Origin of the sequence: Halobacillus halophilus (genome assembly GCF_020171985.1) — a bacterium.
GTDB classification, from domain to species: domain Bacteria; phylum Bacillota; class Bacilli; order Bacillales; family Halobacillaceae; genus Halobacillus; species Halobacillus halophilus_A.
Window position 1 is genome coordinate 171,167 of the sequence record NZ_JAIVAL010000003.1, and the last position, 57,424, is coordinate 228,590.

64 protein-coding genes, 1 pseudogene and 1 riboswitch (2 of these 66 cut by a window edge) are annotated in these 57,424 nt (G+C 41.8%); of the genes and pseudogenes, 19 read left to right on the forward strand and 46 right to left on the reverse strand.

Annotated elements, in window-relative coordinates; all coding sequences use genetic code 11:
• A protein-coding gene (locus tag LCM11_RS07750; RefSeq protein WP_224893675.1) for an MFS transporter crosses the window boundary here: on the forward strand, window positions 1-668 show its 3' portion. It extends 574 nt beyond the left edge of the window; the window shows 668 of its 1,242 coding nt (coding positions 575-1,242); its start codon lies off the left edge, out of view; its stop codon occupies window positions 666-668.
• Here LCM11_RS07750 and LCM11_RS07755 read toward each other — a convergent pair.
• The 6 genes from LCM11_RS07755 to LCM11_RS07780 all read right to left on the reverse strand — a co-directional run bounded on the left by LCM11_RS07755 (window position 603) and on the right by LCM11_RS07780 (window position 4,074).
• On the reverse strand, window positions 603-1,415 hold the full coding sequence (locus LCM11_RS07755; RefSeq protein WP_224893676.1) for a helix-turn-helix transcriptional regulator: 813 nt from the start codon (window positions 1,413-1,415) through the stop codon (window positions 603-605). The two genes, LCM11_RS07750 and LCM11_RS07755, sit on opposite strands and share 66 nt — an antisense overlap.
• A gap of 90 nt (window positions 1,416-1,505) precedes the next feature.
• Complete coding sequence (locus LCM11_RS07760) at window positions 1,506-2,033, reverse strand: GNAT family N-acetyltransferase (protein WP_224893677.1); 528 nt, start codon at window positions 2,031-2,033, stop codon at window positions 1,506-1,508.
• A 61-nt stretch (window positions 2,034-2,094) separates the two neighbouring features.
• Window positions 2,095-2,382, reverse strand: a complete 288-nt coding sequence (locus tag LCM11_RS07765; RefSeq protein ID WP_224893678.1) for a hypothetical protein — start codon at window positions 2,380-2,382, stop codon at window positions 2,095-2,097.
• Window positions 2,383-2,539: 157 nt separating this feature from the next.
• The gene (locus LCM11_RS07770) at window positions 2,540-2,698 is read right to left on the reverse strand and encodes a hypothetical protein (protein WP_224893679.1); all 159 of its coding nucleotides are present in this window, start codon (window positions 2,696-2,698) and stop codon (window positions 2,540-2,542) included.
• Between the two features lie 27 nt (window positions 2,699-2,725).
• Window positions 2,726-3,265 (reverse strand): GNAT family N-acetyltransferase, encoded by a 540-nt coding sequence (locus LCM11_RS07775; RefSeq protein ID WP_224893680.1) that lies wholly within the window; start codon window positions 3,263-3,265, stop codon window positions 2,726-2,728.
• Between the two features lie 23 nt (window positions 3,266-3,288).
• Complete coding sequence (locus tag LCM11_RS07780; RefSeq protein ID WP_224893681.1) at window positions 3,289-4,074, reverse strand: nucleotidyltransferase domain-containing protein; 786 nt, start codon at window positions 4,072-4,074, stop codon at window positions 3,289-3,291.
• A gap of 209 nt (window positions 4,075-4,283) precedes the next feature.
• Between LCM11_RS07780 and LCM11_RS07785 the strand changes: the two genes are divergently transcribed.
• From LCM11_RS07785 to LCM11_RS07795, 3 genes are all read left to right on the forward strand, one after another.
• On the forward strand, window positions 4,284-4,775 hold the full coding sequence (locus LCM11_RS07785) for a ferritin (protein ID WP_224893682.1): 492 nt from the start codon (window positions 4,284-4,286) through the stop codon (window positions 4,773-4,775).
• Between the two features lie 57 nt (window positions 4,776-4,832).
• Entirely contained in the window at window positions 4,833-5,345 is a 513-nt protein-coding gene (locus tag LCM11_RS07790; protein WP_224893683.1) for a ferritin family protein, read from the forward strand.
• A 170-nt stretch (window positions 5,346-5,515) separates the two neighbouring features.
• Window positions 5,516-5,827: a hypothetical protein gene (locus tag LCM11_RS07795; protein WP_224893684.1), complete on the forward strand. Its 312-nt coding sequence runs from the start codon at window positions 5,516-5,518 to the stop codon at window positions 5,825-5,827.
• Between the two features lie 125 nt (window positions 5,828-5,952).
• On the opposite strand, the gene LCM11_RS07800 is transcribed toward LCM11_RS07795, so the two are convergent.
• On the reverse strand, window positions 5,953-6,741 hold the full coding sequence (locus LCM11_RS07800) for a class I SAM-dependent methyltransferase (protein WP_224893685.1): 789 nt from the start codon (window positions 6,739-6,741) through the stop codon (window positions 5,953-5,955).
• Window positions 6,742-6,810: 69 nt separating this feature from the next.
• Window positions 6,811-7,518 (reverse strand): polysaccharide deacetylase family protein, encoded by a 708-nt coding sequence (locus LCM11_RS07805; protein WP_224893686.1) that lies wholly within the window; start codon window positions 7,516-7,518, stop codon window positions 6,811-6,813.
• A 241-nt stretch (window positions 7,519-7,759) separates the two neighbouring features.
• Here LCM11_RS07805 and LCM11_RS07810 point away from each other — a divergent pair, with 241 nt between their 5' ends.
• Window positions 7,760-8,995 (forward strand): M20 family metallo-hydrolase, encoded by a 1,236-nt coding sequence (locus tag LCM11_RS07810; protein ID WP_224893687.1) that lies wholly within the window; start codon window positions 7,760-7,762, stop codon window positions 8,993-8,995.
• A 631-nt stretch (window positions 8,996-9,626) separates the two neighbouring features.
• Here LCM11_RS07810 and LCM11_RS07815 read toward each other — a convergent pair.
• A complete protein-coding gene (locus LCM11_RS07815) occupies window positions 9,627-10,076 on the reverse strand; it encodes a hypothetical protein (protein ID WP_224893688.1) in 450 nt (149 codons plus the stop codon).
• 89 nt (window positions 10,077-10,165) lie between these two features.
• Complete coding sequence (locus tag LCM11_RS07820; RefSeq protein ID WP_224893689.1) at window positions 10,166-11,068, reverse strand: M23 family metallopeptidase; 903 nt, start codon at window positions 11,066-11,068, stop codon at window positions 10,166-10,168.
• Window positions 11,069-11,395: 327 nt separating this feature from the next.
• Between LCM11_RS07820 and LCM11_RS07825 the strand changes: the two genes are divergently transcribed.
• The 3 genes from LCM11_RS07825 to LCM11_RS07835 are packed head-to-tail and all read left to right on the forward strand — an operon-like array spanning window position 11,396 to window position 15,194.
• A complete protein-coding gene (locus LCM11_RS07825; protein WP_224893690.1) occupies window positions 11,396-13,507 on the forward strand; it encodes a BglG family transcription antiterminator in 2,112 nt (703 codons plus the stop codon).
• A gap of 22 nt (window positions 13,508-13,529) precedes the next feature.
• A complete protein-coding gene (locus LCM11_RS07830; protein ID WP_014644573.1) occupies window positions 13,530-13,796 on the forward strand; it encodes a PTS sugar transporter subunit IIB in 267 nt (88 codons plus the stop codon).
• A gap of 30 nt (window positions 13,797-13,826) precedes the next feature.
• Window positions 13,827-15,194 carry a PTS ascorbate transporter subunit IIC gene (locus tag LCM11_RS07835; protein WP_224893691.1) on the forward strand — a complete coding sequence of 456 codons (1,368 nt, stop codon included), beginning with the start codon at window positions 13,827-13,829 and terminating at the stop codon, window positions 15,192-15,194.
• Between the two features lie 72 nt (window positions 15,195-15,266).
• Here LCM11_RS07835 and LCM11_RS07840 read toward each other — a convergent pair whose 3' ends face one another.
• Window positions 15,267-15,764: a hypothetical protein gene (locus LCM11_RS07840; protein WP_224893692.1), complete on the reverse strand. Its 498-nt coding sequence runs from the start codon at window positions 15,762-15,764 to the stop codon at window positions 15,267-15,269.
• 781 nt (window positions 15,765-16,545) lie between these two features.
• Here LCM11_RS07840 and LCM11_RS07845 point away from each other — a divergent pair.
• A pseudogene (locus tag LCM11_RS07845) lies at window positions 16,546-17,467 on the forward strand (SDR family oxidoreductase).
• Between the two features lie 254 nt (window positions 17,468-17,721).
• Here LCM11_RS07845 and LCM11_RS07850 read toward each other — a convergent pair.
• Window positions 17,722-17,871, reverse strand: coding sequence for an aspartyl-phosphate phosphatase Spo0E family protein (locus LCM11_RS07850; RefSeq protein WP_224893693.1), 150 nt, complete (start codon window positions 17,869-17,871; stop codon window positions 17,722-17,724).
• A 320-nt stretch (window positions 17,872-18,191) separates the two neighbouring features.
• Here LCM11_RS07850 and LCM11_RS07855 point away from each other — a divergent pair, with 320 nt between their 5' ends.
• From LCM11_RS07855 to LCM11_RS07870, 4 genes are all read left to right on the forward strand, one after another.
• Window positions 18,192-19,046 (forward strand): VOC family protein, encoded by an 855-nt coding sequence (locus LCM11_RS07855; protein ID WP_224893694.1) that lies wholly within the window; start codon window positions 18,192-18,194, stop codon window positions 19,044-19,046.
• Window positions 19,047-19,132: 86 nt separating this feature from the next.
• Entirely contained in the window at window positions 19,133-19,354 is a 222-nt protein-coding gene (locus LCM11_RS07860; RefSeq protein WP_412098136.1) for a helix-turn-helix transcriptional regulator, read from the forward strand.
• Between the two features lie 21 nt (window positions 19,355-19,375).
• Window positions 19,376-19,693: a hypothetical protein gene (locus LCM11_RS07865; RefSeq protein ID WP_224893696.1), complete on the forward strand. Its 318-nt coding sequence runs from the start codon at window positions 19,376-19,378 to the stop codon at window positions 19,691-19,693.
• Window positions 19,694-19,762: 69 nt separating this feature from the next.
• Window positions 19,763-19,951 (forward strand): hypothetical protein, encoded by a 189-nt coding sequence (locus LCM11_RS07870; RefSeq protein WP_224893697.1) that lies wholly within the window; start codon window positions 19,763-19,765, stop codon window positions 19,949-19,951.
• 248 nt (window positions 19,952-20,199) lie between these two features.
• Here the strand turns inward: LCM11_RS07870 and LCM11_RS07875 are convergent, their stop codons facing one another.
• Both LCM11_RS07875 and LCM11_RS07880 read right to left on the reverse strand, forming a co-directional pair.
• The gene (locus LCM11_RS07875) at window positions 20,200-22,113 is read right to left on the reverse strand and encodes a choice-of-anchor I family protein (protein ID WP_224893698.1); all 1,914 of its coding nucleotides are present in this window, start codon (window positions 22,111-22,113) and stop codon (window positions 20,200-20,202) included.
• Between the two features lie 197 nt (window positions 22,114-22,310).
• Window positions 22,311-23,438 (reverse strand): hypothetical protein, encoded by a 1,128-nt coding sequence (locus LCM11_RS07880; RefSeq protein ID WP_224893699.1) that lies wholly within the window; start codon window positions 23,436-23,438, stop codon window positions 22,311-22,313.
• 283 nt (window positions 23,439-23,721) lie between these two features.
• Between LCM11_RS07880 and LCM11_RS07885 the strand changes: the two genes are divergently transcribed.
• Window positions 23,722-24,465, forward strand: a complete 744-nt coding sequence (locus LCM11_RS07885; RefSeq protein ID WP_224893700.1) for an SDR family NAD(P)-dependent oxidoreductase — start codon at window positions 23,722-23,724, stop codon at window positions 24,463-24,465.
• 87 nt (window positions 24,466-24,552) lie between these two features.
• On the opposite strand, the gene LCM11_RS07890 is transcribed toward LCM11_RS07885, so the two are convergent.
• From LCM11_RS07890 to fmdA, 9 genes are all read right to left on the reverse strand, one after another.
• Window positions 24,553-26,112 (reverse strand): sodium:solute symporter family protein, encoded by a 1,560-nt coding sequence (locus tag LCM11_RS07890; RefSeq protein WP_224893701.1) that lies wholly within the window; start codon window positions 26,110-26,112, stop codon window positions 24,553-24,555.
• 26 nt (window positions 26,113-26,138) lie between these two features.
• Window positions 26,139-26,273 carry a hypothetical protein gene (locus tag LCM11_RS20385; protein ID WP_263622418.1) on the reverse strand — a complete coding sequence of 45 codons (135 nt, stop codon included), beginning with the start codon at window positions 26,271-26,273 and terminating at the stop codon, window positions 26,139-26,141.
• Between the two features lie 128 nt (window positions 26,274-26,401).
• A riboswitch (SAM riboswitch) is annotated at window positions 26,402-26,510 on the reverse strand.
• A gap of 141 nt (window positions 26,511-26,651) precedes the next feature.
• Complete coding sequence (locus tag LCM11_RS07895) at window positions 26,652-27,206, reverse strand: histidine phosphatase family protein (protein ID WP_224893702.1); 555 nt, start codon at window positions 27,204-27,206, stop codon at window positions 26,652-26,654.
• A 146-nt stretch (window positions 27,207-27,352) separates the two neighbouring features.
• A complete protein-coding gene (locus tag LCM11_RS07900; RefSeq protein WP_224893703.1) occupies window positions 27,353-27,730 on the reverse strand; it encodes a hypothetical protein in 378 nt (125 codons plus the stop codon).
• Window positions 27,731-27,974: 244 nt separating this feature from the next.
• Window positions 27,975-28,253 carry a hypothetical protein gene (locus LCM11_RS07905; RefSeq protein WP_224893704.1) on the reverse strand — a complete coding sequence of 93 codons (279 nt, stop codon included), beginning with the start codon at window positions 28,251-28,253 and terminating at the stop codon, window positions 27,975-27,977.
• 35 nt (window positions 28,254-28,288) lie between these two features.
• Window positions 28,289-28,501: a hypothetical protein gene (locus LCM11_RS07910; protein WP_224893705.1), complete on the reverse strand. Its 213-nt coding sequence runs from the start codon at window positions 28,499-28,501 to the stop codon at window positions 28,289-28,291.
• A gap of 298 nt (window positions 28,502-28,799) precedes the next feature.
• Window positions 28,800-29,069, reverse strand: coding sequence for a hypothetical protein (locus LCM11_RS07915; RefSeq protein WP_224893706.1), 270 nt, complete (start codon window positions 29,067-29,069; stop codon window positions 28,800-28,802).
• A gap of 184 nt (window positions 29,070-29,253) precedes the next feature.
• Entirely contained in the window at window positions 29,254-29,520 is a 267-nt protein-coding gene (locus LCM11_RS07920; RefSeq protein ID WP_224893707.1) for an FmdB family zinc ribbon protein, read from the reverse strand.
• Window positions 29,521-29,534: 14 nt separating this feature from the next.
• Window positions 29,535-30,713, reverse strand: coding sequence for a formamidase (fmdA, locus tag LCM11_RS07925; protein ID WP_089749664.1), 1,179 nt, complete (start codon window positions 30,711-30,713; stop codon window positions 29,535-29,537).
• 444 nt (window positions 30,714-31,157) lie between these two features.
• On the opposite strand from fmdA, the gene LCM11_RS07930 reads away from it, so the two are divergent.
• Window positions 31,158-32,330 (forward strand): iron-containing alcohol dehydrogenase, encoded by a 1,173-nt coding sequence (locus tag LCM11_RS07930; RefSeq protein WP_224893708.1) that lies wholly within the window; start codon window positions 31,158-31,160, stop codon window positions 32,328-32,330.
• 126 nt (window positions 32,331-32,456) lie between these two features.
• On the opposite strand, the gene LCM11_RS07935 is transcribed toward LCM11_RS07930, so the two are convergent.
• The 3 genes from LCM11_RS07935 to LCM11_RS07945 all read right to left on the reverse strand — a co-directional run bounded on the left by LCM11_RS07935 (window position 32,457) and on the right by LCM11_RS07945 (window position 36,223).
• Complete coding sequence (locus LCM11_RS07935) at window positions 32,457-34,379, reverse strand: TRAP transporter permease (RefSeq protein ID WP_224893831.1); 1,923 nt, start codon at window positions 34,377-34,379, stop codon at window positions 32,457-32,459.
• A 123-nt stretch (window positions 34,380-34,502) separates the two neighbouring features.
• Complete coding sequence (locus tag LCM11_RS07940; protein WP_224893709.1) at window positions 34,503-35,528, reverse strand: TAXI family TRAP transporter solute-binding subunit; 1,026 nt, start codon at window positions 35,526-35,528, stop codon at window positions 34,503-34,505.
• Between the two features lie 347 nt (window positions 35,529-35,875).
• A complete protein-coding gene (locus LCM11_RS07945) occupies window positions 35,876-36,223 on the reverse strand; it encodes a DUF4260 domain-containing protein (protein ID WP_224893710.1) in 348 nt (115 codons plus the stop codon).
• Between the two features lie 195 nt (window positions 36,224-36,418).
• Between LCM11_RS07945 and LCM11_RS07950 the strand changes: the two genes are divergently transcribed.
• The 3 genes from LCM11_RS07950 to LCM11_RS07960 all read left to right on the forward strand — a co-directional run bounded on the left by LCM11_RS07950 (window position 36,419) and on the right by LCM11_RS07960 (window position 38,808).
• Window positions 36,419-37,420, forward strand: coding sequence for an aldo/keto reductase (locus tag LCM11_RS07950; RefSeq protein WP_224893711.1), 1,002 nt, complete (start codon window positions 36,419-36,421; stop codon window positions 37,418-37,420).
• 301 nt (window positions 37,421-37,721) lie between these two features.
• Window positions 37,722-38,612, forward strand: a complete 891-nt coding sequence (locus LCM11_RS07955) for a hypothetical protein (protein WP_224893712.1) — start codon at window positions 37,722-37,724, stop codon at window positions 38,610-38,612.
• Between the two features lie 37 nt (window positions 38,613-38,649).
• Window positions 38,650-38,808, forward strand: a complete 159-nt coding sequence (locus LCM11_RS07960) for a hypothetical protein (protein WP_224893713.1) — start codon at window positions 38,650-38,652, stop codon at window positions 38,806-38,808.
• Window positions 38,809-38,890: 82 nt separating this feature from the next.
• Here LCM11_RS07960 and LCM11_RS07965 read toward each other — a convergent pair whose 3' ends face one another.
• The 14 genes from LCM11_RS07965 to LCM11_RS08030 all read right to left on the reverse strand — a co-directional run bounded on the left by LCM11_RS07965 (window position 38,891) and on the right by LCM11_RS08030 (window position 50,765).
• Window positions 38,891-39,040, reverse strand: coding sequence for a hypothetical protein (locus LCM11_RS07965; protein ID WP_224893714.1), 150 nt, complete (start codon window positions 39,038-39,040; stop codon window positions 38,891-38,893).
• A gap of 91 nt (window positions 39,041-39,131) precedes the next feature.
• Window positions 39,132-39,473: a bacillithiol system redox-active protein YtxJ gene (ytxJ, locus tag LCM11_RS07970; protein ID WP_224893715.1), complete on the reverse strand. Its 342-nt coding sequence runs from the start codon at window positions 39,471-39,473 to the stop codon at window positions 39,132-39,134.
• 28 nt (window positions 39,474-39,501) lie between these two features.
• Window positions 39,502-39,666 carry a hypothetical protein gene (locus LCM11_RS07975; protein ID WP_224893716.1) on the reverse strand — a complete coding sequence of 55 codons (165 nt, stop codon included), beginning with the start codon at window positions 39,664-39,666 and terminating at the stop codon, window positions 39,502-39,504.
• A 131-nt stretch (window positions 39,667-39,797) separates the two neighbouring features.
• On the reverse strand, window positions 39,798-40,100 hold the full coding sequence (locus LCM11_RS07980; protein ID WP_224893717.1) for a VanZ family protein: 303 nt from the start codon (window positions 40,098-40,100) through the stop codon (window positions 39,798-39,800).
• 344 nt (window positions 40,101-40,444) lie between these two features.
• Entirely contained in the window at window positions 40,445-41,791 is a 1,347-nt protein-coding gene (locus LCM11_RS07985; RefSeq protein ID WP_224893718.1) for a glycoside hydrolase family 30 protein, read from the reverse strand.
• A 32-nt stretch (window positions 41,792-41,823) separates the two neighbouring features.
• A complete protein-coding gene (locus LCM11_RS07990; RefSeq protein WP_224893719.1) occupies window positions 41,824-42,663 on the reverse strand; it encodes a carbohydrate ABC transporter permease in 840 nt (279 codons plus the stop codon).
• Entirely contained in the window at window positions 42,663-43,655 is a 993-nt protein-coding gene (locus LCM11_RS07995) for a carbohydrate ABC transporter permease (protein WP_412098137.1), read from the reverse strand. The genes LCM11_RS07990 and LCM11_RS07995 overlap by 1 nt, the downstream gene beginning before the upstream one ends.
• Before the next feature lie 65 nt (window positions 43,656-43,720).
• The gene (locus LCM11_RS08000; protein WP_224893720.1) at window positions 43,721-45,019 is read right to left on the reverse strand and encodes an ABC transporter substrate-binding protein; all 1,299 of its coding nucleotides are present in this window, start codon (window positions 45,017-45,019) and stop codon (window positions 43,721-43,723) included.
• Window positions 45,020-45,165: 146 nt separating this feature from the next.
• On the reverse strand, window positions 45,166-45,831 hold the full coding sequence (locus tag LCM11_RS08005) for a YesL family protein (protein ID WP_224893721.1): 666 nt from the start codon (window positions 45,829-45,831) through the stop codon (window positions 45,166-45,168).
• 15 nt (window positions 45,832-45,846) lie between these two features.
• A complete protein-coding gene (locus tag LCM11_RS08010) occupies window positions 45,847-46,875 on the reverse strand; it encodes a LacI family DNA-binding transcriptional regulator (RefSeq protein WP_224893722.1) in 1,029 nt (342 codons plus the stop codon).
• 451 nt (window positions 46,876-47,326) lie between these two features.
• A complete protein-coding gene (locus LCM11_RS08015) occupies window positions 47,327-48,091 on the reverse strand; it encodes a DnaD domain-containing protein (protein WP_224893723.1) in 765 nt (254 codons plus the stop codon).
• 159 nt (window positions 48,092-48,250) lie between these two features.
• Window positions 48,251-48,562: a hypothetical protein gene (locus LCM11_RS08020; protein ID WP_224893724.1), complete on the reverse strand. Its 312-nt coding sequence runs from the start codon at window positions 48,560-48,562 to the stop codon at window positions 48,251-48,253.
• A gap of 204 nt (window positions 48,563-48,766) precedes the next feature.
• Entirely contained in the window at window positions 48,767-49,444 is a 678-nt protein-coding gene (locus LCM11_RS08025) for a hypothetical protein (RefSeq protein WP_224893725.1), read from the reverse strand.
• 223 nt (window positions 49,445-49,667) lie between these two features.
• Window positions 49,668-50,765 carry an EVE domain-containing protein gene (locus LCM11_RS08030; RefSeq protein WP_224893726.1) on the reverse strand — a complete coding sequence of 366 codons (1,098 nt, stop codon included), beginning with the start codon at window positions 50,763-50,765 and terminating at the stop codon, window positions 49,668-49,670.
• Between the two features lie 289 nt (window positions 50,766-51,054).
• Here LCM11_RS08030 and LCM11_RS08035 point away from each other — a divergent pair, with 289 nt between their 5' ends.
• A complete protein-coding gene (locus LCM11_RS08035; RefSeq protein ID WP_224893727.1) occupies window positions 51,055-51,669 on the forward strand; it encodes a hypothetical protein in 615 nt (204 codons plus the stop codon).
• A gap of 370 nt (window positions 51,670-52,039) precedes the next feature.
• Here the strand turns inward: LCM11_RS08035 and LCM11_RS08040 are convergent, their stop codons facing one another.
• The 6 genes from LCM11_RS08040 to LCM11_RS08065 all read right to left on the reverse strand — a co-directional run.
• On the reverse strand, window positions 52,040-53,116 hold the full coding sequence (locus LCM11_RS08040; protein ID WP_224893728.1) for a Gfo/Idh/MocA family protein: 1,077 nt from the start codon (window positions 53,114-53,116) through the stop codon (window positions 52,040-52,042).
• Window positions 53,117-53,128: 12 nt separating this feature from the next.
• On the reverse strand, window positions 53,129-53,809 hold the full coding sequence (locus tag LCM11_RS08045; protein WP_224893729.1) for a sugar phosphate isomerase/epimerase family protein: 681 nt from the start codon (window positions 53,807-53,809) through the stop codon (window positions 53,129-53,131).
• A 119-nt stretch (window positions 53,810-53,928) separates the two neighbouring features.
• Window positions 53,929-54,759: a carbohydrate ABC transporter permease gene (locus LCM11_RS08050; protein ID WP_224893730.1), complete on the reverse strand. Its 831-nt coding sequence runs from the start codon at window positions 54,757-54,759 to the stop codon at window positions 53,929-53,931.
• Window positions 54,746-55,624, reverse strand: a complete 879-nt coding sequence (locus tag LCM11_RS08055; RefSeq protein WP_224893731.1) for a carbohydrate ABC transporter permease — start codon at window positions 55,622-55,624, stop codon at window positions 54,746-54,748. The genes LCM11_RS08050 and LCM11_RS08055 overlap by 14 nt, the downstream gene beginning before the upstream one ends.
• The gene (locus LCM11_RS08060) at window positions 55,625-56,935 is read right to left on the reverse strand and encodes an ABC transporter substrate-binding protein (protein ID WP_224893732.1); all 1,311 of its coding nucleotides are present in this window, start codon (window positions 56,933-56,935) and stop codon (window positions 55,625-55,627) included.
• Between the two features lie 32 nt (window positions 56,936-56,967).
• On the reverse strand, window positions 56,968-57,424 hold the end of the coding sequence (locus tag LCM11_RS08065) for a DUF1861 family protein (RefSeq protein WP_224893733.1). 461 nt of this gene lie beyond the right edge of the window; only the last 457 of its 918 coding nucleotides appear in the window; the start codon falls outside the window, past its right edge — the gene reads right to left on this strand; the stop codon is at window positions 56,968-56,970.

Consider the following 57,424-nt stretch of genomic DNA (forward strand, 5'->3'; position numbering starts at 1 on the left):
AAACCAATATTCCTATCGTAAAGAAATCAATAAAATCGATATTCCGCGCCATTCTGGAGTTTATGGACTGGGCAAAGAACCACTCGACCATTAAAAAGCTGTTTATTTTCACGTTTATAACGGTTTTCTTCAACACCTGGGTATGGGAAGTCGGATTATTGCTCGCTTTAACCGACATGACTTCGAAGAGCGAGGAGCTCTACAGCATTCTGCAAGGAGTATTTGGCGGCATCGTCATCTTAACAAATCTGGTCCTGCCCTATTTTATAAAAGCAATGAATCTGCGTATTTACCTTGTGGGTGCCATTCTATGGGGGCTGGGGATAGCCTATTATGGTGCCTTCTACGGAATTCAGCACTTCTTCATAGGGGTAGCCATCGTCGGGATCGGACTCCCTATCGCTAGTTTAGCGAGGGTTTACCTGCTTCAGACCCTGGTTCCTGAAGAAAAAATGGGCCGTGCCTTTAGCACCAATGCGGTCCTTCTATACTTTTCGAACACGATTTCTTTAGGGATCTATGGTTTGTTAGTCAGTTTTATTTCTATACAAACGTTAATGCTTGGGAGTGGTCTGATTATTCTCCTTGTAAGCATCGGAGCCCTAATTTTTCATACCGTGAATACGTCGAAACTCAGAGGGAGTCTTCCGATAAACCTTTTTAAATAAATGATTATAGGAAGCTACACTCTTAAACCCGTGGTGTAGAGAAATGGAAATAATTGGACGCTGGGTATATAAAAGCGGGTACTGACTGCGAAACAGCCGGTACATCTGGAGCCAGGAATACGGCGACAGTCCCGTCTCTTCTTTATAAAGGTGAGCAAGCTGATACTTGTTCATCCTGGCTGTAGCAGCCATCTGATCGAGCGTCCAGTCTTCCTCATAGCTTTGCTTCAGCGCATCCATCACGACTTCAATGCTGTCCTTACTTTTAAAAGTTGGAAATTCCGTCTGGTGAGAGCCAGGTCCGTATTGCAGCATCATCATAGCAAGTTGAGTTAAACTGTTATCCAGAAACAGCTGATTGATCGATGGACTGGAGGTCTCGTGAAGAGATAGAAAATCCCGCACGAAAGACATCCACTGCTGAATTTGCGGATGGCGAAATGAAAGAAACGAGAATTCAGGTTCCACTTTTTCCAGACCCATTTGTTCCGCCGCCGTATGTAATGCAGCCGGTTGAACTTCAATCAGAAATTTTTCCGTAGCAGCCTGCAGTTGTCTATGGTCATTGGCAGGATTAAAGATAAAAAATTCATTCTGATGAATTTGAATATCCCCCTGAGGCGTCTGATACTGGCTGGTGCCATAAGGAGAAAAGATAATCTTATAGCATGGATCATTTCGCCAATCACGCTCTCCTAATTGTTCACGCCGCTTAAGCAGCAACCCATTCTCATTTTCTAAAATCATACGTAGCTCTCCTTGTGTAGGATCATTATTTACTAAACGATCGTTGTGGTGTGGTCAAATTTCTTACGAATTCCTTCAGCATGGTTCTGATTATTCAACATACTTGTTTTGAAATATGGCCATCATGATGATCCCATGCCACGACCCATTCCTGAATAATTGTTCTTTCTGTTCGCCTTCCCTCTCAAATCCTAGACGTTCATACAGCTTGATGGCTCGCTCGTTAAAAGAAAATACCCTTAGGCTCACTTTATGAAGGTTCAATTCCAGGAAGCTGTATTTCAGCAATTCGTTCATGGCTTCTTTAGCATAACCTTTCCCCCAATATTCTTCATTGCCAAGGTCAATAATGCACTCAGCATTCCTATTCTTATAGTCTAGATTGATTAAAGATACAATCCCGATCGGTTCATCATTTTCTCTATGCTGAATCACATAACTTTTAGAACTTGCCGATTTCATAATCGATAGAATGAAGTTTTCTGTATCCTCCCGTGTATAAACGTCCAGATGAGGACTGGTGTTTTCCATTACAGCAGGATTGCTTCTCCACTTATGGTAAGTATCCGCGTCTTCCTTCGTGACTTTCCTTAGATAAATCCGCTCTGTTGAAAACAACTAATTCCTCCTTATAATTGGCAGGGATGTTTCAGCTCTTAGCGTAATCTTTTATGTAAAATCAGGCAGCCCAATGGAAGCCTAATCTAATTCCGACCGGAATCGACCCCCATGTAATTAGAATCGAAATAAATAAGTAAATTCCAGGTGATTTACTTTTATACACCATCAAACCCAGCAAAGCCCCAAGAAACCATATAGGTAGAATCACAAAAAATTCTGGTGCTACCCAGGTCTTGTCCGTATAGTTCTCAGCAATGGTGCCCCCGGCAAAAAAGGTAGAGATTAGAATAGCCAAGAGCCCGCTGATAATGGTGTTGATCATATATACCGGCTTTATTTTCTTCATTTCATAACCCCTCTTTACTTACGGAAGTTGTTCCCTTGTTCTTCTTCTCCCACTTTCCAGGCTAGTAATAAAACCGAAGCTGTCATAAATAACGGCACTAAAATACTCACTTTCTCCCCTCCTGGTAAAAATCCTTGTGACATTCTAAATTAATCATCTATCGTTTTGAAATCCAGAGTCTACTAAATAGATTCAGGATGATCCATCCTGAAATGCCTCCTAACAATATAGGAAGCACGTGATCAGGACGCCCCAACACAAAATACGTAACGACACAGATCAGCAGGATCACACCGGCCTGACGTATGACATTCATTTCATCCCTCCTATAGCTTCCATCCCATTAACCATGTGGGGCGTTGATTAACCCAAACACATTATGATCCACGTATTCACCATAAAGCAGCTCAGACTTTTCAAGACAGCCCTCTTTTTTAAAGCCCAGCCTCTCTGGAATCGCTAGACTTTTTTCATTTCCAGTTGCAGCTCGTATTTCAATTCTTTTTAAGCCCAGTTCTTGAAAGCAGTAGTCTACGATGGCCTGACAAGCCTGGGTCATCAGTCCTTTTCCTTGAAAGGATTCGCCAAGCCAGTACCCAATTGAAGTCGATCGGTTAGACCAGTCGATGGTATGTAATCCGGCCACTCCGGCGAGCTCTCCTTTATACCAGATCCCGGCCTGGAAACCATCATTGTTACCAAACTGCTTTAATGTGCCCTTTATAAACTCCCTGGAATGTTCAACGGTTTTGGTAGCATCAATCCACGGGAGCCATTGCCTTAGACTCTCTCGAGATGAGTCCGTTAATTGAAACAACTCCTCTGCGTGTCTTTCCTCCAACAAACGGAGTTCCGTATATTCGTCAATCACGTGTTTAAACATCTACAAGCATCCTCTCTAGTCGTTTATGAGGTTAACTCCTCTTCGGCGAAAAATGTTTTGATCATCAATTTCAGCAACATCAGCGTCTGATCTCTTTCCTCAAAAAAAGCTTGAATCCAGTTCACTTCCACATTCAATAGGGACGTCATACGCTTCACCGCTTCTTCGTGGGCAGAGGGGGTAATACATTCGTAAATCTCAAGCATTTTCCCTCTCTTGTCCTGCGGTAAGTAAGCATCGACTGCTTTAAGCCCAAGCCGTGAGCGATCTCGTGCATAACCATACAACATCACATTAGAAAGACTGCTCATCACATATCGCAGCATTTCTTGCGCCCAAACGGCATTCCCTCGTTCTTTCGCTTTCTTATATTGGAATAAAAACCAGGCTGTATCGATGACATAATCCTTAAATTCAGCTTCAGATAGTGTCAATTTATGCTCCGTCTGATACTTATCCATAAGACGATCCGGATCGTACAGAACCGTAAAATAATCTTTATTTTGAAAGGTCTTTTCTGTAACGGTAAATAGATCCACATGAAGCCAGTCGTTGTAAATGGCGATAATCTGAGGAGCTATAATAAAAATGTCATCGTAAAACATGAGCTCCTTATACGCTCTGAGGTGATCCAGTCTGCGTGATAGAAAGTTTTTTTCATCATCTTCTTTTACCAGGCAATACAAATCAATATCGGAGTGCTGATCGTGTTCATTTCGGCCCATCGATCCTTTTAAAAATATGCTTAGAACAGCAGGATCTTCTTTTAAAAGGTTCACGAGTATTTGAACGGCTTTTTCCTGACGCATCCTGATCCCCCCTTTAGGTTTAGTAAAAATAAATATTACGTCATCATATCCTTTTCCACTAAAATTTTCAACACTATTCTAAAAATTCCATATCCATTTCAGTTCAGCCAAGAAACAGGCCCGCGATCGACGACTGGAAGAAATCTATTAATATTGGTTTTAGGAAAAGCATAGGATCATATGTGTTTTATATAAGGGGGGCAGACTTGATGAATGAGGAACTTCAAAGACTATTTAACCGGTTAATTGAAATTGAACACGTATCTACCACTTTGTATCTGGCGATGTCAGCTTATATGGGAAGACAGAACTACACGGGGATGGCAAATTGGCTGCGTCTGCAGTCGAATGAAGAACGGTCTCATTTATTAACATTAATCGATTTCGTGGTAGATAAGAACGGCACGGTTGAACTTACGTCTGTGCCGGCACAGCCAAGTAATTTTGGAACACCTTTAGAAACATTCCAAAAAGTATTGGAACACGAGCAGTTTGTAACGAATTCTTACCGTCAGGCTTATAACTATGCGCTGCAAGTAGATCCTCAGTCAGCCGTTATCATTCAGGATTTTCTCAGAGAACAGATTGATGAAGAAGCGCAAACTCAAACCATAGTGGATCGCCTGACCTTAGCTCAAAATGATCCATCAGCTCTTTTACTTTTAGATCAAGAGCTGGGGCAGAGGCAAGCTGCAGGATAAGTACACGGCACTTTTATAGTTTTCTATTACACGTTCAGGTATGTTAGGGGGGATAAGATGAGCTACACCATTCCAGGAGGTCAGCCGCAGGGAAAACCGATTTTTGTTACCAGTAAGCTCAGGGAAGCTATGGTCGCCGAGTTAACCGCCATTAATGATTATTCCTTCCATATAGCAAATTCGAAAATGAAGGACGTTAATAAAGTCTGGCGAATGATCATGTTAGATGAAAAGAAACATTACGGAATGTTTCTAACCTTGTTACGGAAATACGATCCCGCACAATATCAAGCTTATGTTTATTTCCAAAATACCAAGGAGGGCGTAACGGAGCCCTTGCAACGTTATACCCCTGATTATGATCATCAATTAATCATGAATCTTATACGGAAAGATCTTAAAGGGGAACTGGAAACAGCCGTTCTTTATGATGAATATGCCGAAAAAATTACGTACCCTGATGTTAAACAGGTTTTCGCTTCCATCAGCAGCGATGAAAAGTATCATGTGGAGCATTTAACAAAGCTCCTGCTTCGTTATGATTCCGATCCCTACAATGGTCTTCAATGAAACCTATCCTTCTCTTGAAGGTAGTTTCTTTGTTTCCACGGACAGCTCGAATAATGAAGAATCATAGAAGACAGCAAAGCTCGTACATGCTAAAATAGATAATAATCGTTTATTATAATAGGAACTTTTACGTACTCACAATCGAATTTATTCTGAGGAGGGCCTGAGCAATGGACCGGAAGGAAATCGATGAGCAAGTCATTCACCAGTACAAGCAGGACGAACAGAAGATGATCTTAATTTTTGCTCAATGGTGTGTAAACAACGAATTGGATCCTTTCGAAGTTTATCGGAAAGCTTATCCAAATCAGACAGCCAATACAGCTTTGGAAGATGCCGCCGAATTAACACTCCCTCCATCCGAAGCTCACCAGATCTCTGTAGAAACTTTATTAGAAATATTATCTTTATTTGGTAATGACGACCTGGCCTTTGTAGTTAATGAGGAATGGAGTCAACTTGAAAAGAAAAATACTAAATAACCGCTGCTTAAAGAACGACTTGCCTAACCCAGACAATTAGTATGGATAGGAAAATTATGCAGCTCATTCTTACAAAAGGCTCCGTCGATTTCCGACGGAGCCTTTTCTATTTTGAAATAAAAGATCTACAAAGCTTCCCCATTCAATTTCATGGCTCTGGTAGCCATGAACGTTTTAATATGCTTGTCTATGATTCTGGTACCGCCAAAATCATCTTCATAAAAACCGGTTAACACAAACCCGGCATCCATCTGCCCCTGAATCTGGTCTTCCAGCGTATGGGCATATTCGATGGTTTGACCTGAATCGATATACTCCTGAACTTCCGCTTCAGCCAGATAGTCCAACGTGGACGAAGGAATGGAGTGCTTCACGTCAAGAATCCCTTTTCTCTCCTGGTTATCATCAAAAATCCATAATAAAGGATTGGTAAAGCCGGCAATTAATATTCCCTTATGCTTCAATACTCTTGATACCTCACGCCATACTACATGAATATCTTTTACAAACAAGTTAGACACAGGGTTCACGATCATATCAAACTGTTCATCCTCAAATTCACTAAGGTCCGACATGTCCCCCTGCACCGTTTTAAGAATTAATCCATCTCGTTCAGCTACCTTTTCATCCTGTTCCAGCTGCTTTGGGGATAGATCCATAACCGTTACCTCTGCTCCTGCCGCAGCCAATACCGGTGCCTGCTGACCTCCTCCTGAAGCTAAACAGAGAATTTTCAACCCTGTCATTGAATCTGGAAACCAATTTCTTGGCACCGATTTTTCCGTCGTGACTGTAATTTCCCAATCCCCTGCTTTACTTTTTTCTATCACATCACGGCTTACAGATTGGGTGTATCTGGAACCTTCCTCCACCTTCTTATCCCAGGCGCTGCTGTTTTGCTGTGTAGTATCCATCGTATTTCCTCCCTGAACTGTTAATAGTACTTGATTACTAATGGAAGTATTAGTTATCGCTTAGTTGAACTAATTTTCTTGTACCTTCTGAAGCTCGTTGACGGTTACAAATTTATAACCTTTATTCAATAACGAGTCTATGATCCCTTCAAGGGCTATAATGTCTTCACCAGTTTTGTCATACATGGGATGCAATAAAATGATTGAACCAGGCGTAACCTTTTCCTTAACGTATTCCATCTTATCATCAGGATCGGTAAATAAAGTATCTGGTTCAATGTTCCAGGTTATCGTGTCTTTATTATGCTTGGACAAATAATAAGGCAGGGCTGCAATCTTCTTTCCATTTGGGGGACGAAAGTCTATTTCCCCTTTATAACCAATGTTGCGAATGAGCTCGTCTGTTTTTTCTATTTCTTTTTGGATAAAAGATGGTGACTTAAAAATCATACGCTGGTGAGAATAAGAATGATTTCCGATTTGATGACCCTCTTTTACGATTTTCTTCGCTTCTTCATGATTGCTCTCTATTTCATTCCCTATTAGAAAAAAAGTAGCTTTGATATCTTTTTCATTCAACAATGCGAGAATGTGATCTGCATTTTCCGTTGGGCCATCATCAAAAGTTAAGGCCACTACTTTCTGGTTCGTTTCCACTTTATAGGTTAATCCCCCGAACAATTGAAACGTTCTTGAATTCATCAATTTATAAGTACCAAATAACAATAGGAAAACGATCAAAGTGGCTGTAGCAATAAATGTTATTTTCTTTTTCATACAGTAATTACTCCTTGGAAGTTTTAATCCTCTCTTATTTTACTACAGTATCGGGAAATCCTTTTCGTTTTTTTATATTCTGTCTTACGTTGTCGTTAAAAAGGTTACATATCCTCCATTCGTCCATCTGCCACAACTATGTTCAACATTCCATCACGATCAAGAAGCTTTTAACATTTTGTTAATTGTCAGACAATTACAGGCTTGATATAGTAAATAGCAATATGAGGAGGGGAAAATTGTGGAGATTAATGGAAGCAGGTTTGCAGAGCACATCCATTCATTAGCTAAGATCGGAAAAATTGGAGAAACAGGGGTTTGCCGATTAGCCCATTCAAAAGAAGATCGTCAGGCCGTCGATGTTGTGAAAGGCTGGATGGAAGAAGCCGGATTAGAAACTCGCATCGATTGTTTTGGTAACCTGGTTGGTCGATTAGAAGGAAAAGATCAAGACAAACCGATCCTTATGCTTGGTTCTCATATTGACTCCCAGCCCTATGGCGGTCGTTTTGATGGTACCGCCGGAGCGCTTGGGGGCATTGAGGTGGTACATACGTTGAAAGATAAAGGAATTGTTCCGAACCGCACGATCGAAGTGGTCTGTTTTTCCGATGAAGAGGGCTCAAGGTTTAACAAGGGCGTCTTCGGTGTCCGCGGCTTGATCGGACAATTGGAAGAAGGCGAGCTCAAGCGTACGGATAAAAATGGAGTGACGAGATTAGAAGCATTGCGCGAGTTCGGCGTGGAACCGGACGTGACGCAAAGTCCTGTCTATCAGCCGGGTGATATTGAAGCGTTCCTTGAATTGCATATTGAACAAGGGCCTGTGCTGGAAGCCGACAACAAGCCGGTAGGCATCGTCTCCGCTATTTCCGGTCCGATCTGGCTGACGGTCACCCTCGAAGGTTTTGCAGGTCATGCCGGCTCTGTACCCATGCACCTGAGGCAGGACGCCTTCCTTGGAGCCGCCACCATCACGAAGGAATTTAATGAACTTGTACGGAACGAAGGGACACCTAACACGGTTGGAACCGTCGGCAGTATCCAGAACTTCCCTAACTCCCGGAACATTATTTCGGAAAAAGTCGAGTTCACGATTGATCTAAGAGACATCGATATCGAAGCTCGAAACAATCTGGAACAGAAACTTTATCAAATTATTGAACAAACAGCGGCCGATCTCAACTTGGAATACTCCGTGACAGAAGATACGAAGAGCGAACCGCGTTACTGTGCGGACTGGATCAAGGATATTATGAAGCAGGAAGATGAAAAACTCGGCTTCCAATCTCCCGTGCTGATGAGCGGCCCTTTTCACGATGCCCTCTTCATGTCCTACATCAGTGATTATGGCATGATTTTCGTTCGTTGTGAAAAAGGAATCAGCCACAACCCGCTCGAGTATGCGGAAATGGAAGATCTTCAAAAAGGCGTAGAACTGCTCTACCATACGGCAGTAAAAATCGCTCAGTCCTAAAGGTAATCCATTTTTTATGTACGCAGCACTCTATATGGAACATCTGATAAAGGGGGGATTGGACAAAATGTCTAATTTGCCCTTTATTAAAGCGGTGTGGAGGAATTAACACCACAGGTAAAGATAGCAAAAGAATTACAGCTCATCTTATATAGAAAGCTCAAAATTAATTTAAACTAAAGCTCCCTTTTGTTGAAGACTTGATTTCGAGATATCGGGTTATGAGGACGGCCCTCCGGGGGACGAATGAGAGGGTCGAAATTACTCAAAAACGTATCAGCTTTACGAGGTGGCATTTAAAAGCAGATAATTTGGCTTAATCGCCTGGTATATAAGCATTCGATCCAGTTGATGGAAGCCAAGAACTTCTCTTTTCGAAGAGGCCGTTTCCCTTATTACGTGGGACTGGTGGGGAAATGGCGAGACTCCCATGGGAGAAGGAACTAGGTGAGATCCCGCAGCGAGTGAAACGAGCGAGGAAGCTCACCGTTCCCCCATAGGAAAGCGAGTTATTTCCCCACCACCCCCTGACCTTATAACGTAACGGCCCTTAAATATCTCGAAACTCAGTCTTCAACTAATCGGCCCTATTGCGTAAGATCTTTTGAGAACACTCAATAATAGACATATCCTATGACCGCGTTTCCCACTCGTAACCCGAATCTTGAATAACACCTACTAAAGAATGATCTTCCTCTATTTCATACATACCTCCAAGCACGGAATCATCTCCCTTCTGATTATCCCAGAGGTCGATTCCCTCTTCCCCAACGGCAACGGTAATCTCATAATTTTCTTCCGTTTTTATCCTTACAGAGTATTGAACATCTGGTGTATCATCCACTTTCTTTAAATCCACCTCAGAAAAGCTGCTCATCAACCTCTCTATTTCCTTTTGATTCGTGAGAGTCGTATATTCATCGCCAATGCTTGAAATATAGATTTCGCTAATTGCATTATACGATGTTATTTCAGTATGTATTAAATCTCCCAGCTTTGTTTTTTCCTTGCTACTTATCATTAAAAATAGGACCGCTACTACGATTACGATTCCACTAAGGAAACCTATAAGCTTCTTCATGAACGCCCTCCTTGTTTTAGGTTATCTCCATTCAACTATATCCGGGTGTTTGAACTCCTCCGAAAACTTGCCACTATTAAGGAAGGATTTCAATTAAACACCAGGCTATTCCGCTTCAAAAACCGATCATTAAACGTAATAGGCACGCCTTCCCCATCCTTTTCTGCATGAATATGAAGGTGTGGCTCTGTGGTGTTCCCTGTATTGCCGACTTTCCCTAGACGGTCGCCTGTGTTCACTTCCTCTCCCTCTTCTACCTCCACCGTGCCAGGTTTCATGTGGGACAAGTGAACATCTGCGCCTTTACAGGACAGAATAACGTGGTTGCCAGCAGGAGATCCCTGTTCATTCGGAGATTCCTGTGGCGCAATGTCCTTATATTCATCGACCGCATGGACTACTTCGCCGCTGCACGGGCTGTAGAGCGGAGTGCCATAGATTTTATAGTCTTCTAAATTAGTTGGTGATAGTCCAGAAGCTCTCATTCCCCACGAATTCAACTGCAGTATATCGTACGCGTATTGCTGCGGCAGATACTCGTTATGATAATTAATGGAAGGATCTGCCCCTCCATGACCGAATGCATACACGCCATTCTCCATCGGAAACGTAAGCTCAATCGCCTGGTCACGCTCTGCAAGAATGTAGCCGGACAAGCCATTCACTGCTATAAAACCAAAATAAAGAACCAGCCCTATACCAATACCTATGGAGAATTTATACCCTTTATCTTTCTCCGGTCCCTTCATGGGTAATTTGGGAATCCTTTTTAAAGCAAAGAAGGAAACGATTATAAACAGCGCAGGCCATAACCAGCGCAGGTAATGATTGTAAATATGCCAGGGGCCAATGATAAAAATGAACGCTAGAAACATGAGGACGGCAAGCCAGTCCAATATCAGCTGCTTCCGGCTTGCAAAATCCGTTTTCAACAAATGGTAAAACAAAAACAGGGGTAAGATAGTGTAAATTGCTGCCTGAAACCAAATCATATAGGATGAATTCCTTTCCTAAAAGTTTTATTTGCATAGGAGCTGTGATCGTGAAATTGTCTCGAATCAAACGCCATAAGCTTCTCATTCTTCTACGAATAGCGTGACGATTTGTTTCAACAGATCCCACTAAAGCCCCTTTTCTTCTATCAACTGTTCACCACCGTTCAATTTTGCAAAGATTGCATATACAAACTCTACACAGTGAAACCCCTTACATTTAGAACAGAAGCCCGTTATACTAGGTTTATAAGATGATCATCAAGAAAACAAAAGTATAATTATGCAAAAATTACCACCTTATGAATCAATGCAAGGAGGATCCTCATGGTACTGGATAAAAGACGTGCACACTTATTATCCATCCTTAAACAATCCTCTGATCCGATTCCAACAAAAGATCTGGTTGCCAAAATGAAAGTTTCGCAGCGTACGATTTATTACGATATTGATCAGATTAACAATTGGCTGGAGACTCAGAAATTGGAACCTATTGAAAGTAAGCATGGCGAGGGGCTGTTTTTGCCTCCTTCATCTAAAGCAGAACTCATGGACGAACTGGATCAGAGCTTTGACGATTGGCAGTATCAGTTATCTAAAGAGGAACGAGAAGTTCTGATTAAAGCGAAAATATTACTGGAAGAGCAAGATGCCTCGATGCAGACGTTTATGGATCTCACGAATATGAGCCGCGGAACGGTTGCCAAAGTGATCAAAACGATCAAACAGGAATTCAAGGAAGACGGTTTGCAGTTGTATTACGACAAACAGTCAGGGTACCGTTTAAGCGGTCCTGAAGATGCGAAAAGAACCATACTTTCCAATATCCTTGCTACCGTTCTATCACAGCAGGATTGGCAGAATGTCCGAAATGAAATTCAAAAGATGATCCTTCCCGGCACTAATATGTGGGAAAAAGAAACGGATCAGCGGCGCTCAGTAAGAAAATTGCTTATGGAAGCTGAACAGGAATTAGGTTTAACCCTGACCGATGAAATGATGGAGATCCTTTCCTTACAGATCTTAATGATCATGAAACGAATTGATTCAGAGAAGTATATTCATGTTCAGTCAGCAGAGAAAGAGGTTCTAAAGCAGACAAAAGCTTATCAGGCTTCTCTGCTGATTGCGAATAAACTCGAAGCCTTACGAGGTGTTTCTTTTCCAGAAGATGAGGTTTATTTCATTACGATGAACCTCCTGGGATCGAAAGTCCAGCACGATGACTTCAGCCGCTATACCGAGCAGGAATTAGCTGGACTGAAAGAGGTTGTGCAGCAGATGATTGACGATTTCCAACTGTACTCCTGCGTTGTGTTTGATGATAAGGAAGGGCTTGAAGAGAATATGATCTCTCATATTAAGCCTACTTATTACCGGCTCAAGTACGGGGTGCATATCGCGAATGACTTGGCGGAGACCATTCAGGAAAACTACCCGGATATTTTCCATTTAACGAAACGGGTGATGAGACACTTGGAGATTTATATCGGGAAACCGATTCCTAATGAAGAAGTGGCTTATATTACCCTGCACTTCGGAGGGTGGCTCACCAAAGAGAAAAAGCAGGTCGAAACCAGGCTAAGCGCGATCATCGTTTGTGAAAATGGAATTGGAACATCCAACATGCTGCGCACCCAGCTCGAGAACTTAATCGCTGGACTCAATGTTATAACCACCCTGTCAACGAGGGAGTTTCAAAACAACGAATATCAGGCAGATGTGATCTTCTCAACCAATTATATTAAGCCGAAAGACACTCCCGTTATTCATGTGCCAGCAATCTTAACGAATATCGAAAAAGAGCAGGTCATGCAAAGGGTCAATGAACTATTCGACTCTAAACCATCTGAAAAAAGACCAGTGGATCACATGCTTGAAGTCATCGAACGCTATGCAACCATTCATCAGAAGAATGAATTGAAACATGAATTGATTCACATATTAGAACAAAACACTCCCGGAACAAAGGAGATTCAAAAGCCTATGCTCAATGATTTATTAACCAAAAATACCATTCAATTAAAAGACCAGGTTTCAGGCTGGGAGGAAGCCATTAAGACGGCCGCTCAGCCCCTGATCGATCAAGAATCCATTCACGAGGAATATGTGCAGGCGATGATTGATACCGTCCATGAATTAGGACCGTATGTTGTCATCGCACCAGGAATCGCGATCCCCCATGCACGCCCCGAAGCAGGAGTTGAACAACTCGGGATGAGCTTCCTGCGGCTGAAAGAACCGGTGTACTTTTCAGAAAAAGAAAAACACCGTGCGCAGCTAGTGATTGTACTGGCAGCCATTGATAATCAAACCCACCTGAAAGCTCTGGCACAACTCACGGAACTGTTATCAAATGAAGACAATGTGGATAAGCTAATCGCAGCGGATGATAAAGAAGCTGTACTTGAAATTATTAACCAATCCGTAGAAGGATAAAAAATTTGAGGAGGAATTTAAAATGAAAAAAGTATTAGTAGTATGTGGAAATGGACTAGGAAGCAGCATGATTGTAGAAATGAACGTGAAAGCAGCACTGAAAGAACTTGGGAAAGAAGCAGAAGTTTCCCACACTGATTTAACGACTGCTAAATCAGAACAGGCGGATCTCTTCCTAGGTTCTGAAGATATTGTCGGTAGCTTGGATGATGGCAGCAAGAACGTCGTGAAACTGAAAAACCTTATGGATAAAAACGAGCTCCGTGAAGCCTTAGAACAAAACATTTAAGTTTACTACACCAAAAGAAGGAGCGATAACATGATTGATTTAATAATGAAGGACATCTTAGGTACCCCTGCCATTCTGGTCGGTCTATTCGCCTTAATCGGACTCCTTGTGCAACGTAAGAACTCGGGAGATGTCGTTTCCGGAACCCTTAAAACGGTGATGGGCTTTGTTATCCTCGGGGCTGGGGCGAATGTGCTCGTCCAGTCCCTGGGACAATTCAGCAGTATGTTCGACAAAGCCTTTTCTGTGGACGGGGTCATCCCGAACAATGAAGCGATCGTCGCGCTTGCCCAGGAAAGCTTCGGTACAGAGACCGCGATGATTATGCTGTTCGGTATGATTGTTAATATCCTGCTTGCCAGGTTCAGCCCTTTTAAATATATCTTCTTAACCGGACACCATACCATGTTTATGGCTTGCTTAATCGCGGTCATCCTAAACACAGGCGGATTCTCCGGTGCCACACTTATTATCTTCGGATCCGTGATTCTCGGAGTATTAATGGTGCTTTCACCAGCTATGCTTCAGCCTTTCACACGCAAGATCACCGGTTCTGATGATTTTGCGGTCGGACACTTTGGTTCCATTGGTTATTTAGTATCTTCTCTAGTTGGTAAGGCTGTTGGAAAAGGTTCAAAATCAACGGAAGATATCAAAGTACCCAAATCTCTAGGTTTTCTAAGAGACACCTCCGTTTCCGTATCCTTAACCATGGTTATCCTGTTCTTTGTTGTCGCAGGTGCAGCCGGCCCAGCTTTCGTTGAAACGGAATTAAGCGGCGGCCAGAACTTCATGGTATTCGCCTTTATGCAAGGTCTGACCTTTGCTGCTGGTGTGTATATCATCCTAGCTGGTGTACGTATGCTACTTGGAGAAATTGTTCCAGCCTTTAAAGGAATCGCTGATAAAATTGTGCCAAATGCGAAACCGGCACTCGATGCCCCGGCCATCTTTCCATTTGCCGGAAATGCCGTGATCATCGGTTTCCTATTCAGCTTTGCTGCTGGACTTGTAAGTATGCTGTTCTTACCATTATTAGGATTAAAAGTAATCGTGCCAGGGCTTGTCCCTCACTTCTTCACTGGTGCAGCTGCCGGAGTCTTCGGTAATGCGACCGGTGGACGTAAAGGAGCCATCTTCGGTTCGATGGCGAACGGTGTGATGATCAGTTTCCTTCCAGCCCTATTACTTCCGGTACTCGGCTCCCTAGGATTTCAGGGAACGACGTTCGGAGATGCAGACTTCGGTCTAGTAGGAATTGTACTCGGTAATCTGATCAATCTTGTCCAGTCCAACGCCCTCGTGATGGTATTGGTTCTTGCTCTAATCGCTATCCTGTTCTTCCTCGGAATGAAAGCAAAACCTAAAGAAGATGATGGAGATACTGACGCAGCTTAATACTAAAAACCCTCCCTTCCCTTTTCTAAGGAAGGGAGGGTTTTTTATGCTTCTATGATGTGTATCTGAGTATCAGTTATCCCTTAGTTTCTCTCTTAACCCATCCTCCTTAAAACGAATAACTGTCATTTTCCCTTGCTCGTTTGTATTGATCCTTCCCGTCACCTCGGCTGTATCGGCTTCCCCGTCCTTGCTGTACTTCACTTCAGCTTCAAAATGATACGCATCCTTTTCAATATCCTGTACTTTCTCTGTTTGAATGTCGATTGGTTCTAACTCGTAGCCGAGATTATGAGCAGAAGGCAGCCAGATCATCACATAGTTCTTCTTGATAAAGGTTTCCAAGTTATCCTCTGTAAACAGGGACTTATAATGCTCATTCACATAGTCTAATAAGGCAGCATTGGACTCGTTCAGTGCTTGTTGCAGTTCTTCGTCTGGACCTGTCAGTTCGCTTTTCAGATAAGTGCGAACCGTTTCTTCCCCTCTCATGCTTTCATCGGAACTTGAGCTTTCACGGTTCTTCTCTTCCGAATCATTGGAGGTGTCTTTATTTTCTTCTGAAGCCACGGACTTCTTTTCTTCCTCTGCAGATTCAGTACTGGAAGATTCAGAAACCGAACACCCTGCAGCTAATAAAAATAGGGTGGCTAATAGACCAACTTTCAAAAGTAATTTTAAAATGAGAATGACCTCCTGGTTATATGTCTATTATGTTCTACGAGAAGGAGTGCGAAGAGTTTCAAGTTATTCAAGATAAATGTTTTTGATTGTTTTCAAATGGGATCCCAGAAATTCTGTTTACGGACTTATAGAAGTACTTCTATTAAAATATGGTACAATTTAGAAAAAGAGGATGATTCTATTCGAATTCTAAAACCACTCGACCTCATTATCCTATTGGTTTTTACACTCTTATTCGTTTATGATTATTTCCCTCATCTGCCACTTGGGAAGACGATTCCAAAAGGGGTTCCTATAGCACTCTTTTTAGCGTTTTTCTTCTTTAGTTTGATTTTCAAGAAATACAGAGACACTGATGCTAAAAAGGTACTGCAATGGCAAATTTATTCGACCACCTATATCCTGTTTTTAATCGGGATACTTACACTTTTAGGAGGTCAATCATCGTCTGGATTAGCCTTTGATAATAGTTTTTTGTGGGTAATCTTATTGTTTTCTCTGTTTGAAATTCATTCACAATGGAAGAAAGTTAAAGCCTCAGAAGCATAGTTGTTCGTTCTTTCCAGCCATACTTATCTCTCTAGCTCTCCCTTAAGATCTTCGAATTACGATCATTACCAGATTCAAGTAAGCTTAAAAATAAATCAAAAGAATGGGTGAATGTCTAATGCTAAATCATGAACACGAAACTACCATTAACGAATCACCAAGCAAAATAGCGCTTGTGACCGGTGCCAATTCCGGTATGGGACTCGCCACTACCGTCGAGCTTTTGAAAAAAGATTATTATGTGGTAATGCTCTGCCGCAGCGAGCAGCGCGGGGAAGAAGCGCTGCAGACAGCGAAGCAGCAAAGTAACCGTGAACATGTAGAACTGATGCTTTGCGACCTGGGTTCTCTCGAGAGTATCCGGCAGTTTGCTGAAGCATTTAACGATCGATTCTCCAAACTCGATGCTCTCATTAACAACGCGGGCGTGGTCACCACGAAGCGAATGACTACTTCAGATGGCTTCGAAAGCATGCTTGGGATTAATCACCTCGGGCACTTCTTATTGACGAATCTCCTGCTTGAAAAAATAAAGCGTTCGGAGCAGGGACGAATTGTCACCGTATCTTCCGGTGCTCATAAAGCCGGGAAAATCCATTTCGACGATCCCCATCTAACGAATAACTTCAGTGTCATGAAGGGCTATGGCCAATCGAAACTTGCCAATATCCTGTTTACCATGAAATTAGACGAACTCCTCCAGAATACTTCCGTCAAGGCAAACTGTGTCCACCCCGGGGCTGTCAGTACGAGTCTTGGAATAAACCGGGAGACGGGCTTCGGCAAAACGATCCATTCTGTTTTGAGACCCTTTTTCCAAACGCCGGAGCAAGGGGCAGATACGGCTGTCTATTTAGCTACTTTTCCAGACCTTGAGGTAAGTGGAGAATATTTTTATAAACGGAAGATAACAGAGCGTTCTAAACTGGCAAAAAGATAAAACCCTGGCGGAAAACTTGTGGGAGTGGAGTGAACGGGAGATTGCACTGAAGGATAAGAATCTTTTACAGAAACTAAAAACTCATAAGTCAGTAAAATAAATTTCATACACTTATTCAGGGACTTTTCTTCTTTTATCCCGCTCCTTTTCGAGCGGGATTTTTATACTCATTTCCTAATACATATTATTACAATAAAGTTAAATATACCCTATATTACTATCTTGCTTCTCCTTAACCTGTTATGGTTGAGAAACCATCAAAAAAAGACGTAAGAGACGACTGAAGATATAACGATGGTAAAGCCTTGGCTGAAGAGTCAGGGCTTTTATATTTAAAAACAGAAATAAACACTTCTATTCGAATATTCTGAGAGCATTCAATAAAGCGTCAAGTTCCTGAGAAATTTTAAGAAGTTCTTTATAATCCTTTTCTTTTATATAGGCTGCATACAACTGTTCTCTAAGAATTTCAATTCGATTCTCTAATTTTTCTCTTTCATTCAAAGAAACACCTCCATCTTCATGAATCATAAATACCCTTAAGAAATATTTGGTAATCATGGAAATTCTAAAAAAATCGACAAAATTTTTACGAGCCAGAATCACATCTTTCTTCTTAGGTAATTCTATATTTGGATTTCTATTAAATGGTTAATATAGGAGGTATTATCCTTTATTCGCCAGGGCTTCATATATATTTAAGTGCGTATTTCTTGCCACATCTGTCCTATAAAGACATAATACCTCTAAAGAAAGGTCCTCTTCTTTCCGCTTATTAAACTTCAGAAACGTGGACTAAGTTAGACCAAAGGAGGCTTTATATCATGGAATCAGCATTTTTCCAAGCTCCATCCACTTATGTAGGAACCGTAGAATTAAACGTACAGGAATTAACAAGATCGATTCAGTTTTACACGGAGGTCATTGGACTTCAGGTCATCGAACGATCTGACCATAAAGCCGTTTTATCAGCTGATGGCACTCGGGCTCTCCTCTCGCTCGAACAGCCTTCTTTTATTCAGCCAAAAGGGAAAGCTGCCGCCGGACTCTATCACTTTGCCCTTCTTTTACCGGACCGGATCTCATTAGCCAACGTATTCAAGCACCTCTCTGACCGCGGGATTCGACTCGGCGCAGCCGATCACCTTGTTAGTGAAGCACTTTACTTAAATGATCCCGACGGCAATGGAATCGAAATCTATCGGGATCGTCCTTCCAAAACGTGGACTTGGCATGATGAAAAAGTGGCTATGACCGTAGATCCCCTTGACTCCACTGGCCTTCTTAAAGAATTGAACGGAGAAGAATGGCACAGTCTGCCCGCCGAAACCATTATGGGACATATCCACCTTCACGTTCATGACTTAGACCTGGCCCGCCACTTCTATTGTGATGGCTTAGGTTTCGAGATTACTTCCGATCAATTGAACAAGGCGTTGTTCCTATCATCTAATGGCTATCATCACCATCTGGGTTTGAACACCTGGCAGGGTACAGACACCCCGCCTGTTTACGATAAAAGTGCCGGCCTGAAGCAATACACCTTGCTGTTCCCTACTCAAGCTATAAGAGATCGTAGGGCGCAGCGTCTGAAGCAGCTGGGATACGTGACGGAGACGGTTGATGAGCAACTGGTCACCAGCGATCCATCAGGAAATCGAATCATTTTAGCTTACTGAGCACCCCATTGCATTAAACCAACGCAGGTGTCAAAAGTATTTGACACCTGCGTTGGTTTTTATTACCATCAAACTGTAAAACATATTTGACACTTATAGCCAAAAGGAATGATAAGAGTTTGAAAAATGATATTAAGATATTAAGGGAGAGGTTGGGGATTTCCCAGGGAAAACTCGCATCTCTCTGCCAAGTGAGCCGGCAGACGATAAACGCCATAGAAAACAATAAGTACGACCCGAGTTTACAGCTCGCTTTTAATATTGCGAAGCATTTAGGAACCACAGTAGATCAAATATTTTCACCATAATAAACGGGAGGGGAAAAAGAAATGAGTCTATTTTTAACAAACCTGGTGGTACCCATTATCTGGCTTGCTGTTGTAGGGTGGTTATCTGGCAGTAAAGGCTTTATATTTAAGCCAAAAGAAGACGAGCGCAAAGAATGGATCAAACAAAAAGCAGTCGTGCAAAGCTGGGCTACGCTGATCCTTTTTCTACTTTCAAATTTCCTATTCAGTTTCTTTAACGTTGGGGACCCGCGTTTAGAGGGGATCCAGATGCAATATCCTGAGCTATTTTACTTAGCCATCCTGCTGATAAGCTACATCATATTTTATATCATGAATGGCAGGAAAGTGAGCGCATAGACGGGAGGCGCGCGACTTCCACTCACCTCTTAAAGATTGTGTGAAATATAGGAATTGGAGTTGATAACTGTGTCTGATCACAAGAAAGATGATGACCCATTTAACGATGCGATAGACCATCAGCAGAAAATTGAAGGCTATCCTAAACCAAGTGAAGGCAAACTTCCATTACCGATACGATTGATCGGTTATTTTCTATTCGGAGGCATCATACTCCTGATTCTTGTCGGTTTACTTGGAAACGTTTTGTTTAACTGAGGGTACATAGATAAACCACGGACCAACGATATGAAAACAGCCATGAAGGGTTTCCCTCCATGGCTGTATCTCTTACTGATAATTAATAATCACCGAATTAGGATTAAGCGTAAGGACCTCTTCTGGAATTAAAACAGTTGAAGCAGGCCCACACCCATCATAGTTCAAGGCGACTTCTATATTATCTGTAGGCTGAATAGCTATGTTGTCAGCGCTTCATCCATAAACTGGTGGAGAGGATTTTACAGTTACTTAGATGATTCCTCTTCCTCCTGGTTAAGTTCAATCTTCTGATCCGGGTAAATCAAATGCGGGTTGTCCAGTTTATTAATGTCTTGCAGTTCATGCCAGTGCATACCATAGCTTACAGCAATCTCAGAAAGAGTGTCCCCTTTCTCTACTACATGTACATCATCATGACTCCTATCATCGCTTTTATGTTCCCCATCGTTTGAATTTGTAAGTGCGTAGGCAGCAATGGTACCGGAGATTTCATGAGCAGCGAGCAGGAGTGGTTCTCCACTCGGGCTTTGATCTGCTTCTACAAATTGAAGACCTTCAGGACCAACGTCACCCGCAGGCTTGTCCTCAGAGAAATCACGAGTCGTAAAGTATTTAACAAAAGAAGCTTCTTCAGGATTCGTTATATCATACACCATCACACCACTTTGGCGCTCGAGTCCGATAAAGGCATAATCCTTATCTCCTACACTTCCTGTTACGACCGCTTCTGGTTCAGGACCTTTATCATCACTACGATTGTCGAACGCATTTTCTTCATTGTCTGTATTAAAGAAATCCGGTTCGACTTCTGCAATCACCTGTTCAAATTCATCGGCACTGTCATAGGTTACATCCATGGAATCCATATCACGTATGGTAAAAGAACGCGCCCCGTAGCCATAAACGGCTTCATATTTTCCATCTTCGTTCTTAGGAGCGGAAATCGTTGTCTTCAAACGGCCCAGCTGATCCTCATCGAATAAACCATCCTCCACTAACTGATCTAATTCTTTCTGCGTGTACCCTTCAAAATGGTCGGCATTCAGATCATACTGATCCGCGATATCCCCTACCCGCGTTTCTTCTGAATAACCGTCATAATCCTGGGCATCCCCTTCATTCGGGGTCAGCAGATAAGATTTGCCATTCTTCTCGTAAAGGGCAATTCCATCCGGCTGGTACATACCGAGTACTGGGTGCTCTTGAATATTAATTTCACCGTCTTCATTGGAAGCATCAAAGCCATTCTCTTCTAAGGAATGATCCTTGTAACCAAGGGATCTCACCTCAGTGAAGGATCCTGTTTCGATATCCAAGGTAGCTACAGCGTTATTTTCCTGAATCACGACATAGGCCGTCTTTCCATCTTCTTCTACAACCATATACTCAGGCTCCAGATCCTCTTCATACGTATTATCCGGATTCATTTTACGGATATCTGAATCAATGGGAGCGTCTTTAAACGTAACATTCTTTACAGACTCTTCGGTTAATTCGTCTACGTTACCCGTTACATCAATGATCGACACCGAGCCCTCAGGATTCGTTTCATAATCTTCACTAGGTTCTCCTTCGTTTGCCACGAGAACCTTATTGCCATCCGGTGTAAATGTCACCATGTCCGGGAGAGCACCTACAGAAACATGTGAGATATATTGGCCATCCTTGTCCATAAACACAACATATCCATCATCTTGCTCAGGGTCAGCAGGTACCGCAGCCGCTACATAATCACCTTCTGGATGCAGGCTTATACTGGTAATACCGGACACGTTGGATAGTTCTCCGCTCAAGTCTTCAAGCTGGACACGCTTCATCAAAGGCAGCTCTTTCGGTTCTGATTGACCTTGTTTCAAGTCCGACATGTCCACAATATCCACGGCATTTTCAGCTCCATTCACCGAAAATAACCGCTTAGACGAAGGATCATATTGCGCAATCTCTGTTCCGCCTTCCGCGAATGCTGCTCCGCTGGAGAAATTCGCCACCTTATTAACTTTCAACGTTTCTTCCCCTTTTTCATAACTCATGACGGAAGAAACAGGAGAAACTGCATCGGATGAAGGGGCATCCGCCTGGGCTTGAGACGGAAGCAGAATGGATGTGAAGAGAGCAGCAGTCGTTAAAACAGAGTATGCCGCTTTTTTCTGGTAATTCACTTGAAAACCTCCTTAATTTTGATCGACCCCATTATATCGATCCTTAATTAAGGACAAATAAAACCACAGTAAATATTCAGTAATTTTTAAATTTTTTGTCAAAACAATGACTATACTGTCTCTGAGAAGACTTCTGTTCTTAAAAATGCCAAAAGAAGCGACAGAATTTTTCCATCGCTTCTTTTCAAGGAATTATATTACTGATAATTAATAATCGCCGGATTAGGATCAAGCGTCAGGACCTCTTCCGGAGTTAAGACAGGTTCATCTTTATTATAGAAGATTTTAAATCCGCCATACTGGACCGCTTCATTCCGTACGAACTTACGATAGAGCGACATCTTCGTTGAGGCAGGCCCCCACCCATCATAGTTCAAGGCGACTTCTATATTATCTGTAGGCTGAATAGCTTCTTTGTTCGTCAGCGCTTCATCCATAAACTGGTGCACAAGCACAATCTTATCCGGCAGGTCGTTTTCTTCGACGAGCTTCGAGAGGTAATCGACCGCTTCCTGCACTTCCGCTCCATTTACCTGTCCAAGATCGATGCCCGGGGTTTCCCCTTCCTCGACGTGGAATTCGGTATCAATGGCGAGGTGGACATACGGAAGCTTCAGCCATTTCTCAAGCAGTTTTACCTGGTGAAGGACAGAATCTGTTCCGAGCTGAACATCAAGCATCAGTAAAGCATCGTTTTCTTTAGCGAGCTTGGCATACTCATCAATATGTTCAGGCGGTGTTCGGGTATAGTGCTTTCCATCTGAACCCGGATCTCGTTGAGCGACGGTTGAAATCAGCTCAATGGTTGGAATAGCGGGACGTTCGGGATCAGCGTTCGAATAGGCTTGCGTCTGTTCTTTTAACTTTTTCATAAGAGCATCGGGTTCCATTTCCCCGAGAATCCCCATATTGGTCGAGTTCGGGTGTCCATAGTAAGCGACCAGTCGATGATCCTTTAACGGGCCATCGGTCTTGTCTTCGGCTCCTTTAACGAGGGTCTGGCCCACTGGAATCATTCGTTCGCGTTCGCCTCCATGCGCTTCGACTTTCGGCATCTTCGCAAGCTGTTCTTCCGACATACTCTCTTTCAGAGGCTGGGCATCTTCAGCCGGCTCGATCGGCTGATAAGGCTGCTTCGGCTTCTTTTCTTCTTTCTTCTTCTCTTCTGAAGATTCATCTTTTTTCTGCTTATCTGAGGAAGCTTCCTCAGATGAAGGATCTTCTTTCTCAATCTGATCGGTGCTTGTGGAAGAGCTCTCCTCTGTACAAGCGATTAGGAAAAAGACCAGGAGAATGGCAGAGAAAAGCAGGCTTACTTTTTTCACGTTACTCACTTCCTTGTATGAATATTTCGCACAATCTACAACTCTATGTATCTTCTACAGCTGATAGCAGCGTCATATTCCACATATTAACATAATTAGAGAAAAAATGAGTTTATTTCACATAATTGAAATAAACGTAATACTTACTACTTTTTTACCTCAACCTCGTGCACCCAATCCCATCCCCCAAAATGAACATTCGCACTTTCCGCCCCTCTAGTTTTACCCTTTTCCAATAGTGGAAAATATAGACTGGTTCTTTTTAAAAAATAGGAGGGGTAGCATGAAATTACAAGGTAAAGTTGCGGTCGTTACAGGTGGTTCTAGCGGGATTGGCGAAGCAGCGGTGAAGGATTTCTGCGAACAGGGCGCGAAGGTAGTGATTGCCGATTTGAACGAACAGGGAAGTGAATTGTCCAGCCAGCTAAATGACCAGGGATATGAAACCGTGTTCCAAAAAACGGATGTCACGTCTGAGGAAGATATTAAGAATATGGTGCAGACGGCCGTCGGCACATTCGGTTCACTGGATATTCTATTTGCGAATGCCGGCATTGGAGATGCCACCCCTGCGCACGAGCTTTCCTATGAAGAATGGAAAAAGCTCATGGATGTAAATATGAACGGCGTGTTTCTATCCAACAAATATGCGATCACGCAAATGCTTGAACAGGAAAACGGCGGAGCAATCGTTAACAACGCTTCGATTCTGGGACACGTTGGCCAGGATTCAGTAACCTCTTACGCAGCCGCTAAAGGCGGCGTCGTCAACCTTACCCGCACATTAGGGGTCACCTATGCGAAAAACAACATACGCGTAAACGCGGTATGCCCAGGATACGTTGAGACGGCAATCTTAGAAAACGCGGATGATGAGATGCGCCAGGGTCTCGCGGGAGCTCATCCGATTGGACGCCTCGGCCGTCCAGAGGAAATTGCCAAAGCGGTCAGTTTCCTTGCGAGTGATGACGCATCCTTTATGGTTGGGGCCAATATGCTCGTGGATGGCGGCTATACGGCTCAGTAAGGCTTTGAATTCATTGAACAAATTTCCCCAGCATAAAGAAACGGAGGAGCTGCCTTTTGCAGGCAGCTCCTCCTTCTATCTATAACTCTACCCTGTATGGGAACGCTCATTTTTCCCTTCAGGTTCCTCCTGAGTCGTGGACCTCATCTTCTCCAGCACTTCTCTGGTAGAATCACTGATGTCCGCCTCAAAGTAAGGTTCATAGGCCTCAAGCGGTGCTTTTTTCGTAAAGTAAACGGCAATAAGCACTCCAATCAATGATGCCGTAACCGCGATGACAAATGGCAGTCCATACCCCATGGCCTTCGCTGCCACATACACCACAGCCCCGATGATGATTCCGGCATAAGCTCCTGCCCGATTCATCCTCTTCCAATACAGCCCCAAGAACACAACAAGGAAAAATGCTGCACCAAAACCGCCGTACACATAGACAAAGCCCATAGCCAGGAACCATGGTGGATTAATAGCTAATAGAACGGCTGCAGTTGCAATTCCAAATATACTGAAGCGAAGCCAGTTCTTAAACTTCTTCTCACTGATTCTTTTCGGAGCAATGTTCAAGTACACATCATAATAAAGAGATGTGGCGCAGTGAAGAAGCATCGAATTCGCCGTGGAAATGGCGGCTGCGCAGATAGCTACCAGCGTAATGCCTCCGATAATAGGCGGCGTGTACTGCTGGATAACTAAAGGGATGATATAGTCCGTCGTTTTATCGACAGGTATACTCGGCACGAGAACTTTTGCCCCGAGACCAATCACGATCAGTGGCGTCATAATGAAAATCAACACAACAATCGTACCCAGGACCTGTAAAATCGCCACTTTGACATTTTGAGGAGCCAGCATCCTCGTGACCCAGTGAGGAGACGAAGGGGTTCCTAACGAATTTGATATAAAAATGGAAAGTAATGCCCCAATACCAAACGTTCCAAAAGGAGACAGTAAAATTCCCTCTTCAAGCTCCGGCCCTCCTACATTCGTCGGTGCCGTAGTCGTCGCCAGGGTATCTAATATACTGCCGATTCCTCCCGTCAGCGACCAGACCACACCGCTCGCAAGTAATACGCCGACCATAATTAGAATCGTGTTCAAGGTATCTGTGGCGGCTACAGACCAGAATCCGCCCACACTTGTAATTAAGATAAATAATAGGAATCCGAAAATCGCAATTTTATAATCAATGCCCGTAATACTTGAAAAAACAATCCCAAATCCAGTCACCTGAATATTGACGAGAAGCAAATAACCGATAAACATTAATATACCAACAATCGCCTGCAATGTACTTTTCTTCTGAAAGGGTTCAAACCTATGTCTAATAAATTCCGGAAACGTTCTGGCCGGTTTTTCAGGTCTTCTGATTTTGTAAGCAACAATTGGGATTAAGGCTCCACCAAAACACCAGCCGGCTACCCAGCCAATGACAGCCGCTACCCCTGAGCTATACAAATAACCAGGGACTCCTATGACAGATGCCACACTTACCCATGTCGCTGCTGTGGTACCGATTCCAAGCAGAAGCCCCATTCGGTGTCCACCCGTTGTATAATCATCGATCGACTCTGCTTTTTTAAGACTTTTTACATTTGCCCATATAAGAAATAAAACATAAAAACTAAATACGAGAATATACCATATCATTTGTCAGTAACTTCCTTCCTGCCAGCTTATTTATACTTAAAGATTCGTCCAGTGGCTCCCCACCGTTTCACGCCTGATTTTTCCACTCTGTAACAGAGAAAAGTACCTAATAGGAAGGAAAAAATCATCGTTCCCACCCAAACCATCATCGCTAAAAACATGGCCATCCTCCTTTTTTTCAGGGTTTTGTATTCAACCTGTTCCTGCCCTCCTTTTTCAAAAAATAAAAAACCCTTCACTCACGATGAGAGAAGGGCTTTATGTAACCATATTATGGATACCACTTGCTCTCTCATCTTCGGAACAGCTTTCGCCTTCCTCTGAAATTGGCACCGTGCATGAATCAGCCGGTTGCCGAGGCTTCACAGGGTCAGTCCCTCTGCCTCTCTAGATAAGAAAATTCTTAATATTCAAATGTTAATTAGATAACATTCTATCATACACCTCTGGTTCGTCAATTCATTATTCGAAATTAGTAAAAATCATATACAAAAAATGAATAGAGAAAACAATCGTACCTATTCTCTAAATCAGGAAGTTTACTTCCATATTCTCTCACAGCCTACGAACTGATCAGCCTCAAAAGAAAGTCTGTAGATATCTGGCATCGAAAGCTTCTTCCAAAACTCATAATCATATTGGTTATCCAAGTAATTCATGGTGAGAACCATAATATTACCATGCGTACCGATGGCGACATTTTGATTTTCATATGTTTCTAATACGTTGTTCAAGGCTCTAATGCCTCTTTCCTGGGCATTCACATTTGATTCTCCGCCTTCCCAAGCAAAACTTGGCTGAGCCCAAACCTTTTGAATAGCTTCTTCAAAGTTATCCGCTCCTCCCTCTATTAACTTCCTTTCTTTGAAACCATCCATTATGTGAATGTCCTGTCCGAGAGCAGAAGCTAATCCTTCAACAGTCTGTATGGCCCTTGCATAAGGACTCGAGATCACGTGCTCGATATTCTCTTCTATAAGTCGTTCGCTAACTTTAGCCGCTTCCCTTGTTCCTTCCGCTGATAACGGCCTGTTTAATTCGTCTGGTGTATAGGTAGAATGAGCGTGACGCACCATATAAATATTTGTAGTCATGGCAGCCTCCTGAATATCGTCATATTGTTTCCGCAGATTTCAATTGAATCTTTCTGCTCCCGCATTAGCACCAAGCGTTGCTGCGACCCTTAATCTTATGTAAAAAATATAAATCTTTACTCACGTTGTTAGTTCTAAAACGTACTCTAACTAAATCGGCTTACCAATATAATATTAATCCCTACAAAGAGGATAAATAGAAAAGCACTGCCATATATGTAACGTTTTTTCTCCCGGCTCCACCATAGCGCCAAAGTCATAAGGGCAAATACAACGATAAGCACTTGATTTTTTTGAAGCCTGTCCTGCTTTTGAAATAGGTTAAGGGCTTCTTTAGGCTTGCCGTGAAAGGTCTGTTCACTGATTTTCTTACCATACCAATTGTAACTAATCACCTGGCGGGTTGAAGTTTCCTCTATGAACTCTAATTTCTTAAAACCTAGCACAGGAAGTTCAATAGAAAAAATAAACAGTAAAGCACCTATCATAAAAACGAATAGTTGAGCTGCTGTCTTTCTTTTCAAAGAATTTTCCTCCTTTTAGGATGATGAGGTATTCCCCTTTTTTCTTCCTTCTTCAACCGGAGGCATATTAGTAAGTTTCTTGTCTATATTCTCTAATCGTTTTTTTACATTTACTAATAATACGATGAGCGTAAGGAACAAAAGCGGAATAACGACAAATACAAACATCGATACCAACTGTCCTGCAACCATACTATTGATCTTACCCCTCCTAAAAAAGGTCAAATTCTTCTAGAATTTTAAATTAAGCCATTTGCGACATCAATAACATAGATACGATTAAAATACAGGACATAATAGCAATTACTGTACCTAAACCCGCCAGAATCATAAGCTTTGTTCCAGAATTCTTTTCAATGCCGATGATACCCAGAACTACCGACAGAGCCAGAATGATAAATAACAACGTAACCAGTAAGGTGAAATGGATTCTAATATAGCCATAGAGGGCTGCATAGAACACGATTATAGGGATGATACTTAGCGATATGGACCAATAACTAAGCCAACTATTTCCTTTCACGCAAACCCTCCTGCAACTTGAACCTTGATCTAGCCTCAACTAGTAATATCTGAACCTTTCTTATTAAAGAAATTAGATAGGATTACCATCAATAATCCGATGATGATCAGGGGGACGGAAGCCAATTCTAGTAAACGAGGCGTGCCTTCCATTCCAATAACATCACTAAACGCAAATCCAGCAGCAAAAATCCATAACCCTAACGAAACAAACCACTTCCCGGCTGGGGTTTTCCTCTTCGTCAACATTCATATCCCCCTCATAACTAACTCCAATATAAGAATCAATTCATGACTGCTTCATCAATAAACATATTTACTATTCAGCTTATCAAATTCGCACCCGCATGGAAATTATAACCATGTATAAGGTACTCTTTCCTATGTATACAGCCCATGGTGTAAAGTACACCATCGTTGGAGCATCATACCTGTCCGCTTCAAATGAGCAGATCTTTAATTTTTTTCCTTAGTTCATACCTTACTCTCAACCCCCCCCCTGTTACATCGCCACCCTGACTCCCCGTCAATTCGATGTGATCGTACTTCATTTTTTCTTTAAAGATACTAGAAAGATCATTAAACATAACAGCATACTGTTCGCTAACAGAATCACTAGAAGGAAGAATGAGTTAATAATTCCACTGTTACTGCCTGTATTTTCAGCAAGTTTAATTGCGGCAGAAAACAATAGAAAAGGTGATGACATCGAGACTAAAATTAAAATCGAGTACTGTTTTTCTTTCTCTTTGAGATAAATAAACCAAACCCAGCCCCCGACTAACAAAATGAAAGCTGATATATAGACAAATACCAAATAACCCCTCCCAGCCTTTAACAGGTCCAAACAGTTAGTTGGCCCTAGCTCTCTTGATCTCACTCTATTATTCCAAAGTAAACATAGGCAGGCAATGTGAAAAAAACAATATTCCCACTAACAGCTTAGAAACCCCTACAAAAAAATGTCTTGAAAGCTATGATAAGCTTTCAAGACATTAATTCTAATGCCCCGCCTGCCAGGGTCTTGCTGCAGTAGGACGCTTCTGCTTGGCACTCGGCATCTGGTCACGTGTAACAACCCGTGGTTCCATCCCTCTTTCTACACGCTTTTTCACCTTTGCATCCATTCTTTGAACCATAGGTGCGTGGTAGATCCGCTTCGCTTCCCCTTCACATTCAGGGCAGTGAGCTGTCTGGGCACCGTTCATCCGAGTAAACCATAATGTAAATTCTCCGCATGTATCACATGCGAATGAGTAATTAGGCATCATTGAACCTCCATTTATTCAGGAAGGATATTTTTTGTGAATATATCTTTCGGTAAAGCTATGGTACAACATGAATTCGGGATGTCGACGACTCCTGCCAAATGCCCCTGGACAGGTGCAGATCCTAACAGCATATACGCCTGTTCGCCGCTGAATCCTTGTGTTTTCAAAAATTCAATCGCGTTTAAACAAGCATTGCGATACGCCGTATTAGCATCTAAGTACGTCTGCTTTCCGTTAAATTCATTCACAGAAACGCCTTCAAACACGATGTATTCATTATAATGAGGATCCATTGGACCGGGACGGAAAGCCGGATTCTTTTTAATTGCATATTTATCCATTCCGCCTTTGATAACTTCTACGTGTAAATCAATCCAGCCCGGCATTTCGATCCCGCCGCAAAAGGTAATTTCTCCATCTCCTTGTGAAAAATGAAGATCCCCCACTGATAGCTTCGCACCATCTACAAAAACCGGAAAATAAACTTTTGAACCGCGTGAAAGATTCTTGATGTCACAATTTCCTCCATTTTCCCGCGGCGGCACTGTACGAGCACCTTCTTTAGCCACCCTCTCAAACTCTTCTCCTTGTAAACTTCCAAGTACAGCACTTTCTCTGGTTGGAAGATTGGCAAGTGGAGGCACTCGATTTGGATTCTGCTCCACAAGTTCCTCTTCTCTCCGGTTCCATTCGTCAAGCATCTCCTGAGAAGGCGCAACACCAATTAAACCGGGATGAATGATCCCGGCAAACTTCACGTTGGGAACATGACGGGAAGTTGCATAAATCCCATGAAAATCCCAAATCGATTTCGCCGCTTCCGGGTAATGCTCTGTCAGGAAACTTCCGCCATTCTCTTTTGAAAAGATGCCGTTAAATCCCCATTCATGAGCACTAAATGTACCAATATCAAGGATGTCCACTACCAGCAAATCACCGGGCTCGACTCCGTTCACATGGACCGGGCCGCTCAACACGTGAACACGCTCCAGGTTCACATCCCGGATGTCAGAAGGATCATCATTGTTCTTAATCTGTCCATCCGTCCAGTCCAGACACTCCATCCGGAACGTTTCTCCAGGATTCACAGAAAAAGCAGCCGGAATATCCGGATGCCACCGGTTGTGTCCCGGTACATCCTGCTTATCCATCGTCTTGTTCAAATCCACCTTAAATAATTTCTCGGGCACGTTACCATCATCCTTTCACGATAATTGATTGTTCATCATTACCATGCTGCAGGTTCTATGGTGAATAAATCACGATACCCTTCTTGGATGCTGCTTCTTTATGTACGTATCCTGTTCTATTTACCCCATTTTTTTACATAAAAAACAAATTTTTATATAATTCTGTCATCCAGAACCAATATGCTGCTTACAGCCTCCCCGTGATTTCATACCTGCAGAATACATCCACATGTTTAAATGAAAACACAAAGGGAATCCCTCACTTGTGGAAGTTACTTTCTCCATAGAAAAAACTTCCCAGATACCCTGCAGACCTTCGAAGAGGTTTTATATAATCAAGGATTGGGAATATAATTTTCCATTGCCCTCCGATGAACGGCAAGGGCAGCTTTTTCAAACAGAAACGATAAACCATAACGCCAATTTAAGGAGGCTATTTTTACTATGAGTCGTTTTACAATTCCACGCGATATTTATTTCGAAGAGAATGCACTTGAAGTGTTAGAGTCTTTTGAAGGTAAAAAGGCCGCACTTGTCATTGGAGGAGGTTCTGTTAAGCGTAACGGCAACCTTTCCAAGGTACAGGAACACCTGGCAGCAGCCAATATAGAAACAGAAGTACTGGAAGGCTTCGACAGCGAGCCAACCTTTGAAGTCGTGAAACAAGGTGCGAAAGATCTGGAGAAATTCCAGCCGGACTGGATTATCGGCATCGGTGGCGGCTCCGCCATGGATTCTGCCAAAGCAATCTGGCTCTATTATGAGCATCCTGATCTTGCTTTTGAAGATGCGATTAAACCATTTGAACTGCCGCGTCTTCGCAGCAAAGCGAAATTCGCCGGTATTCCAACAACAAGCGGAAGTGGTTCTGAAGTATCCAACCTTTCTGTTGTGGCCGACGAAACGACAAATGTGAAATATCCAGTAGCGGACTTTGAACTGACACCGGATGTTGCGATTATCGACCCGGTTATGATCGAAGAACTGCCGAAGCACATCGCTGCTTATACAGGTATGGACGCATTCACGCATACCATCGAAGCGTATGTAGCGAAACCGCGTACGATGTACACGGATATTCTGTCACTAGGCGGAGCTGAAGTGATTAAAGATAACCTGCTTGCGTCTTATCAAGGCGATCAGGAAGCCGCTAAGAAAATGCACACCATTCAAGCAATGGCAGGCATGGCCTTTGCGAACGCTGTACTCGGTAACGTGCACAGCCTCGCTCACAAGAGTGGCCCGACGTTCGGCATTCCGCATGGCTATGCCAATGCGATTTACCTGCCGTACGTGATCCAGTTCAACCGTGAAGTAGTGGAAGATCGCTTCGCTGAAATTGCCCGTCGTCTGAACCTGAAAGGAGATAACGACGCTGAATTGACCGATTCTCTTGTTGAGTATATCTATCAACTGAACAAAGACCTTGGTCTTGCTACTACTCTTCAGGACTATGGTGTATCTGAAGAAGAGTTCAACAAGCATCTTGATACTATGGCGGAAAATGCTATGGACGATCCATGCACAGGCACCAACCCGCGTGAAACTTCCCTAGAGCAAATGAAAGATCTATTTAAAGCTTCTTTCTATGGCAAGGAAGCTCTAGTGAAAGCGTAAATAATGAATTTAATAGCAAAAGAGCTCAGGGGAATCACCCTGAGCTCTTTTTTTATAGCTCTATAACAAGAGCAATATCAATCTATTGTAAGAACAAAAAAGAGCGGGCGTGAGCCCACTCTTATGCTAGTTATTATGAGTCATGATCTGCTGTTTATCAGAATCATCTTTCTTGCTTCGGATCACCTGATAGACGGCTATTCCAGCAAAAATGGCTAGACCAACGAATGAAATAATGTAATTCGGATAAACAAGCATCAACCCACTTACGATCATAACAATCCGTTCGAGCCAATTAACCTTAGTAACAAAATAACCAATCATGGCGGCACTAATGCTCGCCATTCCTAACATTGCTGTCGTAACGCCAATTGTTACGTTCAGGAAGTTAGCGTCGCCTTGGAGTAATAAAATCGGTTGGGAGACGAAAATATAAGGAATAATGAATGCAGCAATTGCGAGTTTGACTGCAGTCACTCCAGCTTTCATCGGGTTAGCTCCAGCTATTCCTGCGCCTGCATAAGCGGCTAAACAAACAGGAGGTGTAATATCGGCTACAATACCGAAATAGAATACGAACATGTGTACAGCAATGACAGGTACATCAAAGGCTAACAAGGCTGGTGCAGCCATGGTTGCTGTCACGACGTAGTTCGCGGTAGTTGGCAATCCCATTCCAAGGATGATACACGCAATCATGGTAAAGAACATAACAAGGAAGAATTGCCCTTGAGCTAGATCTATAATTCCTCCAGCGATCTTTGGCCCAAGACCTGTCGTAGTTACAGTTCCAGCGATAATTCCTGCTGTCGCACACGCTGCAATAACGGGTAAAGCTACTCGGGCACCTTCTTCAAGGATATAGATAATACCTTTAAAAGACATCCTCGTGTCTTTACGTAAAAAGCTGATTAAGAATGCTGCTGCGATGGCGAATAACGCTGCATATGTCGGAGTGAATCCGATCAATAAGAATCCGATAATGATAACAAGCGGTAGGAACAAGTCCAGTCGCTTCACCAGGTTACTCATTTTTGGCAGTTCTTCTTTTGATAACCCACGAATCCCTTGTTTACGAGCCTCGAAGTGAGTTCCTAAGAACACACCACTGAAATACAAGATGGCTGGAATAATGGCAATTACGATAATGTCGTTGTAAGGAATACCTGTATAAGAAGCCATGATAAAAGCGGCAGCTCCCATAATTGGGGGCATCAATTGTCCGCCAGTAGAAGCGGAGGCTTCCGTTGCAGCGGAAAAGTGTGGCTTAAAACCAGCATTTTTCATCATTGGAATCGTAAATGACCCAGATCCGACGGTATTGGCGACAGAACTACCACTTACCATTCCCTGGAGTCCACTTGCTGCAACAGCAGCTTTTGCTGTTCCTCCAGTGTAACGTCCTGTTAGACGCAGAGCGATGTCGTTAAAAAACTGTCCAATATTCGTTTTGACCAAAATGACCCCGAAAAAGAGAAATAAGAAAATATAAGTAGATGAAATTTGTATCGGTATTCCAAAAATGCCGCTTGAACTAAAGAACATCTCCGTTGCGAGTGTTGGCCAGTCATTTCCCGCATGTCCGATAACAGGGATGAAGTTCCCATATAGGCCGTATAAAAGTGCAAGAATTGCGATGATGACAATTGGCAGACCTACAACACGGCGAGTCGCTTCCAATAAAAGAATCACACCTGCTGTTGCTACGATTTGGTCCATATACGTAAATCCGAATATAATGGCATCATTAATTAACCGGTCGTAGTTTTGAATGATGTAGAAGTTTGTATAAAGGGCAGCTCCCGCTAAAATAACATCATACCAGGGAATGCCTTTTCTTTTTGACCATGAGGATTTGATAGGATAAAGGAGATACACTAAACATAGTCCTGCACCAAGGTGGATAGCACCTTGGATCATGGATACATATGCGCCGCGATAGGCCGTGTACAATTGGAAAATGGTCAAAGCACTTCCTAGGAGGAGTGTCAGCCATCCCCAAATCCCTAAATTTGTTCGGAAGTTACTTTCTTTATCATATTTAGACATGAGTTCTTGCTTGTCGACTTCTTTGGTATCTGTTGTAGTCAAGGGTCTCTCCTCCGTTTCCCCACTTAAAATATAAGGTGAAAGAACCGGACATAGATTTGTCCGGTTCTTTTCATTGCAGATTTATTCAATAATACCTGCTTCTTTAAAATACTTCTCTGCTCCTGGGTGTAGGGGAAGGTCTTTTGCCCCTTTTAGAGCATTATCTTTCGTAATCAACTTCGCTTGCGCTATTGTCATCTCATTAGCATTTTCATATAAAGTTTTCGTCATTTCGTATGCAAGATCTTCGCTGATTTGTTCGGTTGAACCAATAAGAAGCGCCATCGCTGTAATGGTTTGAACAGGTTCTTCTTGCCAATCATAAGTCCCTGGCTCCATAGTATAGGCTTCATATTGACTTTTATCTGTTACTTTTTGAAGAGCATCTCCTTCGATATTGAGGAATTTCACGTCTTTTGTAGCCGCGTGCAATTCGTCAGTTGTAGAAGATGGCACGCCTACAACAGCGAAGGAAGCATCAATTGTACCGTTTTGCAGTTTACTTTTAGCATCTCCGAATCCTTCTTCAAACGCTTGATAGTCGCCTTCTTCAAGTCCATATGCAGAAAGGACAAGTTCAGCTGCTTCACGCGTCGCTCCACCTGGAGGCCCGACGGCTACTTTTTTCCCTTTAAGATCTTCAATAGATTCGATACCTGTGTTTCCTAGCGTGACAACCTGAAGTCCCTCTGGATATAGAGAGCCGATAACGCCTACTTTGCCAACGTCCTTGCCTTCGAAGTTGCCTGTTCCTTCAACTGCGTTGATCATCGTTGTATTTTGAGCAATACCCAATTGAAATTTACCTGCTTGTACTTTAGCGATGTTCTCGACAGAAGCTCCAGATTCAACAGAACTTACATCGAAACCCTCCATGTCAATCTTGTCTTTTAGGAGGTTAGCCATCTCCCCGCCAAGTGGGTAGTAAACGCCACCGACACTGCCGGTTCCCATGGTCAAGTTCGTCTTAGCTTCTCCGCCAGACTCGCCGCCGTCCCCACCATTGTCGCTGCTAGAAGAGCCGCCATTTCCGCTTTCGCCGCAAGCAGCAAGAAGCATACTCATTGCGATAAGGATGATGAAACTGAATAAGGATAATTTCTTCATTTTTTGCCTCCTTCATATTTATGTAATTTCGATTGATTTAAAGCTGGTCTGCCTATAGTTCTGAAGACTGGCAAACCAATAGATAACGCTTTCATCAATTAAAAGTTTACATTTTTTTCAGAAAAATTACAACAGGGCTACAAATTTTACTTTTTCTCTATTTATCATGACGAGATATCATTAATTATATGGTTGCGGTTTTGGAAAAATATAAGCTTTTAATGCAGATTTGTTGATCATACTAAAAAAACTTCCAATTTTGGAAGTTTTTTTGGCTATTCAACTAAAACCAATCGAAAATACCGCATTGGTGCAAAAAAAGAGCAAATCCAATACTCTTAAGTTTACTAAACCCGTTGCAAATGTGTGTCTTGAAATTTGGTTTTATATTTTAATCCGTAACCTAGCAATCGATCCATCCCAATATGAGCACACCAAATTATACTAAGCGTCAACAATAAATCATTTAAAATCAGTACACTTACTACTGAAATGAGTAAAGGTAAGATGTAGGAATGAAAGATGTTGTACGTTATGGCACCAGCTATATTATTGATCATGTATCCTAGCATCGATATATCTGGGGCTAATAAAAAAACGAAGAACATCCACCAAGGAAAATCCAATAGAGAATAGGTAAATACAGATACTAGCAGAACAGCTAGTCCCTCAATATGCAAAATTAGTTTGTTCATTTCTTCCCCCTTAAACTAAGCTATTTATATGTATGATGCACTATGAAGGAAAAGTTCCAATTAACATTACCTCTCCCACCTCCCCTTTCCTTACGTTTCAGATTCATTTATGTTTCGTTTTGTTCCCATATCTTTCTACCATGTTTCCTTTTCCATTTCACGGGGAAAACCAGAATTTCTAGGAGGTTTTACATTATGGAAAAACGAACACTAGGTAAAAGCAATGTAGAAGCGACACGCATCGCTCTCGGTACGTGGGCCATCGGAGGCTCCGGCTGGGGAGGTACAGATGAAGAAGCTTCCATACAGACAGTCAAAGAAGCAATCGACAGAGGAGTTACAATGATAGATACAGCGCCTGCTTATGGTGAGGGCCTATCAGAAGAACTGGTAGGTAAAGCTATACAGACATCACCTGTAGATCGTAAAGACCTGGTTCTCGCTACAAAAGCAGGCATTAACTTCAGTGATGACGGGGCGTTCCGTGATTCAAGGCCTGAGCGTCTGGAGAAAGAATTGAACGACAGCCTGAATCGTCTGCAGACCGACTACATCGATGTCTATCAGATCCATTGGCCGGACACGGATGAGTCGATCGAAGCGACCGCGAAGAAGATGAAAGAATTCTTCGATGAAGGGAAGATTCGTGCGATCGGTGTCAGTAACTTCAGTCCGGAACAAATGGACGAATGGCAGAAATACGCCCCCATCCATACATCCCAGATGCACTTGAACATGCTGCAGCGCTATCTGATCGACTGGTTCGATTACTGCCACAAGCATGATATCGCCACACTTTCCTGGGGCTCTCTCGCTCACGGCATGTTGACCGGTAAATATACGAAAGATGCAACGTTCCCGGATGGCGACCTTCGCAGCAATATCGAATTGTTCCAGGGCGACCGTTTCCCTGCCTTCATCGATGCAGTAGAAGAATTGCAGGAATTTGCGGATAAACGGGATCTGAATTTGATTCAGCTTGCTGTGCGCTGGTTGATGGACCATGAATCCGGTACAGACTTCGTCCTCTGGGGCGCACGTAAACCCTCACAAGTGGAAGGCGTAAAGGGTGCGGATGAAGCGAACCTTTCATCCGATGATCTAAAAGAAATCGACGATATTCTTTACAAACACGTCGATGACCTAAACAACGGAGACCTGAATGAATATGGTCCACCCCTGCGCTCTGAAAAATAAGGCTTGAAAGCTCCCGTCCAGGGAGTGACCCTGAACGTTAGAGTTTATAATGAAGCTGATTGGCTGGTTTGAGTCCGGTATTTAAGGACTTAAACCAGCCAATTTTGCTTTATGTTTTATGTTATCTCGAATTCAAGCCCTCAACTAACCCCCCTTCACTTAAAGACTCCGTTTCGGAATAAATATCCCCATGGCAAAAATGACCTGGTCTCCCTCATTTATAACTCCTTTCATGTTAGCCGGTCACCTTCAATAGAATAAAGAGTAAGGATATTTAACGTGGCAGAAGGAAGGTGTTCCGATGTATAAAAATTGGTTCTTCCGGCGCGTGGATCGCTTTTTTGACTGGCTTGAGAATCACCAGAAAAGCATCTACTCCATTTCCCTCACGATATTCTTTCTGTTAGCTGCTGGAGTCGGTGGTTATATTTCATGGCGATATTGGAATACCCCTATGTTCGCTGACCCTGAAACGATCATTGAACATATGGCGAATATCCCTTTAATTACAGGGATGTTGGCAATGGTTTTGATTCTCGCCGGTGGATCGTTTGTCATATGGATGTCTTTATCGATGATTAAGAAAGTGAAAATTAATAAAATGGAGTTTGATATTAGTGACAGCGCCCTTGCTGAATCAAGAATTCAGCAGCGATTCACATTTATCTCATCCATGCTCGAACAGAATATCGAAATCCTGTCTGATATTTACGAAGATAAGCAATCGTTCAAAAGGAGAATGGAGGAACATACCGTCCAGCAGGAAATCATCAGCTATTTAGCTTCTGACTACCGGGATTACATACGGGTTTTCTATCCAGATTTACAATCCGAATTGTTTATTTTAGGCAACACTGAAAACATGGACCAGAATACGAATCGTATGTATAAATTCCTCCTAAGAAATAAGAAAACGCACCAGGCCGTTTATTCTAACCGTTTACTTAATGGAGAAAATACATTAGTCGGGTTAGCGTATTTTGAAAAAGAATTCGAAGGAGAAGCCGAAGGACAGTATAAAGTAGAAACAGATGAGCATATCATTGTGGTTATGAAAACAGGGTTTGATTTACCGTTTGAGCAATACGATGTGGATGCGCTTCAAAGCATCATTAATTACTCCAAGATATTGTATGAGGAATTAATGATCACGTATTACCTGGATAAAGATCTAGCGATAGAGAACGAATAATGAGTGGTCTGCACCATGCGGGCGAGGAGATGGTACGGTGAACGGAATCGAGAAAGGATCGCTGGAAGAGAAAGCCGAAGAGTTGGTCCGAAGACGCCAAATCCGCATTAAAAAGAACCAGCCTAACCAGGATGGTTCTTCAAGTTTATTGAGATATTTGCGTCAACATAAGAAAGATACAAAGACCCTCTACTAGTAGTGTGAGCTCCTCTACAGCGTTCCGGGAATCATATCACAGCGGGTCTTTTTTTCTAAAAAGATGAAGAAACACACCATAGTTAGAGTGAATCTTTCGAAGCCCTTTTCCTCAGCCATCTCCTCCAGAAGCTGAGCTGGGGAGTTTTCTTAATTGGAACTGGCGGCGTGACTTTCCCCGTGACCTGATCAATAAAGAGCTTAACCCGCTTCCTTAAATAATCCTCGCCCATTTTCATTCCCCCTATCATACATCTGTTAATATTGTATGTCAGGGAGCTTTCAATAACCATAAAATCTGTGGTTTTCAATGGACTATGGGCATCACGGACCAACCGCTTTCCTTATACGCTTTTCTGTTATTTTCCAGTGTGATGTATTCCATACAACTTCTTGCTGATCTATGAGGAGGATTTGAGGAGATTTATGGGAAATGCTTGTATCCTTTGCGATCTCATTGGATACACTTCGGTTTTCAATAACCTTCACCATACAGCAATGGATTTGATCTTCCCCTGCCTTGTGGAAAGCCTTCAGTTGCTTAAAGGCTCTGGCACTTATCAAACAGGAAGTACTATGTTTATAGACTAATACCGGAGAATTCATCGAACGTTTCCATACATTTCGCCAATCTTCCTGTGATGTCAGTTCCTTAATACTCTCCATTTTCGTCCCTCCTGTTAGTCTACTAGCTCTACCTATTGCTTCGATTGTCTAACATAGAACCCAGAACTAAACCTAAAACGATCCCGAGCGGAAGACTTATGGCTAATTGATCAATAGCTACTCCTACACTAGTGCCAATCGCTATACCGAGGACAATGCCTATTCCACGGAACCTTGATTGCCTCATATTCATGTTCCTCTCCAATTTTGCTAAAGTCTATTGATAGGCGCCAGAACATCATTACCATACATACGGCATGATACTGTAAAACGTTTCATAAAATTACTCTCTTACACTTCTAAAAAAGTGCTGAAAACCTAAGTCTATCTCTCTACTGGATTTGTAACTCTGCGACTGGCTTTTACAGAGCCAAAATAGAAAATATGAAAGGTCCCCCATACGATGAGCACCCCGACCGTATCCTTTACCAAATCAATCAAAGTAAAAGAACGCCCTGGCACAAATAATTGGTGAAACTCATCCCCCACCCCGTACAGGATGGAAAATAAAGCAGCCAGGCAGCTCGTTACCTTCGTTAATCTATGATTCACGCCTAAAGCTGCGATGATTAAAACATAAAGCATGGCGAATTCCACAAAATGCATCATTTCAAGAGCCGTATTCATTTCAATAACCCCAGGAACTGCTTAATCGTTCGGATCGAGTAGCTGGACTGCAGCCAGATCATCCCCATGTAAATCAAAGGGAGAAGCGTAATGAATAATCGTCTTATCATGTTAGCCATCTCCTGCCATCTTGAGAGTTTTCTATTATTATAGAAAGTAGAGTAGAGTTTTATACTCCATCCCTCTTAATAGCAGATCGAATAGGGATGGCCTACCCCCCCTTTAAACTAATACGTGGATTTGAGACCTGCCATCAATATCATTCCTCTGTAGAATCCATCAACAAAAAAAGAGTAAATCAATGAAAACTCCATTGATTTACTCAAATAAGGACCATGACCATATTATCTTTCAATAATACAGGTCGTAATCGATCTTTTTGGTAAGTGAACCTCAGAATAATAGTCTTGCAGCTCTATCTTTGTGGATTGCTCTTCTTCTGTTTCATTCAGGAGAACCACAACGATCTCATTCGAATTATTTTTAAACGCTGTTAAAGAAAGACCTTCTGCGGAGGAATTCACTTTCACTCTTTTGGCTCCAGGTCTTATGTACTTGCTAAAATGACCAATGTAATAATAAGAACTGTTAAAATGGACGACATCTCTTTCCGTATCTGCAATAATGGGAGCATCGCAGTAGTTGCCGACATGATTAGGTCCACCCTGTTCATTGAGTACTAAATTCCAATCAATAAACCCTTCAAGCCAGTTGTTCATGTCTCCGATAATATTACGAGCATATCGTTCACCTGTCCCCCATGCCCCTAGCTGTACTCCCCCTTCAATACAACCTTCCGTAAACAGTAAATGCTTGTCAGGAAATTGCTCATGCACTTTAGAAAGGTTCTCGAATTCTTCTGATACATACCAGTGATTTCCTGTTCCCCAAACATATTGAGCCGCTTCTGGATCGGAGAGTACAGCGTAAGCTCTTTCCAAAATCATGTCACGGTTATGATCCCATATAATTACTTTTTTATCTCCATAACCTGCCCTTTGTAAAGTTGGGCCGAGATAGTTCTTAATAAAATCTCTTTCTTCTTCAGCTGTGTACTCACACGAATCCCAGGTTTGGGCTACTGCAGGCTCATTTTGAACGGTAACTCCCCAAATCTTCACATCATTCTCTTCCATAGCAGTAATGTAGGCAGCATAATAATCAGCCCATAGTTGTCGGAATTCCTCTTTTAGCTTCCCACCGTTATTCATTTCATTGTTGGTTTTCATCCATGCGGGAGGGCTCCACGGTGAAGATAAAATCGTCAACTCTTCACCTGCTATTTCCTTCGCATCATGGATCAATGGCAGGACCCATTCCTTCTCACGCTCAATGGTAAAGGACTCAAGAGTTGTATCGTTCTCTTCTACATATGTGTAATTTTCTAAAGCAAAATCACAACTGTTGATATGAGTTCTTCCAAGATTATAGGCCAATCCTTCCTTCTTATCAAAATAGGACTGAATGACCTTGGACCGGTTTTGAGGGGAAATTTGACTAAGAGTGTAACTGGCTGCTTCAGAGAATGCCCCGCCGAACCCCATCCACTCTTGAAATTCTTCTTCTGCTTGAATAGTAATATAGGAATTTCTAGCTGTAGTCGTTTCATTTGAAAATATGGATTTTTCACCTTTATTATCTAAAAATGAAGCTGATTCTTTATCTGATTGGATAACTGTAAACTTTCTCAAAATGAAAACCTCCTTTAAAGCACAACTATTAATTAACTTTTAACAGCTCCGTCGGTAATACTTTTAATGAACATCCGGTTGAATAACAGGAATATGATGATCAATGGTACCGTCGCCCAAAATGTACCTGATAAAATCATTCCATAATCCTTCACTCTGTCGTCCATTAGTGACCGCAGAGCTACTTGAATGGTATGCATGGATTGATCTTTTAAAACGACAAGAGGCCATAAGTAATCACCCCAGATTTGCATGAAGACAATGATCCCAAGCGTGGCAAAGGCTGGTAAAATCGTAGGAATAATGATATTCCAATACATTCGAAAATTACTGCAGCCATCAATTCTTGCGGCCTCCATAATCTCATCAGGTACTGCACTAGCAATATACTGCCTCATCCAGAATATACCAAAAGCATGCATTAATCCTGGTACAATAACAGCTTTTAAATCACTTAGCCAACCAAGCTCTGTAATAATAAAATACGTTGGGATTAGCCCTAGCTGAGGAGGGATCATCATTGTTCCAAGAATCAATACAAATAATATCCCTCTGCCAGGAAAGGGTATTTTAGCGAATGCAAAACCTGCTAAAGAACAAAGGAGAACCACCCCTAACGTAATGGATGTGGAAACGATTAGTGAATTTAACATCGTTCGAAAAAAAGGAATACTGCCTAACACATTCTGGAAATTGGTGACTAGTTCAGAACCAGGGATCAGAGCCGGTGGAGTTTGGTTGATCGTTTCGTTTGAATTCGTTGCCATCACAAACATCCAATAAAATGGAAATAATGAAGCTAACGATACGGTTATAAGGAACCCATAGAGAGAAGACTTAGCCACTTTTTGTTTCACTTTTTCACTGTACATTATTTAGCACCCACCTTATCTGAACCACCAATTCGATTGGTGAAATACATGTTGATCGTAGAGATGATGATAATCAGGACAAACAACACGATAGCTGTGGCAGACGCCGTACCAAAGAAGTTACTGGAGAATGCATCTCTATATAAGTACAAGACCACACTGATTCCTTCGGGTCTTCCTCCACGTCCCTGGAATATTTGTGGTTCTGCGAACAATTGCAAAGCACCAATGGTAGCTGTAAATACGGTAAACAAAATAAATGGTTTAAGCATCGGAATTGTAATATGGATAATTTGTTGGCGAAGGCTCGCTCCATCCATTTTTGCCGCTTCATATAAATCTTTGGGGATACTTTGCATACCAGCTAAATAAATAATCGTGTTATAGCCTACCCATCTCCAAAAAACCATCGTGGCAATCGCGATTTTTGTACCCCATTCAGATCTTGTCCAAGTTATGGGATCCATACCAAATAATCCAATAATGGAATTAACAAGGCCTGATTCTTGGTTACTAAAAATAACACTAAAAACAATGGCTACAGCTACAATTGACGTTACGTAAGGCAAGAAAATGGCTAGCCTAAACAGACTTTGGCCCTTAACTAACGCAGAGTTCAAGGCAAACGCAAGTAATAGCGCAGCAAGTAATTGAGGAGCGGTGCCCATTAAACCAATCACAATCGTATTATATAGTGATTTCCAGAATAGAGGATCGTTAAAAATGATTACGAAGTTATTCAATCCTACAAAGGTCATCTCACCTAAGCCATCCCATTTAAAAAAGGCTAGATAAAAACTAAATAAAATTGGAAATAAACCAAACACCGCAAAGAGAAGATAAAAAGGTGAAATAAATAAATAGCCAGAGATCATGTTTCTTTTTTTCTGAGAAAGCTGTCGCCTTTTAGGTGATTCTTTCTGGTTAGGAATACCAGGTTCAACCTGTTTATCATCATAATAGTGCTCATGTTTTGGCTGTGGTTGAGACATACCCATCCTCCTTTAAAAAATTAAGCGGGCAAGTATGTGCAGCTTGCCCACTTATTTCTCATTGATTAACGTGAAAGTCTTCGCTCGATTCTTGATATGATGTCTTCCCACTCTTGTTCAGGATCAGCCCCATCATACACGTTGTATAATCCTTGAACGACTTCCATATTGGCATCGCCATATTGTTCACCTTTATGAACATGCTCAACCTCTAAAGCTGCGTCTGCGAAGATCTTCGCTACGTTCTGTCCACCATAGTAATCATCCGTTATATTCTTAAACTCTTCTTTTTCATAAACTTCAGGAGTAGATGGGAACATTCCATTATTCTTAAAGGATTTCAATTGCTGCTCAGGAGCCAGCAACCATTTTAAGAACTTATAAGCTTCTTCCGGGTGTTCAGATTGCTTAGGAATCGTCATCCATGAACCTCCCCAGTTCCCTGCTCCTTCAGGCATGGAAGCAATTCTCCAGTTTTCGGCATCTGGTGCATTGTTCTTGATTGTATCCCTCATCCACGCCGGTCCAGGTAAGGTTGCAAAGCTGCCATTCGACATGCCCTCTCCCCATTCTGGTGACCATAATTCATAATTTCCTATGTAATCCTCCTGGATCATACCAGAAACATTCATGAACGCATCTTTTATATAAGGAGAAGAATCAATGATTAGTTCTCCGTCTTTGTTGAAATATTGCTCAGGTGCCTGGTCTTTTTTGGCATTAAATACAGTTTCAGGATTATCAACCATTACTTTTCCTGTCTTTTCTAAAACGGTAGAAGCAACTTTTTCGTAATCTTCCCAAGTTTGCATAAGCTCGTTCACTTCTTCAGGTTTTGAAGGTAATCCCGCTTCCTCGAACACATCTTTTCTATAAAACATTGCGGTTGGTCCAATATCAGTAGGAATACCAAATTGGAATTCACCATCTACACTTGAACCAATCTCCCATACCCAGTCTAAGTAATTGTCTTGAATCTCTTTTGCACCAAATTCATTTAAATTATAAAATTTGTCTTGAGCGCCTTTGTACTTATCAATCTCAGATACCTCGATAGCAGCCATATCAGGAGCTCCACTACCCGCAGATAATGCAGTAAATAGGTTGTTATGATGGTCCGCCATACTAATCTGCTGAATGTCTATACTGACATTAGGATTCTCTTCTACATATTCTTCAACTAAACTTTCATAATCAGCACCAAATAACCAGAAAGACAACTCTACCTCCGCATCTTCAGATCCAACAGTTTTAACATCACCTTCTGAAGCGTTTTCATTTTCTTCCGTACTACTACTGTCCGAACAACCTGCCAAAAACACAGCTAAGACTAGTAAAAACGCAATACTCCAACTTTTCTTCAATATATACTCCCCCTACTCTCTAATTTACTAAACCGGTTTCGTTAATAGCAGCACTTTACCGCTGAAGATAATCCATTGCAGAGATGTATCGTCAGAAAATAAAGAATATTAACACTAAACCGGTTTCGTTATTTGCCATTTTATTACTACCTTCCAATTATGTCAACGCTTTCTTTTTTTTCATGATTCTGGTTTTTTAATTTTTCTATACGAGAACCTATTTGTTTAGACACAAACATGATGACAAATCCAAATAAACTAGTTGAAAAAAAGAGATACAATGAGGGGAGATAATATAAAGCGATCTGAATCCCTATGAAGCTTAGAAAAGCAGCGATGGTAAGGATAGGTGAAGAAAAGGCATAATAAAACGAATGTTTAATAGCTTGTAACGCATTTAGTCGCAAATGAACTAGAAGTGGAAAACTGAACATAAGCATAATGATGTAAAGAACAGTCATAAAAATCCATACTCCTGCTAATGCAGCGAACATACCATTTTCCATAGAAATGGTGAATTGAAGATCTACATAAAGGATCATTCCTACCGCTAATTGAATGACTAATAATAAATTCGCCCTCGTAAATGACTTTTTATATGCTCGCCAATACAGGCTGAACATCTTCTCTTGCAACACCTCTTTCTTCTGCCATTTATCAATTACTTCTAACAAGGCAGCTGTGGAGGGGCCAATTCCCCCAATCACTACGCCCATTAAAGTAAATAAAATCCAAAGAATATTCAGGTAGGCTAATGTAAAAATAAATTCTGTACTCGTCCGAATTGCGGAAAAAGTTTGGTTCGTTTTCATAAGATTTCTCCTTATCTACCAACTTGGTTCTTTTATAATAGGATTACTTGAATCCCTTATGATTAATTGTGGTTCAACAATGAGCCGTGTATGCTCAATATTTTCTCGAATCAGATCTTCCAAAATAAACGCAGCCATCCTTCCAATCTTTTCTTTATCCTGCATGATGGTCGTAAGGGAAGGATCCGTGTGTTTAGATGCAATAATATCATCACAGCCGACTATGGAAAAATTATGTATGTTTTTCCCACTTCCTTTGATTGCTTTCATAGCGCCAATCGCCATTAAATCAGAAGCAGCAAAAATGGCTGTAGGAAGTTGATTTAGACTTAGTAAATCTTTCATTGCTTTGTATCCACTTTCTTCAAAAAAGTCCCCCGATTGAATCCACTCGTCTCTTATTTGCAGTCCATAGGTTTTCATGACTTGTTGAAATCCATCTAACCGTTGTTGGGATACAATAGATTCATCGTTCCCACCAATAAAGGCGATATCCCGCTGGCCATTCAAATAAAAATGTTCTACAGCTAAAGAAGACACTTTATAATTATCTGTAATAATATAGGCCGATTGTTTCCCTTTCAATTCAATATCTACTCCCATACATGGGATATTACTTTGATCTAATTCATAGACAGAGGATTCCACATCCTCACCTCCGATAATGATGCACCCATCTACGTTGTAATGCTGGCAACGAGCTAAATAATCTTCGTCTTCTTTATGAAATTGCTCGTTAGAAAAGAATAATAGATCATATCCTTGAGCTCCGATCGTCTTCTTGAAAGAGCTCACCACATCTACAAAGAATGGGTGGTTGAAATTTGCGTTTATCTTCCCTGCATAAATCACACCAATTACTTTCGTTACTTTTTTCGCAAGAGATTGGGCTGAATAGGTAGGACGGTACCCATACTCTTCCATTATATCCAACACTCTTTGTTTAGTTTTTGAACCTACATCATCATAATTATTAATAATTTTCGAAACGGTAGATTGAGATACTCCAGCCTTTTTGGCTATTTCCTTTATCGTCAATTTCATTTAGACAATTTCTCCTTATTTTTGGATGAATTTATAACCTGCTTTTAGCGTGTAAATTCTATTGCAACTTAAAGGTCCAGATCCCTGCAAGGTAATAGAATCAAGCATGTTGTGCAAACTCTTAAGAAATAAAGACTTCCTGTATGATCTTTCATCAAATTACCAGATGTCTCTGTATCGAGCTTTTAGAATGTTGAGGAAATACAGGGTCCTTCATATTTTTCCTATCCTAACAGATGGTACTAAAAAGAAGCAATTTGGGCTGTTGTGCTGAATCTTTATAGTAAACGAATATAGTTATGTTTCCTCTGTACAGTGAGTACTAATTTTAACACGAAATCGCTTTCGTTTGTTCTTTCTTGGAGACATAACCTTCCAATAAATTTATAAAATTTACCAAGAAAAGATTCAGCTAAGTCGCCATTGTGGTCATTATCGGTTTCTCATAACCTCACCTTTTCCGTTCTCTTCTTACCTCTTCAAAAATATCATCCACTGAAGGACTTTCCTCAGGTTTGCTAATCAACGACCACCGCACCTCCAAATCCAGCGACTCCACTTCCTCAAGCGTCTTCACCCCACGCGCCTGCCAACGCTTTAAGATCCCACCACTGTACTGAAAAAACGGTTTGTTATGCTGAAGGGCGCGCTTCATCGCCTCCAGTACCAGTTCCTCCGGCATATCCTCGCACCACGCCGTAATGGACTCCGCAATGTGAGGATTCAGCATCCCGAAGTTCTGTTCGTAAAAGGTGTGCGGATTTTTGCGTGTGGCGTCCACCACAGTGGTTTTGTCTCGTTTTGTTTCTTTTTGTTTAAGTAATGCGTCCGCTGACTGGTTCATCTGCTCGGTCGCCTGCTGGTCCACCTGCTTGGTCATCTGCACGTCCGCCTGGCGGATCGCTCGCTCATCAGTCAGTCGTCCGCTTTCCGGATATTCACGGGTAATTAACTGATAGATAGGCGCCTGATTTTTCCCTACTGAGCGAAAAGTAAGATAACCCTTCTCTTTTAATTGCTTACGCGCCCGTTTAAACGCACTCTCCGTTAAGCCCGACTTCACTAAAATCGAAGTAGCCGCAAGCGTAATCTCCTCCCGCCAGCCCGCTTTATTATGAAAATGCATGAGCGTGTGCCACAGCACAATCTCGGAAGTCGTCAAGCCATCCAATTCCATCCGGTCATAAAACGCGTTGATTTCTTTAATATAATTCACGACATTCATCCTCCTTCGGTTTGGAGCATAAAAAAAGCCCTCCGATTCTATAATCGAAGGAACTTACGATTTGGTGTCGTTTAATTTAAATTTTTTTAAAACTCTTGAATCATTCGTTTTCAGAGATCTACTTTTCTAACATTCTTTCTCTAAGGTTGATTAAAAATAAACAAAAAGCCACGTAATTAAACTCACGAGTGTATAGAGAACAGCCCCAAAGAATACGCCACCTACATCGGTTTTCAACTCCTCTTCCTCTTGACGCTGGAAAACGGACAAAGCGGCTGCAAAATTGACTCCTTTAGTTAGAGCTCCCCCGCTACTATTGAACAAGAAAAAGACGACCGATAAACCCAACCCTATAAAAAAGCTCCAATCAAGATAAGAAAATGGAACAAGAAGACTGGCTACCCATACGAGAAGTCCAATCACGAATGCAGAAACAACCGATTGCTGGATGACACGCTTCATTTCAATCCCCCTCTTCTTCTTTTTACGTTGGGTAAGGAAGAAAGTTTCGTATCCTTTACAGAAAAAGAATAATCATGAGCCGGCAACGGATCATACAAATACATGTCTTTCATGAGATATTATTCTATAATAAAGGTATATTTCGCCCTGTTTTTTATACAAAAAACTCCCCTGCTGAACGCATCAGCAAGAGAGTCATCATCCTTATTCCACTTCCACTTTATCCAGCGCCTCAAAAGCCTCCGGATAATGAATCGTATCAAAAACTTCTTCCTTCGCGGCATCCACCACGTTGATCGTTACATCATATTCTTCCGGACCTGCGCCATCAAACAATTGATAGAGCATTCCCGTCATGCCCAGCCCCATCACAGCAAATCCGTCCAGGCTGTTTTCATAGGTTTCCCGGTCTACCGATAATATAAATTCAGAAAAATTGGGATTCGCCTGAATATCCTGTATAGACGAATAGTTCTCATCATTCTTTATTTCTTCGACGGTTGCCGTCATCTGCTTCTCCATCTCTTTCATCATTTCTTTATGTTTGGCTTTCGACATTTTATACGTTACGGTATCTCCATTATCAATGACTTCCTGAATACCCTTTTCCTTAGCTTCCGCTTTAATCCGCTCAAAGTCCTGATTCTGAAGTTCAAAGAATGATTTCGGAATCGTAACCTCCACATTTAGCAGGTTCTTATCCACTTCGACCGACTTTTCTTTATCTTCACTGGATGAGCTCTCTTCCTCAGATACTGCTTGTTCTTCCGACTGGTTCACCTCTCCACTCTCTGCTTCTGAGCCTGAACTGGAACCTGAGTCTGAGCCGCATGCAGCCAGCATGAAGAGACAGGCTGCCAGTATCCACCATAATTTCTTCATGTTAACTCCCCCTATACCCCTGAATGTATTTGTTGACCAATATAGGCTATTATATCATTGATGGCAGGATTTTCGTCATGGGAATTTCTGAATCTTTAAAGAATAATTAGATATCTGTCCTTTAGAGCAAAAAAAACAAGCGGCTGTAGTAGACCACTTGTTTCATGAGTTATTTTCATTACGTTATTTATAGAAGAAAATACAATCTAGAAGTAAACTTACTTTATAAGTGGTTGTCTTTAATATACTTCCAGATCAAATCACTTTTCTCCTTATCCACTGAAAAAAGAGTTTGGTTAAACATAAAATTGGAGTCTGTAACATCTTTCATCTTCTTTGCACTTAAAGGATGTTTTAGCTTATTAAAATCTTCAAGTTTCATATAATACTCTTCATCATTTTTCCCTTGATATTCTTTCATATGAACCTCGCCCGTACCAATTCCCATTGCAACAATACCTTTTCCGCTTTGGTAGAGAAAGACCTTGTCCCCTTTTTGAATTCGTTTAATTTTATTCTTCCACGGATGATAGTAGGCGGCAGCTTTTTCCTCATTCATCATCTCATCGTGTGAGTGAGGATTATTTTTATAATTAGTGTTCAGAATAAAGTTTGATTGTTCCATTTCAATTACATCCTGAAACGGCGAATAGGCGTTAAATTCAATAAGTTGTTCATTACTATCGGTCACAAACACTCGATAAACTATAGAATCGATGTTTAATCCTGTTTTCTTCCAATAGTTAACTGCGTTCCTTGTTTTAACATCGGTCCCATCCGTAACAATTAAAAAATGCTGTTGATGATTAAATTGTTCTTTATTAATCGATTCCTCATTCGTTAATTTAAAATACTCCCTATGTTCTTCAACCAATGAATCTGAGTTAGGATTAAATTTTAAAAAGAGTTTTTCTAGATCTTCGTAATTCTTCTGTCCGTAAATTTGCCCGTATCTGAATACCTGAAGTAGATTTTCTTCATTGGATTTCCATCTTTTCAACTCAAATATGTATAACTTACCTGTATGATCCAATGCCATGATGTCTGGCTCTTCCTGAAAACTTCTTTCAGTAAAAATAGGCATTAGAGTTTCTTCATCTAAAATTCGATCCAGGTTCTTTACAAGCAATTCTTCTAAATCTTTTTCCTTCCATCCTACCTTATTTAAGTTAGATCTTTTAAGCATTCTTAAATTATCTCTTTCACCATGGTCCAAATAATAAAGCATAGACATCTTCTCCTTACCTTTGTATTTTTTTGGAGAAATCACCTTTAATCCTAATGGCGCCAGCTTTCTATAAATAAGATTTAAGAGATTCATAACTTAAACCTCCTACCTAAACTAACAAATGGAATTATTTACTATTTTATCATAAAAAAGTTATCAATTGATTATATTTATAATTAATTCTGTCAATCTAACTACATTGACAAACAATCAAATAGTATTCACCAAGACTAAGTGACAGAATTCAAGTTTATACGCAACTAATCGACATCAATAGGCAAAATATGTTTACTTCTCTGCCATATAGGTTATACCACTACCATCCATAACAAACCGAGAGGCCTTCCCAACTGTCGAAGGTCACGTGAAAGGAAGAGGAGCTATGAATACACCACAAAAAATTGTCGATCGTCTGGTTCACTTTACCGTTGAGGCTTATAACGACCGCTATGACTCTCCTACCATCCAGAAGCTGCGCCACGATTATGAATGTGCCCTCGGCCAGGCGATTCAGATGTATAAAGAAGCAAGTGAAGATATCCGCCCGGAAGTGATCCGTTACAATGAACTCATTCTAAAAATAAAAATGATTTTCCAGCAGAAGAAGTCTGAAACAGTAGAAGAGATCCTCGATCTCGACCGGAAGCTGCGTGCGAGAAACGAAGCCTGCCCGGATGCACCGGCGCAGAATCATCCATATGAAATTGTTGACCGTTTAGTATACTTAACCGCTGAAGCATATCAGGACCATGGTCCATCAGAAGCGCTTGATAAACTGCGCCATGATTATGAATGCGCCATAGAAGACGCTGTAAAGGTGTATAAGAAGTCTTATGATAAGATACTTCAGGACTCGATCCGCTACAATGAATTCAGGGAAAAAGTGAAGAAATTCTTCGGCCAGACTGAATGCGAAAATGTCGAGCGAATCCTCACATGGGACGAGGACTTGTCGGAAGGCATGAGCATCCGCCGAAGCCACGGATACATTAAATAAAAACACTCCAGCTTGGAGTGTTTTTTTTAGGTATGTTATGTCCGATATGTATTACATCCAATTCCTCACTAACTCAAGCCGCTTTTATTTTACCATTTTTTACATTTTAGCACGCACATGTGCACCCACCACCGTCGAACTCACAATTAACTAAATATTGAAAGGTCCGATCACACTGCCATACTGCGATGATCACTTAATCCTCTTATTTTTCCAGCTTCTATTGATACTCGATCCTTTTAAGATCATCGTATCACACCAAAATCATTTTAAATCATAAATAAGAGTGCAGGATTTGAAGCCTGCACTCTTATTCGTAGCACTCTAAATCATTTCACATGAGGACCCTCTAGGTGAGCACAACAAACTTCTATAAATAAATCACCTGCCCTGTCCTCGCCGATTCATATATCGCCTCCAACACCTCACTTACCACTGCCGCCTGTACGGGTGTCACTTCAGGATCCGTATCATTCAAAATGCTTTCAATCCACAACCTAGCTTCGCGATCACTGTCACTTTCATCATCACCGCTGTAAAAGGCTACGCCACCAGTGTCAAGCTCTGGCTTAGTAGTATATAGTTTTCCATACTTTTCTCCGTTAATCCTTAACCCATCTTTCATATCCGCTCCTGCTTCTGTTCCGCATAGTGTGCTTTTCGCTTCATCGATATCAAGCGTATTTAGCGCCCAACTTGATTCGAGGATCACCGTCGCTCCATTTTTCATGGTAATGAAACCGAAGGCGGAATCTTCTACGTTAAATTCTTTTGGATCCCATGGACCAAATACGTTGGCTGCATTTTCTTTATCCGATAGCTTATGGTAAACGTTTCCCATGACACTCTTCACTTCATAGTTATCCATCAGCCATAATGTCAGATCCAGAGCGTGGGTGCCTATATCAATTAGTGGTCCACCTCCTTGCTCTTCTTCATTTAAAAACACTCCCCAAGTCGGAACCGCGCGCCTGCGGATGGCGTGAGCTTTGGCAAAATAGATTTCACCGAGTTCCCCATTCTCGCAAACTTGTTTTAAGTATTGGGAGTCATTACGAAATCGATTGTTGTAACCTATAGAAAGTTTCTTTCCTGTTCGTTTTGCTGCTTCAACCATGGCTCTTGCTTCTGTAGCGGTTATCGCCATTGGCTTTTCACACATCACATGTTTTCCCGCTTCTAAAGCATCAATAGAAATGCGAGCATGAGATTTATTCGGTGTACATACATGAACTACGTCAATAGACGTGTCTTCCAATAAATCTCGATAATTCGCATGAACTTGTGCGTTACGCATACCATAATTTTCTGCTGCTTCTGTAGCGCGAGCCTCGACTAAATCACAAAATGCCACGAGCTCCACTTTATCAAGCCTGGCTAAGCTTGGCATTTGCTTTCCATTTGCTATCCCACCACATCCGATAATTCCAATTCGTACTTTCGCCACAACTTTAACCTCCTACACAATTCCACGTAAGTATTCCAAGCTTTGCTCCACGCTTTTAAGGGAATCTTGTTCATATTCCTCCTGCTCGACAGTATACCAGTCGATTCCATGCGCTCGACCACGCTCTACAATGGCTGCAAAATTCATAACTCCAGTGCCTACTTCAACATTTTTTTGATCATCCCAATCGTTCATGTCCTTCATATGAAGAATTTTACAACGATCCTCGTATTTCTCCATAAAATCCAATGATTTCAGTCCACAAACTTCTGCCCAATAGGTATCAAACTCGATAAAAAGATTGTTACGTTCGGTATTGTCTACTAGAATATCTAATCCGTATTCCCCACCATGCTTTTCAAATTCCACGTGATGATTGTGATAACCGAATAACAATCCGTGCTCACCACACGTCTCTCCAATCTTATTAAATAACTCAGCCGTCCGCTTATAGGAATCTGCATTATTTCTATACTGTTTCGGAAGCCCGGGACAAATAATATAAGGACTGTTGATCTCAAGAGAATACTGAATCGTAGACTCTAAATTCTTCTCCAAATCGTGAATTCCAATATGACTACCCGCTGCCTTTAAACCTAAGTTGTCCAAAGTCTTCTTCAATTCAAGACTGGGTGTATCAAAATATCCAGCAAACTCGACGCCATCATAACCCACTTCAGAGACCTTACCCAATGTTCCTAAAAAATCTTGCTCCGTTAAATCCTTTAACGAATACAGCTGTAATCCAATCTGTGCAATACGTCTCTCCTCCTTTTTTTACCCGTAAGCCGCCGCATACCTTGTATATACCATCACTTCAACACAAACTGCATGCCTTTCTTGAAGTTCTTACTAAAGATAATAAATAATATAAGAATCGGCAGCGTTAACAGCACCGATGCTGCGTACATTGGTCCTGGATACCCCCCATAAGGACCGAACATTTGAGCTAACAATACGTTAAGTGTCAGCATATCTTCGCTATTCACTACGATCATATCCCATAATAGCTCCACCCATCTCTCCATAAAAACGAAAAGGAAGATAATTGTGGTAATCGATTTCGACATCGGTAGGACAATCTTCCAAACAATCTTCCATTGGCTGGCTCCGTCGATTTTAGCCGCTTCGATCAGTTCATCCGGCAACCCTCTAAAGAAGTTCGTATACATAAAAATTGCCCACAGGTTTACGGCTTTAGGCAGAATCATTGCCCAGTAGGTGTCATACATTCCAAAGTAACGAATAATTAAGAACAACGGAATCAACAAAATAACTGCCGGGTAAAACATTTGAAAGAGAATTACATTATTAATAACTCGATTCCCCTTAAATTTAAGCTTTGCTAAGGAATATGAGACGAATAAGGCGGTGACAATCATTAATACAGCTGAGGTCGTACTTACGAAAATACTGTTAAAAAAGGACCGCATCCATGGTCTGGCATTGGCCCCTTCCCCTCCAAAAAATAACCATTCATACGAACGCAAGGTGAATTCAGTCGGGATAATTTTTCGATCGACTTGATCCCAGGCGGCAAAGGAACCTAGAACCATGTAAATATAAGGGGCGATCATCAATATAAGTACGCCGAAAGCTAATATATATAGACACGTTAATTTGAACTTATTATTCCCAGCCATGTCTGGCACCCCATTTCTCTAAAATTTTACGAAATACTAGAATGGAACCAAACGTGACAATGGAATTAATAACGGCAATAGCTGTTCCATAACCTGCATTAAGTCGTTCAAACGCCTGGCTATAAATTTCTAACTGCCATGTATGAGTCGCCAAGTCAGGACCTCCACCTGTTAAGACGTAAGGCTCAGTAAAAATTCCAAACATTAGTCCAACTGCCAATATCGTAACCGTATAAAAGGATGGGTAAAGCATAGGCAATGTGACGTACCAAAACTTTTTGAACCCCACAGCTCCATCAATTTCGGCTGCCTCGTAGATATCTTTAGGGATGCTTTCTAGACCTGCGACAAATAAAAGGGCATAGTACCCAGCAAATTTCCAGGCCATCATAAGAGCAATAATTAGAGGGGCCAATATGGAAGATCCCAGCCAATCAATATCAAGACCGAATGTGCCTCGCAGCCAAATATTAAATGGACTATTGTAGGAAAGCACACCATTCACGACAATAGCTGAAGCTACCCCAGAAGCTAAGTAAGGTAAAAAGAAGGCAACGGAAAACAAACCTTTAAATCTTGGAAGCGTATGGATGATCATCGCAAGCATTAAAGCTCCAACTACAGCAATCGGGACAAACATTCCTAAGAATTTATAAGTAACGAAAAAGGCTGCTCTGACACTTTCACTAAAAAATGCTTCAATAAAGTTTGAAATGCCGACAAACTCATAGTCTGGCGAAATTAAATTCCAGTTGGTAAAAGCTAAATAAGTTGCCCACAGTAACGGGAATAAGAAAAATATGAGGGAATAGATGAGGTAAGGGCTGGCAAATAGCCACCCCAACCTCGCAGTACTTTTTTCCATCTACTCCAACACCCCGTCAATGGCGTTCCTTACATCTTCCCAAGCCTGTTCCGCATCTTTCTCTCCCTTAACAACTGGATTTAACCCTTCCGTTCCGATTAACTCTTGAACCTCTGCCGTCTTCTCACTAGCAATAGGAGGTACAGCATTTGGAATATTATCAGCATACTTCTTCAGTTCTGAATTCTCCTCCAAGAATTCAGTAAAAGCATCGTTCGTCGCTAAGTCATCTCGAGCTGGCGGGAGGTTCGTCTTTTCAAACCACTCTAAATCATTTTCAGGCTTAGAGAATACCCAATTCACGAAATCAAATGCAGCTTGTTGTTGTTCTTTTGTTGCTGAAGCATAAATCGACAAACCTTTCGTATCAGCAAACGTTTTAGGATTTTCTGTTCCTTCTTCACTAGGTACGGGCGGCATGGTAAGCTCATACGTTTCGCCTTCCACCATTTCTGGGAACTTCTCGTCCCAGTAAGAGAACGTCCACGGACCAATGTCCATCATAATGGAATCACCTGACTCAAATGGATCTGTTGCTTCACGAGTCAATAGCATATCCCCTTCAGCCATTTGACTAAAGAATTTAAATGTCTCGACTGCCGCTTCATTATCGGCGACTAATTTGTTATCTTCTACAAAGTTGTTTCCATCCGAAGCCGCATTATATAACATGAAGAAATCAAACCACCGCGCATGCCATGTCGGTTTAACAAGGTCTGCTCTTGACCAAAGAAATTTCTCAGGATATTTTTCCTTTAACTTTTCCCCCGCTTTTAATACTTCATCATAGGTGCGAGGAGCTTCATCAAAGCCAAGTTCCGCTAAGATATCGGTTCTCCAAGCGAATAACATAGGGTTCGAATAAACTGGAAGTACGAATTGTTGATCATCCGTAAACGTCCATGAGGACATAGTTTCTTCCATTTGCCGTTCCTGAATTAACTTCTCGTACCCCTCAAATTCATTGAAAGGAACAATGGCACTACTAGCAGCTAATTGAGCTGCAAATCCTCTAGATATATTTTCTGAAATGGCCGGAGCATTTCCTGCTGCAATGGCTGACTGAATACCAGCCTCCGAAGAAGGGCTTTCTGGCATAGGAGTAACATTTATGCTTACTCCATCCTCTTCCTCCATATACTGTTGAGCCATATCTTCCCAAAAAGCTTCCTGAGTCGGGTTAGGTGCTGCCCAGAACTCAAACTCCACTTTGCCGTCTGAGCTGCCTTCCCCTCCACCACTATCTGACTGACACCCCGACACGATCAATCCACTAATCATAAGAAGTAACACGAAGCATAACTTTTTCATTTTATTCTCCCCTTCCAAGTTTGTAATCGCATTCATTTTCTTGTAAATGGATTAAGTATAACTGCTTTATGTGCTTCAGCATCGCTCACTCCCACATAAAGCTCTGCCTTTCCATCTTCCAGCTGTATCAATCCTCCGCTGAACAAAACATCCTGCAGATCTGGCCGCTTGGCTTCGCCTTCCGGAAAATCATTTCTAGTAGCGATAATCTTCATATCAACGAATTGATTCGTTCTTCGTTCATAGATACAGGTAAACGGATAGTAATGCCTGTTCCCTTGTTCATCAAAACTTGCGATATGGCCAAGGACACCAATTTCTCCATTTTCAAGTAAGTGGAGCTCGTTGGCCCCGCCCCATTCTTGCTCTGTAAAATGAGCGTCAACGAGGGGAGCATTTTCAATTAAGGAAGCATAGAGCTGTTCGAGTGATTTTACTTCTGTATAGCCGATTTTTCCACGTCCTCCTTTTTCCCCTTGGGGGCGTGTA

What these genes read in the sequence shown, in the direction of transcription:
- LCM11_RS07780 (WP_224893681.1), bottom strand. Translation starts at nt 4,074, where the DNA reads ATGCGTCAGGAAAAAGCCGTTCAAATACTCGTGAACCTTTTAAAAGAA.
- LCM11_RS07895 (WP_224893702.1), bottom strand. Translation starts at nt 27,206, where the DNA reads ATGACTACAAATATTTATATGGTGCGTCACGCTCATTCTACCTATACA.
- LCM11_RS07940 (WP_224893709.1), bottom strand. Translation starts at nt 35,528, where the DNA reads ATGAAGAAATTATCCTTATTCAGTTTCATCATCCTTATCGCAATGAGT.
- LCM11_RS08020 (WP_224893724.1), bottom strand. Translation starts at nt 48,562, where the DNA reads ATGAAGCGTGTCATCCAGCAATCGGTTGTTTCTGCATTCGTGATTGGA.
- LCM11_RS08010 (WP_224893722.1), bottom strand. Translation starts at nt 46,875, where the DNA reads ATGAAATTGACGATAAAGGAAATAGCCAAAAAGGCTGGAGTATCTCAA.
- LCM11_RS08055 (WP_224893731.1), bottom strand. Translation starts at nt 55,624, where the DNA reads ATGGAAAAAAGTACTGCGAGGTTGGGGTGGCTATTTGCCAGCCCTTAC.
- LCM11_RS07975 (WP_224893716.1), bottom strand. Translation starts at nt 39,666, where the DNA reads ATGAATATGAGGCAATCAAGGTTCCGTGGAATAGGCATTGTCCTCGGT.
- LCM11_RS07835 (WP_224893691.1), top strand. Translation starts at nt 13,827, where the DNA reads ATGATTGATTTAATAATGAAGGACATCTTAGGTACCCCTGCCATTCTG.
- LCM11_RS20385 (WP_263622418.1), bottom strand. Translation starts at nt 26,273, where the DNA reads ATGTTTTTAGCGATGATGGTTTGGGTGGGAACGATGATTTTTTCCTTC.
- LCM11_RS07830 (WP_014644573.1), top strand. Translation starts at nt 13,530, where the DNA reads ATGAAAAAAGTATTAGTAGTATGTGGAAATGGACTAGGAAGCAGCATG.
- LCM11_RS07890 (WP_224893701.1), bottom strand. Translation starts at nt 26,112, where the DNA reads ATGATATGGTATATTCTCGTATTTAGTTTTTATGTTTTATTTCTTATA.
- LCM11_RS07910 (WP_224893705.1), bottom strand. Translation starts at nt 28,501, where the DNA reads ATGTTGACGAAGAGGAAAACCCCAGCCGGGAAGTGGTTTGTTTCGTTA.
- LCM11_RS07935 (WP_224893831.1), bottom strand. Translation starts at nt 34,379, where the DNA reads ATGTCTAAATATGATAAAGAAAGTAACTTCCGAACAAATTTAGGGATT.
- LCM11_RS07825 (WP_224893690.1), top strand. Translation starts at nt 11,396, where the DNA reads ATGGTACTGGATAAAAGACGTGCACACTTATTATCCATCCTTAAACAA.
- LCM11_RS08035 (WP_224893727.1), top strand. Translation starts at nt 51,055, where the DNA reads ATGAATACACCACAAAAAATTGTCGATCGTCTGGTTCACTTTACCGTT.
- LCM11_RS08060 (WP_224893732.1), bottom strand. Translation starts at nt 56,935, where the DNA reads ATGAAAAAGTTATGCTTCGTGTTACTTCTTATGATTAGTGGATTGATC.
- LCM11_RS07965 (WP_224893714.1), bottom strand. Translation starts at nt 39,040, where the DNA reads ATGGGCGAGGATTATTTAAGGAAGCGGGTTAAGCTCTTTATTGATCAG.
- LCM11_RS07955 (WP_224893712.1), top strand. Translation starts at nt 37,722, where the DNA reads ATGTATAAAAATTGGTTCTTCCGGCGCGTGGATCGCTTTTTTGACTGG.
- LCM11_RS08025 (WP_224893725.1), bottom strand. Translation starts at nt 49,444, where the DNA reads ATGAAGAAATTATGGTGGATACTGGCAGCCTGTCTCTTCATGCTGGCT.
- LCM11_RS07770 (WP_224893679.1), bottom strand. Translation starts at nt 2,698, where the DNA reads ATGAATGTCATACGTCAGGCCGGTGTGATCCTGCTGATCTGTGTCGTT.
- LCM11_RS08050 (WP_224893730.1), bottom strand. Translation starts at nt 54,759, where the DNA reads ATGGCTGGGAATAATAAGTTCAAATTAACGTGTCTATATATATTAGCT.
- LCM11_RS07820 (WP_224893689.1), bottom strand. Translation starts at nt 11,068, where the DNA reads ATGATTTGGTTTCAGGCAGCAATTTACACTATCTTACCCCTGTTTTTG.
- LCM11_RS07815 (WP_224893688.1), bottom strand. Translation starts at nt 10,076, where the DNA reads ATGAAGAAGCTTATAGGTTTCCTTAGTGGAATCGTAATCGTAGTAGCG.
- LCM11_RS07950 (WP_224893711.1), top strand. Translation starts at nt 36,419, where the DNA reads ATGGAAAAACGAACACTAGGTAAAAGCAATGTAGAAGCGACACGCATC.
- LCM11_RS07790 (WP_224893683.1), top strand. Translation starts at nt 4,833, where the DNA reads ATGAGCTACACCATTCCAGGAGGTCAGCCGCAGGGAAAACCGATTTTT.
- LCM11_RS07795 (WP_224893684.1), top strand. Translation starts at nt 5,516, where the DNA reads ATGGACCGGAAGGAAATCGATGAGCAAGTCATTCACCAGTACAAGCAG.
- ytxJ (WP_224893715.1), bottom strand. Translation starts at nt 39,473, where the DNA reads ATGGAGAGTATTAAGGAACTGACATCACAGGAAGATTGGCGAAATGTA.
- LCM11_RS07990 (WP_224893719.1), bottom strand. Translation starts at nt 42,663, where the DNA reads ATGTACAGTGAAAAAGTGAAACAAAAAGTGGCTAAGTCTTCTCTCTAT.
- LCM11_RS07765 (WP_224893678.1), bottom strand. Translation starts at nt 2,382, where the DNA reads ATGAAGAAAATAAAGCCGGTATATATGATCAACACCATTATCAGCGGG.
- LCM11_RS08005 (WP_224893721.1), bottom strand. Translation starts at nt 45,831, where the DNA reads ATGAAAACGAACCAAACTTTTTCCGCAATTCGGACGAGTACAGAATTT.
- LCM11_RS07805 (WP_224893686.1), bottom strand. Translation starts at nt 7,518, where the DNA reads ATGAAAAAGAAAATAACATTTATTGCTACAGCCACTTTGATCGTTTTC.
- LCM11_RS07800 (WP_224893685.1), bottom strand. Translation starts at nt 6,741, where the DNA reads ATGGATACTACACAGCAAAACAGCAGCGCCTGGGATAAGAAGGTGGAG.
- LCM11_RS07865 (WP_224893696.1), top strand. Translation starts at nt 19,376, where the DNA reads ATGAGTCTATTTTTAACAAACCTGGTGGTACCCATTATCTGGCTTGCT.
- LCM11_RS08030 (WP_224893726.1), bottom strand. Translation starts at nt 50,765, where the DNA reads ATGAATCTCTTAAATCTTATTTATAGAAAGCTGGCGCCATTAGGATTA.
- LCM11_RS07785 (WP_224893682.1), top strand. Translation starts at nt 4,284, where the DNA reads ATGAATGAGGAACTTCAAAGACTATTTAACCGGTTAATTGAAATTGAA.
- LCM11_RS07775 (WP_224893680.1), bottom strand. Translation starts at nt 3,265, where the DNA reads ATGTTTAAACACGTGATTGACGAATATACGGAACTCCGTTTGTTGGAG.
- LCM11_RS07920 (WP_224893707.1), bottom strand. Translation starts at nt 29,520, where the DNA reads ATGCCTAATTACTCATTCGCATGTGATACATGCGGAGAATTTACATTA.
- LCM11_RS07995 (WP_412098137.1), bottom strand. Translation starts at nt 43,655, where the DNA reads ATGTCTCAACCACAGCCAAAACATGAGCACTATTATGATGATAAACAG.
- LCM11_RS07930 (WP_224893708.1), top strand. Translation starts at nt 31,158, where the DNA reads ATGAGTCGTTTTACAATTCCACGCGATATTTATTTCGAAGAGAATGCA.
- LCM11_RS07855 (WP_224893694.1), top strand. Translation starts at nt 18,192, where the DNA reads ATGGAATCAGCATTTTTCCAAGCTCCATCCACTTATGTAGGAACCGTA.
- LCM11_RS07885 (WP_224893700.1), top strand. Translation starts at nt 23,722, where the DNA reads ATGAAATTACAAGGTAAAGTTGCGGTCGTTACAGGTGGTTCTAGCGGG.
- LCM11_RS07945 (WP_224893710.1), bottom strand. Translation starts at nt 36,223, where the DNA reads ATGAACAAACTAATTTTGCATATTGAGGGACTAGCTGTTCTGCTAGTA.
- LCM11_RS07755 (WP_224893676.1), bottom strand. Translation starts at nt 1,415, where the DNA reads ATGATTTTAGAAAATGAGAATGGGTTGCTGCTTAAGCGGCGTGAACAA.
- LCM11_RS07980 (WP_224893717.1), bottom strand. Translation starts at nt 40,100, where the DNA reads ATGAATACGGCTCTTGAAATGATGCATTTTGTGGAATTCGCCATGCTT.